Origin of the sequence: Flavobacterium psychrotrophum, assembly GCF_003403075.1 — a bacterium.
Lineage (GTDB): Bacteria > Bacteroidota > Bacteroidia > Flavobacteriales > Flavobacteriaceae > Flavobacterium > Flavobacterium psychrotrophum.
Genome location: NZ_CP031557.1, coordinates 1,844,748 through 1,902,418 on the forward strand (window position 1 = coordinate 1,844,748; position 57,671 = coordinate 1,902,418).

Here is a 57,671-nt window from a genome sequence, read left to right on the forward strand (position 1 = left end):
TGCATCGTCAATATCGTCATCATCAAAATTTTCTATCCTGTCTGCAAGCTTGGTGCTTACCTTAACCAGGTAAATAGTGTCTTCTGTCCTTACTTCTACAGCTTCAATGGTTTCGTTTTTGGCATTTTTAAAACGGACAATGTTTGAATCGTCATACCCATCAGGAAACTTCTCAACCAGCAGGGTAAGGATTTCATTGGTTAGTTTGGCGTAATCAACAATAACTCTCTTCATAAGTAAATTATAAATCTAAAAGGTACGCAAATATAAGCGGCGCAACAATAGTAGCATCACTTTCTATAATAAATTTAGGGGTATTTATATCAAGTTTTCCCCAGGTTATCTTCTCATTTGGCACAGCGCCACTATAAGAACCATAACTTGTGGTAGAATCTGAAATCTGGCAGAAATAGCTCCAGAAAGGCACATCGTGCATTTCCATGTCCTGATATAGCATTGGTACAACGCATATAGGGAAATCTCCCGCTATACCACCACCAATCTGGAAGAAGCCTACACCATTACTACTGTTTTTAGAGTACCAGTCTGCAAGGAACGTCATGTACTCAATACCGCTTTTCATAGTACTTGCCTTAAGCTCGCCCTTAATTACATAAGATGCAAAGATGTTACCCATAGTACTATCTTCCCATCCCGGTACAATAATAGGCAGGTTAGCTTCGGCAGCAGCATACATCCAGCTGTCTTTAAGGTCTATTTCATAGTACTCTTCAAGAACGCCGCTTAGCAGTAATTTATACATAAACTCATGCGGAAAGTAACGCTCGCCTTTATCGTCTGCATCTTTCCATATTTTGTAAATATGTTTTTGAAGGCGGCGGAAAGCTTCATGCTCAGGTATACAGGTATCTGTAACACGGTTAAGGCCGCGCTCCAGCAAATCCCATTCCTGTTGTGGCGTAAGGTCGCGGTAGTTAGGTACACGCTCGTAATGGCTGTGCGCTACAAGGTTCATAATATCTTCTTCAAGGTTAGCACCTGTACAAGATATTATTTGTACTTTATCTTTACGGATCATCTCTGCAAAGATCTTACCCAGCTCTGCTGTACTCATAGCACCGGCAAGGGTTACCATCATTTTGGCACCGTCTTCCAACTGCTTTTCATATGCTTTTGCCGCATCTACAAGTGCTGCCGAATTAAAGTGCAGGTAGTACTTTTCGATGAACTGGCTTATTGGCCCTTTAGTCATTTCTTGTTATTTTGTTTGTTCAAATTTGTTTCTTTTCAACTATTTCTTTTCTGCTTCTGTAGTGGCTGTGTTGTAACCTAATATCTTAAGTACATCTTCTGCTTTCTGCATTTCAGAGAACACCTCTGTAGCCAGGAATCCGTTTTCATCCCTGTCTATAAGAATGTGTTTAGGCTGCGGTATAAGGCAGTGGTGCAGGCCACCAAATCCGCCAATGGTTTCCTGGTAAGCACCTGTATTAAAGAAACCTATATATAAAGGTTTTTCTTTATTGTACTTAGGCAGGTATATGGCGTTTAAGTTTTGCTCAGAGTTATAATAATCATCACTATCGCAGGTAAGTCCACCAAGTAGCACGCGCTCATACTGGTCGTTCCATCGGTTTATGGCCAGCATTATAAAACGCTTGTTAATAGCCCAGGTATCTGGTAGTGTAGTAATGAAAGACGAATCGATCATGTTCCACTTTTCTCTGTCATTCTGTTGTTTTTGGTATAATACCTTATATATAGCGCCGGCACTCTCGCCTACTGTAAACGATCCAAATTCAGTAAAAATGTTCGGCACATCTACTTCAGCATCCTCACAGGCAATTTTAATCTGGTTTGTAATCTCATCGATCATGTACTGATAGTCATATTCAAAAGCCAGTGAGTTTTTAATAGGAAAACCACCGCCTATGTTAAGGCTATCCAGCGTAGGGCATTCTTTTTTAAGGCTAACATATACCTTTAAACACTTAGCAAGCTCGTTCCAGTAATATGATGTATCTCTAATACCGGTATTAATAAAGAAATGCAGCATTTTTAGCTCCAGGTTCTTATTTTCCTGAATTTGCTTGCGGTAAAAAGGGACAATATTTTTGTAACCAATACCTAGACGCGAGGTATAAAATTCAAACTTCGGCTCCTCTTCAGATGCGATACGGATACCTATCTTAAATTTGCCTTTTATTTGTTCCTGTAACAAATCTAGCTCTTCATAGTTATCTATGATAGGAATAGTTTTATTATGCCCACTGTTTATAAGCTTCGCAATGTTAGATATATACTGGTCGCGTTTAAAACCGTTACATATAACATAAGTATTCTTGTTTATCTTACCATTTTTAAGCAGGTTCTCAACAATATCAACGTCAAAGGCTGCAGAGGTCTCTATATGGATGTTATTTTTAAAAGCCTCGTTCATTATATACTCAAAGTGAGAACTTTTAGTACAGTAGCAGTAGTAATACTTGCCCTCATACTTATGTTTTTCCATTGCGTTCCTAAACCACTCTTTAGCCTTGCGGATGTTCTTAGAAATTTGTGGCAGGTAGGTAAACTTTAATGGTGTACCATATTGCTCTACAAGCTTCATAAGGTCAATGTTATGAAATTGCAGCTGGTTATCTTTGCTAAGGGTAAACTCTTCTTGCGGAAAGTAAAACGTTTGGTCTATTAGGTCAGAATATTTGGTATTCATTTTAGTATGTTTGTGTGTGTAGATTATAAAATTAAGAAAAAAGACTAATAATACAATCTGATTTTCAAACCCTTAAACTCGCATACCTTATCTGTAGCTTTTCTGAACTGCTAATACTGTTATATAACCCCTCAATAGCGAGTACGGACTTAACAGCGCTGAAAGCTCCCCAAACGGGTGCTAAAACTGCGTTTTTTCCTAAATTCCCATGTAGGGAAAACATACTGCGATTTAATTTCATCACGGCAAATGTAAAAAAATATAATACGTATTTAAAAACAATTGTCTTAAAAAAATGTTAGTTCTGATAATCTTCAAACGCATTGATAATCAAATCATTTGATGCTGTTTTGTTAATAACCGCACTACCTATTTTTTCAAGAAGTGTAAATTTCACCTCTCCTGCTTCATTTTTTTTATCGTGAACCAGTAAAGCAATGATTTCTTCAATGTCTTGGGCGGTAAACACAACAGGTAGATACAGGGCTTTTATGACCTCTTTTATTTCCCTGTACTCTGTTAATTCCAGCAGCCCCAAGCTCACCGAAATATGCGCCTCTAATACCATACCTATGGCTATAGCCTCACCGTGCAGTAGTGTTGTCTTATCTTCGTTTTCAAGAAAATACGATTCAATGCCGTGGCCCAGTGTATGCCCATAGTTCAGTATCTTTCGTAGTCCTTTCTCTGTAGGGTCTTGTGTTACCACTTCGTTCTTTATTTCTACAGACCGGTGTATCAGCGCACCAAGATCATCCGTACTCAGCGAAGCCAGTTCTGTAAACTCATTCCAATAGCTTTTATCGGCAATAAGCCCGTGTTTTAGCATTTCGGCCAGGCCACTGCGCATTTGCTCTGCCGGCAGGGTTTCTAAAAATGATGTATCAATAAGTACTGCCTTGGGGTTGCTTATAATGCCTACCTGATTTTTAAGGCTGCCAAGGTCTACCCCCGTCTTCCCTCCTACAGATGCATCTACCATAGCCAGCAGCGTAGTGGGTACATTAATAAAGTCTATACCGCGTTTAAAGGTTAGGGCTACAAACCCGCCCATATCAGTTATTACCCCTCCGCCCAGGTTTATCATAAGCCCTTTACGGTCGGCACCAAGGTCTGTAAGTGCCTCCCATATCTGGGTACAGGTAGTAATGTTCTTATTATCTTCACCCGGTTCTATCTCAATAATTTCTATAGGCAACTCTGTAGCAAGGTTAGCCAAAAAATTTGGCAGGCAATCGGCTGAGGCATTTTCATCGGTCAGCACAAAAATGCGACTATAACTACCCGGCACCAGCAATTCCTGCAAATAATTGTACACTTCTGCGTTAAAGTAAATGTTGTATCCTGAACCGTTTATGTACTGCATGGCTTAAATTTTAAAGGAAAAGCAAAATAAAGTATTTTATATTACAAATTGTCAGCCAAATTTTATCTTTGCATAAAATTTTTTATCCTGATGGAAAAGATCTTTAATAACACGGCTGCGGCCTTTGCCTTAAAAAGCGACACTGAACTGGACAGGGCTTACTTTCTGTTTAAAATGATAGCCTCTGAGCCGCTGGTACGCATAGGTACTGCAGTTACTAACTTTGCACTTAAGGCGCACCTGCCGGTAGAAGGCCTTATACGCGCTACGGTATTTGACCATTTTTGTGGCGGTACTACCGAAGAGGACTGCCTGCCTGTGGTAGACAAAATGTATAAAGTAGGTGGCGTATCGTCTGTTTTAGATTATTCTGTAGAGGCTAAGGAAGAAGAAGCGGAGTTTGACAAAGCACTTGAAAAGACCTTAAAAACCATAACGTTTGCTAAAGAGCGCCAGGCCATACCGTTTGCAGTATTTAAGCCTACGGGGTTTGGACGTTTTGACCTTTGGGTAAAGCTGGGTGAAGGTAAGCAGTTCTCTGTAGAAGAAGCTGCCGAGTGGCAACGTGTTACAGGCCGTTTTGAAACCGTATGCAAGTCAGCGCATGAAAATGATGTTGCCCTGCTTATAGATGCCGAAGAAAGCTGGATGCAGGATGCCGCGGACGAGCTTGTGGCCGATATGATGGCTAAGTATAATAAAGAAAAAGCCATAGTATTTAACACCCTGCAAATGTACCGCTGGGACAGGCTTGATTACCTAAAAAAACTACACGAACGCGCCAAAGCCGAAGGTTTTTACATAGGCATGAAAATAGTGCGTGGTGCTTATATGGAAAAGGAAAACAAGCGTGCCGAAGAAAAAGGTTACATCTCCCCTATTTGCATTAGTAAAGAAGCTACAGATATTAATTATGACGATGCCGTAAAATATATGGTAGACCACATTGATACCATGGCAATATTTGCCGGTACACATAACGAGGACAGTTCGTATAAGTTGATAAAGCTGATGAACAAAGCGGGCATTGCCAAAGATGATAAGCGCATCTTCTTTGGGCAGTTATATGGCATGAGCGATAATATAAGTTTTAACCTGGCAGCAAACGGCTATAACGTAGCTAAGTACCTTCCGTTTGGACCTGTGCGCGACGTGATGCCGTACCTTATTCGCCGGGCTGAAGAAAACACATCTGTAGCCGGGCAAACAAGCCGCGAACTTAACCTCCTTAAAACCGAAAGGGCCCGCAGGAAACTGGAATAATATTACTCTTTTAAGATATATGATAACGCTGTACGGAAGTATGGCGTTTTTTTGTTTAAAACTGATAATATCCGGCCAATAAATATCCTAACAAATTGTTGTTTAAATTGATATGACATATTGTTATTACTTTTTGACGGAATTCTGAACTATATAACAGCTTATTTAACACTAAATAATATGCCGTTACTCGTACAGGAGCTTCATTTTTTATTTAAGGCCATTTAACAATTTTGCTATATTTGCTGCCAATCAACTATTCAACCATTTTTTAATGAAAAACCATTTTTTTCTGCTTTTAGCAGTACTCTTCAATATTTCGTGCTTTGCCCAAATCAATTTTGAACCCGGTTATACTGTGAATAACCAAGGCGTAAAAACGGAATGTCTCATTAAAAATACAGGTTGGAAAAATAATCCAGAGAATTTTGAATATCGGTTGTCTGCAAATAGTGAGGTTAAAAGAGGTAACATAAATGAGTTTTCTGAATTTAGTGTAACAGAATATACCTTTAGGCGCTTTACATTAAACATAGACCGATCGCCCGAAACAATTGCCTGGCTTAGCGACAGTAACCAACCTTTATATAAAAAAGAAACCTTGTTTTTAAATGTTCTTGTGCAGGGCGACATTACACTTTATAAGTATGAAGATAGCGAAATGCTGCGTTTTTTTTATAGCAGCCTTCAAAACGGTCAGCCTGTACAGCTTATCTATAAAATGTACAAGGAGGACACCAAAATTCTCTACAATAAAACTTATAAAAGTGAGCTGCAAAAGCTTATGTCTGATAGGATAAATACACCTGAACTGTTTAAGAAGCTGGAATACAAAGAAAAACCAATGGTAAAACTTTTTAGGGAATATAACGGTGTGAGTGATGAAAATCCATTGGCAGGTGTTAGTAAAGAAACCGGGAAATTCAAGATTAAAGCAGGGGCAGGTGTTAATTTTGTATCGTTAAAAACTGATTATGTTTCAGCAGCAGAAGCACCCCATGACTTTAGTCCAAAAGCTACTTTTAGCGTGGGTATAGAACTCGAATATATATTACCATTCAATGAAAACAAGTGGGCGGTTTTTACAGCTCCATCTTATCAATCGTATACGAACAAAGCAACCGATAATTATTTCGAAGGCCCATCAAGGGTATTAAATACCTGGAGTGTAAAATACAATAGCCTTGATATACCGCTGGGTGCACGCCACTATATCTATATTAATAGCAATGCACGCTTCTTTATAAATGCAGGATATATTTATTCGCAGGCTTTTGGCGATTCTAAAATAACATTTTCTAAAAGTTTTGTAACAACCGGATCTACAGCATTAACCGCTGAGGCAAAATCTAAAAGACAATCCAGCTTCTTTGCCGGGGCTGGCTTTAGTTACGGGCAATTAAGTTTAGAGGCACGATACATTGGAAAAAGATCACTCGTAAGTGGTTATGGCAGCTGGGCATCAGATTACAGTGGTATAAATCTTATATTACTTTATTCATTTTTATAGGGTTTAGCTTATATAGACTACTGATAATAATAAAAGCATTACTACAGCGATATAGGTTAAAAATGCTTTTGTAGTTCTGGGTTTAGGATGTACTTTTGTAGAAATACATAACAATTATGTTCTCTAAAATACAACCTGTTCGTTTAAAACAGCTTTTTATACTTAGTGCCGGCTCTATAGTAGTGGGCAGCCTCGCAGCTATTTTAGGCCTTGCTTTAAAACACCTTACTGAGCATTATGAAGACATACTGCTTAACCGTGCCGAAGATAATAAGCTCTGGCTAATACTTTTTCCGATTACGGCACTCTCCCTTATTTACATCTTAAGGTTTTACCTTTTTAAAAATAAAGAAAACAAAGGCCTTAAAGAAGTTTTTAACAGCACAAAAACAAACGACCAGTTACCGGCTTATAAAATTCCGTCGCACTTTATAAATGGTTTCCTGACCGTAATTTTTGGAGGAAGTACCGGTATAGAGGTAAGTACTGTTGTAGCTACTGCAGCAGCAGGCTCATTAGCTTCAAAAAAAGAACCACTACTAAAAAAATATAAAAGCGAGCTTATTTGCGCAGGTGTAGCCGCCGGTATAACAGCACTATTTAATGCGCCGCTGGCCGGGATGCTGTTTGCTTATGAAGTTATCATCAAAAAACACCGCAAAACATTTGCCATCAGTACCTTTATTGGGGCAGCTGTTTCTTACGGTTTTACATATGTGCTTAATGAAGCACCTTTACTTAACCTGGACATCAAACACTGGCATCTGTATGCCCTACCGTGGTTTGTGTTACTGGGTATATTAGCAGGCTTTCAGTCGGTTTACCTTACCCGAAGCGTAATATTCTTTAAAAAGCAGTTCCTGAAGTTCACAAACCCGTATTTTAAGATTATTACCGGAGCAATAATTATAAGTACCTGCCTTATACTGCTTCCGCAACTCTATGGCGAAGGCTACCATGCCATAAAAGAATATATAGCCACGGCTAACACATCTGTATTCAGCCTCTATTTCTTAATTACAATTGTAGGATTATTGCTACTGAAACCTGTAATTACAGCAATTACGCTTTCCGCGGGTGGCGATGGCGGTGTGTTTGCCCCGGGGTTGTTTCTTGGTGCATTCCTTGGCCTGTTTACGGCTGTGCTATTAAATACATTTTTTGATGCCGGTGTTATTCCTCTTAATTTCATGATTGTGGGTATGGCAGCTGTTTTAAGTGCCGGCATTCACGCACCGTTTACTGCCCTGTTTTTAATTTGCGGACTTACTAATGATTATACTCTTGTAATACCATTATTAATAGCTGTGCTTGTTGCAAAGTATACTGCGGCGCGCCTCTACCCATATACCGTGTATACCTATGCCGGTTAATAAAATAAAACGCAGCTACCGCAAGGCACGTTATGTAGTATACAAAGAAACACTGTTAGACTATAGAGAACATTTTTGGGCTTTTGTAGGTTCATTCGTAGGCCTTGGTACTATTGCCTGGCTACAATACAAAACATTCTCACCACAGGAACTCGTTTTACTCATAGGATCATTCGGAGCTTCATGCGTATTAGTATATGGCGTTATAAACAGCCCGCTGGCACAACCCCGTAACCTTATTGGCGGACACGTAATTTCTGCAATTATTGGTGTAAGCGTGCAAAAACTGTTTCCAGACTTGTTATGGCTGGCAGCTCCACTCGCGGTATCGCTATCTATTGTAGCCATGCAAATTACCAAGACACTGCATCCGCCCGGGGGTGCAACGGCGCTCATAGCCGCTACAGGCAGTCCCCAACTAAAAGCACTGGGGTATGGTTATGTACTTTCGCCTGTACTTAGTGGCGCGATGATATTGCTCATCGCTGCACTTGTTTTTAATAATATCTATAAGCACAGGCAATATCCGTCTAAGCCTACTGTTATTGCGATTAAAAAACAATTGAAAAGGTTTTCCCGAAAGTAAATTATGTACCGCATTATTTGTTATTTTTAACTTACAATCTGTCGATTATAAATTTTTGGAGGCTACTAAAAATTTGTTTAGTAACCAGTGGCAGATATGCAATGTAATAATACACGATGATAAATATTTCTAAAATACACCACACAGCCATTATATGTGCTGACTACGAGGTTTCAAAAAAGTTTTATACCGATGTATTGGGACTTACTATAGTACGCGAAGTGTACCGTGCAGAGCGTGATTCTTATAAACTGGATCTTGCACTAAACGGACATTACATCATTGAACTATTTTCTTTCCCTGCACCACCATCAAGGCCATCAAGGCCAGAAGCGGCGGGGCTTAGGCACCTTGCCTTTGAAGTTGCAGACATTGATGAAACAATAAATTTCCTGCACAATAAGGACATTGCTTACGAACCGATGCGTGTAGATGAGTTTACCGGAAGCCGATTTACCTTTATTGCTGACCCAGATGGGCTGCCTATAGAATTTTATGAGGTTAAGGAATGAAAAGACATAGCTTTATTTTAATAACAGCGATACTATTATTTGTTTCGGGCTACGGGCAAAGCAAATCTTTTAAAAAAATTGCCTCAGAGCTCAACACGCTTACAGAATACTACAATAGTTTGAGTCCGTTTGATCATGGGTATTTTTCATTAAAGGAGCATGGCATAACAGCTAAAGAGATGGCGACGACTGATCATGATTTTTCAGCAGAAAAAGATTCTGTAGATGTAAGCACGTTACAGCAGTATTATCAGCTTAAAATTGAAGAAAAACTCAAACAACTTATACAGCATAAAGAGTTTGGAAAGTATGACTTAAAACGTTTAATTACAATTGATTTCATAAAATCAGCAGACAACAACCTATATAATTTTGTGTATGACGAAAATACCGGAGGTACCTATCGCAGCAGGGTTTCATATGTTTACTTTAAGGGACAGAAAGAAGATCCTGCAGAAGATTTTTATGACTATGACGGCTATGGCTCTGTTGAAATTATCAAAACTAAGACAGGCACAAAATACCTGCTTGAGGGTTCTGTAATGGGTTGCGGTACCTGCTGGGGGCAATATATAAAACTTGTGTATTATAATAATGGCATTGCTGTTGAAGACTTTAGTTATAAACTGATTACCCAAACACCTGAAGAAAGTTATATTGAATATGATGCACACAAAAATATAATAACGGTACAATATATTACAGACGATTTCAGGAGTTATTGCTATTGCAATGAATCTGATAAAAATGAGATGCCTGATAATAACAATACGGAAGGTGAAACCTTAAAACGTAAATGTAGCTGTGTATATAAATTTGATGGCAACACCTTTATACTCAATCAGCACGATGATGTACCTCTTAAATACTGATGCTGCTCATACCTAAAATTTCTAAAATTCCAAAAGCAGCTTTTTAAAATAATACTTTACCTTTGACCTATTAAAAACACTACGATTATGGTTTACAAATTTAGGGTGATACTCGATGCCGAGGAAGATATATTCAGGGATATTGCTATCCTTGAAGAAGATACGCTGGAAGACCTGCACAATGCCATTGTTAATGCCTTTGGTTTTGACGGACTTGAGCCGGGTTCATTTTACACCTGCGATGATGACTGGGTACAGGATGAAGAGATACCGCTTTTTGACACCGGAGATACCCCGGGCGAACAAAAAACCATGGCAGATTACACGCTTAACACCATACTGACTGAAGAGGAAACTAAAATCATTTATGTGTATGATTTCCTTAATATGTGGACATTCTTTGTAGAACTTGCCGCTGTTGAAGAACCTGAAAGTGGTGTTGCCTACCCAGACCTTTTGTTTGCTCATGGCGAAATGCCGGCTTCATCTCAGGATCATGCCTTTGGTGCAGAAGAAGAACAGGATGACCTGTATGGCGAATTTGACGATGATTATGATGATGAAGACCTTGATATGTTTAACGACGAAGGTTTTGAAGATTCAAGCTTTGACGACCATAATTGGAATTAATTTTTGAGGCACTAAGTAACTGAGTGACAAAGTCGCAAAGTTTAAAAGTACCCTATAGATATCCTGAAAAATGCTTTATTTTAGTAGCAGAACTTTGCATCTCTGTTACTATGACACTTTGCTACTCTTAAAAAATGATCAACTTATTTAATACCAATATCGACAGCTTGTCGGTACACCGTGTAGGCAACAAGAGCCGCAGCGAAGCTATATTTTTATCTGAACAGACCTATAAGCCGTCTGATGAGATTATGCCATTACTTAAAGAATATTTCTTTAAGCCGTTTCGTGATAAGGAGGAAAACTATTTTCAGTTTGCCCATGATGTACATTTAGATTACCACGATATGTATAACCTGGCTACAGAGATTTTTACAAATCCGGGTAACGCACATGAGGTATCAAAAAAAATTACCAAGCACCTTTTTGAGCAGTCTAACCACCCACATATCAAAAATGGTGAGGTATATGTTGCCTATCTTACAAATCTTACCATAGACAATAACCCTGTTGATGCGATAGGTATATTTAAAAGTGAGATAAAAACTGATTTCCTTCAGTTTGAAGAGAATGGCTCTAACATAGAGGTTATGCTACAACAGGGTATCAACCTTAACAAGCTTGATAAAGGCTGCCTTATTTTTAACTATAAAAAAGAAGACGGTTACAAGATACTTACCATAGACCATAACCGTTATGATGCCCGCTACTGGTTAGAGCATTTCCTTTCGGTAGATGCTTTTCAGGATGAAAACTTCATGACTAAAAAGTATATGAAATTTGTGCAGGATTTTGCTAAAGATGTTGTACTTCCGGCAGAAGACAAAAAAGAAGAGGTTATGTTTATGAACCGTTCTGTAAACTATTTTGCAAAGAACGATGAGTTTGAAGAAACGGCATTTCTAAACGAGGTTATTGATAACCCGGATATTATTTCTGAATTTAAGAACTATAAAGTAGAAAAAGCGCCAAAGTATAGTATTGAAGATGTTACCTCCTTCCCTATTGCTAATGCTGCTGTTACTGATGCACGTAAAAAGATAAAGAACGTTATTAACCTGGATACAAATATTCAGATAAAAATGGACTTTGTAAATCCTGAAAGTGCCGAAAAATTTGTAGAAAAAGGCTGGGACGAAGAAAAACAGATGTACTATTATCTTGTTTATTTTAACAAGGAAGAGAAGAGTTAATTTATTCTTCACAGACATAAAATCAAGAAGCCTGCGGGCTTCTTTTTTTTGCTGTTAAATGTTTGATAAAACATTAACCCTAAATTATTTTTAAGATATTATTTAGGTTTAATAGATTAATTTTCGCATCAGAAAAATTGTACTAAATGAAACCCCTTTACTTAATTGTTCTTTTAATTGCACTGCTTGGCTGCCGTTCATTACACGCGCAGGATAAGCCTGTTGCAAAAGATACCGTTAAGGAAAGAAACGACCAGAGGTACAAGAAACTTGAGAACTACTCTAAACGAAAAAAGTTCACTAAGTTTATGCACAAACTCTTGTTCCGGCCGGTACAGGAACAAAAATCATCTCAGGTACGCCGCAAGGTTAAAGACCGTACACCCGAAATGAAAAATACCTACGACAGGTATGAGGGTAAAATTGTGCGCCGCATTATTGTAGAAACCTTAGACCCGTTTGGTTTCTCAATTTCAGATACTACCAGAAAGCCTAATAATGGACTGCATAAATTTGGTAACCGTATACACCTCAAAACAAAAGAGTTTACCATAAAAAACCTGCTCCTGTTTAAACGTAATAAACCTCTGGATTCATTACTAATTAAAGACTCTGAGCGTTTAATTCGTTCGCAGCGCTATGTAAGGCGTGTAAATATTACGCCGCGCACTATTTCTGCCACCAGCGATTCTGTAGACGTATACATCCGGGTACTTGATTCCTGGAGCCTTATTCCTAACGGTACTGCATCTACATCACGTACACAATTTAGCCTTACAGAACGTAATTTTTTGGGACTTGGACACCAGTTCGAAAATGATTTTGATAAACGCCTCAATACAGGTAAAACCTCATATCTTGCGCGTTATACGGTTCCTAATATCATGAACACTTATATAAACTCTACCATTGCATATCAAATATGGAAAGGCGATAACTGGGTTAAGAGTATAGGTGTACAACGCAACTTTTTTAGTGCCTATACAAAGTGGGCCGGTGGTGTTTATGTAGAATCCCGTTTTGAACGGGATACGCTACCAAATGCGCAGCAACAATGGAACTGGCAAAATTTTAAATCAGATTCACAGGATTACTGGGCAGGTTATGCTTTTAAAATATATGAAGGCGAAACCGAAGAAGCACGCACTACACGCCTGGTTACCACTGGTCGCTATTATAATCGTAATTATAAAGAAACCCCAACTTTTGAATATGATTCTATAGGATTTTATAATGGTGAACAACTATATCTTGCCAGTATAGGCCTTACATCACGTAAATTCGTGCAGGATAAATTTCTATTTAATTATGACATTGTAGAAGATATACCGATAGGTAAAGTGTATTCTGTTACTTTTGGGCGGCAGGATAAGAACAACCAGCACAGGCTCTATTTAGGCGGGCGTTATGCTTTTGGTAACTACTATTCCTGGGGCTATCTTGGTGTAAATACCGAAGTTGGTTCTTTCTTTTATAAAGATTATACACAGCAAACCACATTGCGTATTGAAACACTTTACTTTACGAATATCAAAACACTTGGATCCTGGCGCATGAGGCACTTTATTAGCCCTACCATTGTTATGGGAGACAATCGTATGCCTATATATACAGACCAGCTAAATATTAATAATGATAATGGCATAGCCGGTTTTGACAGCCGCACATTAAAAGGCACAAAAAAAGTATTACTAAGCCTTCAAACCCAAACGTTTTCTCCCTGGAATATTTCGGGTTTTCGTATTAATCCATTTGCGAATGTAACAATTGGGGTTATTGGCGATGAACAGCACAAATTATATGAAGGACCTGTATATGCAAAATTCGGGTTGGGTGTTTTACTTTACAATGACTATTTAATTTTTAACAGCTTCCAACTGTCTTTTGCATATTATCCTAATATTCCTGACCAGGGGTATAATATATTTAAGACAAACAGCATACAAAATACTGATATCCGCCTGCCAAGCTTTGAAGTTGGAGAACCATTGGTTGTACCGTATCAGTAAGGTATATACTCATTAATAACATATTACGGACATGGTTTATTCTTAAATCTAAATTATCAAATCTAAATTCATTTCCCGCGTAACAAATCCACTTACATCTCGTCTAACTTTTAGAACCAAATAAAGCAAAGACTGTGGAAACAATACTAACCGTAAGCGGGCTCCATAAAAAATTCAGAAAAGTACACGCTGTAAACAACGTTTCTTTCGAAATACAAAAAGGTAATGTATATGGCATCCTTGGCCCTAATGGAAGTGGTAAAAGTACCACGCTGGGCATCATATTAAATGTAGTAAATAAAACCGAAGGGTCATATAGTTGGTTTGGCGGTAAAGCCCAAACCCATGAAGCACTAAAAAAAGTAGGAGCTATAATAGAGCGCCCCAATTTTTACCCATACATGACCGCTTATGACAACCTTAAGCTGGTATGTAAAATTAAAGGTACTCCTCTGACCAAAATTCAGGAAAAATTAGAGCTTGTAGGCCTTTGGGAACGCAAAGACAGTAAGTTTAAAACCTTTTCCCTTGGTATGAAGCAGCGCCTTGCCATAGCCTCTGCCCTGCTTAACGACCCTGAAATTTTGATTCTTGACGAACCTACCAACGGCCTCGACCCCCAAGGCATACGCCAGATACGCGACCTTATAACACAAATTGCCGCACAAGGCACCACCATACTGCTTGCCAGCCACCTGCTTGATGAAGTAGAAAAAGTGTGTACCCATGCGGTGGTTTTGCGCAAAGGCGTAATACTGTATACCGGTACGGTACAGGGTATGATTAGCAATGAAGGATTTTTTGAACTGGCATCAGATGATAATGATAAGCTTACAGCACTGCTATCTGCCCATGCTGCCGTTGATAAATTAGAAATGACTGACGGTAAGATAATGGTTTACCTAAAGCAGCCTCTTGAGGCAGGCGCGCTAAACCATTACCTCTTTACTAATGGTATATGCCTTAACCACCTTGTAAAGCGCACGCACAGTCTTGAAGAAGAATTTATTAAACTAACCGGTAACCAAAACTAATCATGAAACGACTACTTTCTATAGAACTGCAAAAGCTGTGGCAAAACCGCGCCAGCCGCATACTTATAATCTCTTACTTTGTAATACTATCATTCATAGCATTTATTGCATCCATCAGGATCAACATACTGGGCATGGATTTCAGGATTGCAGACCAGGGTATTTTCAATTTCCCGTACATTTGGCACTTTAACAGTTATGTTGCCATACTTTTAAAATATTTTCTTGCCATAGTAATCGTTTCAATGATGGCAAATGAGTATACTTACGGTACCCTGAAACAAAACCTTATAGACGGCCTTAGTAAAGAAGAATTTATAAAGAGTAAGATCTTAACCGTACTTGCCTTTTCTGCTGCCTCTACCATTTTTATCTTTGTAATGAGCCTAATCTTAGGGTATAGTTTTTCATCATTTACAGAGCCATCTATAGTACTTACCGGCCTTGAGTATATACTGGGCTACTTTATAAACCTGGTAGCCTTCTTTTCATTCTGCTTGTTTTTAGGTATCCTTATAAAACGTTCGGCTTTTGCCCTGGGGTTTATATTTGTATGGTTTATAATTGAAAAGATAGCTGAAGGCCTACTGTGGAGCAAAGTTTTTGAAACCAAAGAGGCACTTAATAGCGTTACACAATTTTTCCCGTTAGAGTCTATGAGTAACCTGCTTATAGAGCCTGTAACCCGTTTTAAAGCTTATAAAGCTATAGAAGGGCAGGTATCTGGTGCACATGCGGTTAAAGACTACGCAGTACATTGGTACACCATAGGTATTGTACTTTTCTGGACGGTGATATTCAACTTATCATCATACAAAATCCTGAAAAGAAGAGATTTATAATAACAACAAAAAGGGCAGTAAATTTAAACTTACTGCCCTTTTACTTTATACTTAGATAATTAGTATTTTACACCCAGTTTGGTAGCATTAGCCTTGGCTGTAGGTATTTCTTTAGTAATGTTGCTTATACGAGTAGCATCGCTTGGGTGGGTACTTAAAAACTCAGGCGTGGCACTACCACCTGCCTTAGCAGACATTCTTTGCCAAAATGCCAAAGCATTATCCGGGTTATATCCTGCTATTGCCATAAGCGTAAGACCTACTTTATCTGCCTCGCTTTCCTGGCTACGGCCAAAAGGTAATATAGCACCATATTGCGCCCCTAAGCCATATGCCTGCTGAAATATTTGTTGTGTAGACTCTGTTTTACCAGATGTAGCTACTGCCACACCCTGAGCGCCTAGCTGCGCAAGCATATCAGTACTCATACGCTGTGCACCGTGGTTTAGCAATGCGTGTGCTACTTCATGGCCTAAAACTGTTGCAAGGCCAGATTCGTCTTTTGTTATTGGCAATATGCCACTATATACCACAATTTTACCGCCCGGCATACACCATGCGTTTACTTCATTGCTCTGTACCAAATGGTATTCCCATGCGTAGCCATTCAGGTATTCTGATTGCCCTATAGAGGCAAGATATTTTTCGGCTGCAGCCTTTATCTTTTGACCTACGGCTGTTACCATAGCAGCATCTTTAGTACCCGTAATAACTTTATTCTCTTTCAGGAATTGGTCATACTGGGCAAATGCTGTTGGGAAAATTTCACTATTAGAAACCAGGCTCAGGTTACTTTTTCCGGTAAACGGGTTTGTACTACAGGCTGCAAAAGTAAGTGCTACAGCAGCAGTAAGTGTTATTATTCTTTTGTTCATGGTGCGTGTTTTATGTATTGACCAAAATTATAAAAATTATGTGAGAATAATTTTCGAAATAACACCGCTTTAAGTTAAACTATTGTGAATATCACTAACATTAAAGTACTGAATAACAAGTAACTTAAGAAATCATTATGATTGCATATTAAAATTAAGTGTAAATTTGACTAACTTTTATTTGTAAGATAATCCTGTTATGGACGATAACGCCACTAAATATAACAGCTCTGTAAAAATGCCTAAAGGCATTATAGCAGCCATTAAGGTAATGGAAACGGTATCGCCTAAAGTAGCGGCTAAGTTTGCCATTCGCCTGTTTACAACCCCCATGCGCTATACCCTGCCCAAACGGGAGGAAGTAATGGATAAAATGTCTGTTCAGACACTCGTAAATGTTCCTGCGCTAGGTAAAACCATACAGGTATATCAATTAGGAGACAATGCTAAGAAAGTACTGTTAGTACATGGCTGGAGTGGCCGTGGCACACAACTGTGCAGCATAGCCGAAAATCTGGTAGAAAAAGGCTATTCAACAATTAGCTTTGATGCTCCTGCCCACGGAAAATCGCCGGGTAAAACCAGTGATATGACCGAATTCATTGCAGCAATATTACATCTGGAGAAAGAGTTTGGGCCGTTTGAGTTTGCCATTGGGCATTCGCTTGGTGCTATGGCCGTATTAAATGCTATCAAAAAAGGGCTAACCGTTCAGAAAGCCATTACCATAGGCAGTGGCGATATTGTTAAAGATATTATGGATAGCTTTTGGCAAAAATTAGGCATGGATATTGCCACAGGTACATTAATGATAAACCTCTTTGAAAAAAAGTTTGGCGAAACTGTAAATAACTATTCTGCGTATGTTGCAGCAGCAGCGGTTACTATTCCTGTACTGGTAATACATGATGAAGAAGACGAAGACGTACCTGTAACAGCTGCACACCATATAACAGAATACCTTGCACAGGGCAGCCTTATAATTACCAAAGGTTTAGGACATCGAAAAATTTTAGGCAATAAAACCGTAATTAAACAAATAACCGGATTTTTAGGAATATGAAAAATATAATAATGGTACTTGCGCTGGTTATAACGCTAACCTCCTGCCAGGGACAGGATAAGAAAAAAGAAACAAAGGCTACCGAGATAGCAACCTCAAAACAAAAAGGCAAATTTGAGGTGACCAAAACTGATGCCGAATGGAAAGCGCAACTCACACCGCATCAATATGAGGTGCTACGTGAAAAAGCTACAGAGAGGCCTTTTACAGGAGAATATGATGATTTTTTTGAGAAGGGTACTTATGTATGTGCTGCTTGTGGAAATCCTTTATTTAAAAGCGATACAAAATTTAACTCACACTGCGGATGGCCATCTTTTGACCAGGCCATAAAAGGATCTGTTGTATATAACCATGATGTAAGCTTTGGTATGGATCGCACCGAAGTTATGTGTGCAAAATGTGGTGGACACCTGGGGCATGTTTTTGATGATGGCCCTAAACAAACTACCGGAGAGCGTTATTGTACAAATTCAGTATCAATCAAATTTATACCAACAGCTAAAAAAGATTAATTTTCAGGATAGAGAGCTCTAATTTTATGCTCTGCCCCCTACTATATATTTATGAAAGACTATAATATAAAAAAGACCGAAGCCGAGTGGAAAGAACAACTCGGTTTTGAACGCTACAAAATATTACGCCAGGCCGGTACCGAATTTCCTAACAGCGGGCAATATAATCTGCATTTCGAAAAAGGAACCTATTGCTGTGGCGCCTGCGGCGAACCTCTTTTTGAAAGCGACTCAAAATTTAAATCGAGCTGTGGCTGGCCGTCTTTTGATGATGCCATACCCGGAAAAGTAGAATATATTAAAGACAACTCTTTTGGAATGCAGCGTGTTGAAATATGCTGCGCCAACTGCGGTAGCCACCTGGGACACGTGTTTGATGACGGCCCTACCGAAACCGGACAGCGCTATTGTGTAAACAGCGCATCGGTCGATTTTAAAGAGTAAAAACAATAACTAAATGTTATTTTACGTAAATTGCTTTTAAAATATTGTCTTATGATTACTAAGGAAAAACTAAGAAGTTATATTAATGATATGCCCGATGAAATTTCAATTGATGAATTAATTGATCGCCTGGTATTTATTGAGAAACTTGAAAACCGAATTTCAGAATCTGATAAAGAAAATGTTTTAGATGAATCTGAGATAAAATCTGAAATGATGAAATGGTACACCATGGAGCAAGGGACTTAAAAATCAAGATAAGAGAATAAAATATTTAGAACAACAATAAACAGCTGTCCATACATAGGGCAGCTGTTTGTGTTTTAAAAAAAGTTGTAATTTTAATTATGGATTTATTCAAACAAACAGACTGGCCAAAGGCACTACGCCCACTTATTGAAAAATACAGGGACAAGCAGCACCCCCTGGATTATAAAAACATCTATCAATTAATGGTTATGGTGGTGCTCAGCGCGCAGGACAGTGATGCACACATCAACAAAATCGCACCTGCTTTCTTTGAAAAATATCCTGACATGAGAGCTTTGGCTAAAGCAAATACACAAGAACTTACTGATGCCCTTAGTGATGTACGTTTTCATGGCAATAAGATAGCGTGGCTGCAGGATATTGCATCTGAAGTTAAGGAAGATAAGAATATTCCAACCACAATGAAAGAACTTACGGCACTGAAAGGTGTGGGCAGAAAATCGGCTAATGTAATAAAACGCGAAGCCGGCACAGAACCTGAGGGGATAATGGTAGACCTGCATGTGTTGCGTGTAGCGCCACGACTGGGCATAGCCAAAGGTAAAAATGCCGATAAGGTAGAGAAAGAACTTATGGAAGCCCTTCCTAAAGATATGTGGGGCGAAATTGGTATGGCACTTTCTTTTCTTGGCAGGGAAACCTGCCGCCCTACCAACCCTAAACATAGCGAGTGTATTGTTAGCAGCGTATGCGATTATTGCCTTGCCCAAACATAAAAAAAGAAGGCTGCCTAAATATAGACAGCCTTACTTTACTAACTTTTTCCCAATAAAACTTTTTCTTTTTATGCCTCCAGTGCTTTTTTAAGTACTGTTACAGCATCTGTAGCGTTGCTTAATTGTGCATATTTAAGAGCCGTGTTGCCTTTATCGTCGGTTGCTTTTATTTGCGCACCTTTTTCTAAAAGCAGCCCTATAATTGCTACCTGATTGTATCGGGCTGCAAGCATAAGAGGTGTAAGTCCATTCGATTTTTCATTGATATCGGCGCCATATTCTATGAATTTCTTTACCGTTTCAATGTCTCCCTTCACAATAGCAACGGCCAGTGGCGTGGCATTCTTGTATTCTGTAACTAACCCAAAATTTAAAACTGTTGATGCGTTAGCCACTGCTGAGTTGCTAAATAGTGCCACAAGGGCAAAGCTCACATAAATGATCGTTTTTTTCATGATAATTGAATTTTTGATGATTGATTATAATTTTTGATTGTTTTCGTTATACAGCGGTTGATTAGGCCGCTTTAAATAATAGACGATTACAAGAAGGAAAACGTTACTGCAAAAGAGATATTTAACATATTTTTAACATTTACTTTCTTACTATGCCTGCATACAAAAAGCATATAAAACTCAATAAAACCAAGGCATATGAGATGAAAATTCAGCCAAAAAAAATTATTTAGTAGTCCGTTTTATTTTTGCTCCCTGACGTACAATGATCTCTGATCCTTCGGCAAGATAAACTGATAGTGGTGTTTCATCTTTAAGAAAAGCGAACTCAGCACCATATACACTTTTAAAGTCTACATCTATCTCATACTCTTTTACAGGATATAACTGCCAACGCGGATGCCCAACTTCATATTCGCTTGTTACCGCATTGCTTATTTTAGTATAACCCCAAAAGTGCTCTGTAATAAACTCTTCTTCACTGCCAACTACAAGGTCTACAGGATTTTTATCTGCAATAACTTTAAGGTTATTCCAGTTGCCCTGTTTTTTCCATCCGTAAGAAACAGTTAGGTTATCTCCATCAGTTACCCAGATATGCCGTGTAGGCAGGGTTTCATAATTTTCGCGGTACAGCAGGTTTGCTACCATTGTAAGCGCGGGCCTTGGCACAATTTCTTTAATAAAAACCACACCGCGTTTTTCGCCGGCAGTATGTTTATGCTTCACATAAAATCGCAGGTTAATCTCTTCAAAATTTATATGATAAGGTATTTTCATTTTTAGCACCTTGGTGTCTACAAACATAAACCCCACAAGGCTTACATAACACGTGCCATTCCACAGGTCCAGTTCAGTGTTGTAAGGCAGGTAAGGCTTAAGTATTTCTGGGTCTACAGCATAGTTTGTCATAACCAGCTTGCGCCATTGTGCATCTAAAAAAGTACGTTTTGTAATAACTTTCGCTTCTTTCATATAAAATTCATGCCCAAATATTCAGGCTATTGCTTAACAAGTTTAACAGACTGGCTCCCTTCAACTTCAACATTATAAATACCTGCGGCAAACGTAGAAATATCCAGTGTATTGGTTTTGTTTGTAAGTGTACCATTGGCAACTATTTTACCCGCCATATCGCTAATAGTATACTCCTTACCTACTGCTTGCGTGCTGAGATCAAGATTTACCGTACTGCCGGCAGGATTAGGATATAATGTTACAGCCTGCTCCAATACAGCATCAAACCTTGACAGATAACCATCGAGATATGAAGAAAGATTTACTGAAAAAAGCTTCTGGGTGGTATTAACAAGCGGGGCACGCTGAAAGTGTTCATTGCTCAGGTAGTAGTTTTTACCATCATTAGTCGTGATGGCTTCAACTTGTGTAAAAGATTCGGAAAAACCAATTTTACGCTTATTCCCTCCAAAAAAATCTTCTCCCGAAAAATCATAAAGCAGGTATATAAACGGAGATAATATATTACTATAGCCACATAAAGCCACCATGTGGCGGTCTTCAAGCCAGGTTGCCCCGGTTATAAGTCCGTCTATATCATAACTACCCAATAACTCGGCAGTATGGGTACCGGGAGTTTTAGCCAGGCGGTATACACTAGTGCGCTCACTTACCCATTGTTTGGTAAAAAGGTAAATATAGTTATCGCCTACAACAAAGGCTTCACAATCAAAATCGGTATTGTTGTTTCCCGTTGGTGTAAAGTTTGTCTGGTTACTGTACGTAAAATTAATATTGTTTGGCGTAGGATTACCAGCCAGCAATCCTGCCTTATCTACCCGGATAATTCTCAGGTTAGAACGATTGCCATTAACATTGTTGCCAAAATCTCCTATATATACATAGGCGGCATCCTGGTCTATATCTTCCCAGTCCTGGTTTGCTGTACCTGCCACATTCAGGGTTTGGGTAATTTCGCCGTTTATTGTACTTATGCGGTACAAATTCGTATCTGTATCATCATTATGGGTATAAACGCTTCCATTCCATAAAACCAGTCCGGAAGATTCATCTACCGTAGCAGGCATATTATAAGACGACGTAGCCGAAACAGATGCTGATGCATACCTGCAGGAACCATCGTTAACAGTAGCATTAGGGTTGTAATTAGATGACAGCGGATCTGTACATCCGGATACCTGTGCGCTTGCTTCAAAAGCCAGCAACAGGAGTACTGATAGTGTGTAATAGATCTTCATAACGGTGTGGTTTAATGTGTTATATTAAAGTTACCCATTATAAAAACGGCCTTTGCATTAATTAGCATAACTTTTACACTACAACATTTTAGCTCTCAGCATCTTATGTAAATTATAGATAACATATTTAAATCCGATATGTTGCAACGGTCTAATATAGCTAAATTGTAATTTTTGTACAAAAATTCTTTAGTAAAAGTTAAATGATTTCTGCACCACAAAAACGATAGATACCTTTAGATGAACATTAAAAACAAACAGTTATGAATAATTTTTTCCGCGCACTAATAGCAGGCTGGGGCGCCAAGAAACTTGGCGGCGGGTGCATAGGCACCATTGTAGTCTTTGTAATTATATATTATCTTTTAGGCCAATGTACAAGGTAGCCTGCGGGCTACCTAAATAGTAGTACAGTCTACAATTTTAACTTGTTGCAACCGCAACCGCTGCCCTTTGCATAGCACGGTAGTGCTGCACTAAAAGTAAGAGCAATAATTGTTCACGTTCTGTATTTCCAAAGTTTTCATTGCAGTTGAGATTATAAGTTGTTTCAAATCCCTTCCAGCTAAATTCAGATTTAATTACTGCCAGTTCTTCGCCTTTATAGCTTAGTAAGCTATAGCTGTTACTAAACCAGCCACGGGCTTTGATAGTGTAAAAATGGTGTTCTTCCTTAAAAGGAATAAGGGTAGCACCACCACTAAAATTATTTTTTATCTCAAAAAGTTCCCTTTCACCTTCCAGCACCTGAGCGGTGGCTTTCCAAAAGCTTTTTATATTAAAAGTATAAACACCGCCACTGCCCATTTTTATGGTTGCTTTTTCAGAAGACCATTTAATAAAATTAAGTGCCCCAACAAAACCATCATTTTCTGATAGTTCAAAATCACGGCTGTTGCTTTTGGCACTAATTTCAAACTGCTTCATAACAATATGTATTTATTCTCTCAAATATAGCTTATTTAGTGTAGTATCATATAGTGTTACTTGTCAATAATAGCGTCTTGTATAACCTTTTGTATATCCTCGCGAATGTTTCCTTTAGAAAGGCGGTTCTCAGCCGAATCAGGATAAGTACGGTTGCTCAGGAAAATGTATACAATCTCAGTCTCAGGATCTGCCCATGCCATAGTTCCTGTAAAGCCCGTATGCCCAAAACTGCTTTTTGACACACAGCCACATGTAGGGCCCGAGGTGCCAAGCTGCGGTTTGTCAAAACCAAGCCCCCTGCGGTTACCTTCGTTACAGGAATAGCAGGTATTAAACGTATCAAATGTTTTTGCCGAAAAATAATGTTTACCACCATAGTTTCCTTTTTGCAAATACATCTGCATGATCTTAGCTACATCAAGGCTGTTGCTAAAAAGTCCGGCATGGCCTGCTACCCCATCCATCATGGCGGCTGCCATATCGTGCACATAACCGTCTATCGTCTGGTAACGGAAATAAGTATCTACCTCTGTAGGCGGAATAACGCTCATATCAAACTTACGTAGCGGATTAAACGTGGTAGATGTAGCACCAAGTGGCTTGTAAAAATTATTATCTGCAAGTACATCTAACGACCTGCCTGTTTTAACCTCTAAAAATTCTTTAAGCAAAATAAAGTTGAAGTCGCTGTACTTGTACTCTTTTTTATCTGATAATTTACTCTGGGCAATTTTAGTTATTATTATCGAAGGATAATCTTCGCGCAGGTACAGGTTATCTGCTACCTGGTAAGGAAATTCAGCACTGTATGTTTTACGGTAATATTCTGCATCAGGGCGTTTTTGGGCATTTAAGGTTTCCTGATAAAAAGGCAGCCATGCTATAAAACGGCTTTGGTGCAAAAGCATATCCTTTACTGTAATATTCTTTTTGTCTGTGTTTTCAAATTCAGGCAATAAATGTCCCAGTTTATCATCCAGCTTCAGGTGGCCTTTGTCATACTGCTGCATAACGTTAGGCAGTGTAGCCAGTATTTTTGTAAGTGATGCTACATCATAAATATCAGAGTTTTTTACAGCGATGTCTTTGTTATCATACGTATGATAACCAAATGATTTTCGGTAAATAACCTTACCCTTACGCGCTACAAGTACCTGTATACCCGGTGTCATTTTATCTGCAATGGCACGCTTTGCTATAGCATCTATACCTGCAAGCTTTACAGCACTCATGCCTACATTTTCGGGCGTAGTAAACCCAAGCCTGTTAATGGCTTTAGTATTGATACCCGTGCCCACTTTAAATCCACCCGCCGTTACCGGAAGTTTACCTTTAGACGGCAATGCACCAAAAATAATTTCGGCAGCAACCGTGTGCGCAAAAGTATTGTTTTGGTACCCCATTACAAGGCCTTTGATATTGCTGAAATTTTTAATACTGTTCAGCACATAAGGCTTAGCAAATACATTAAGTATTACTTTTTTCTCTTTTGCAACAGCATCTATCAGCTCTAACTCTTTAGCAGAAAAATCATGTTTTTTCCATGCTCCGTCCGCCTTGTGGTAACCGATGATAACAGTAGTATAATTCTTTAGCTCTTTAATTAAAGATGGAATGGTATCCTGTTTTATCTCAGTAACGGCGGCATAATCCTGTAAAGCAGATACAAATGACGCATTATCGTCATCGCCAATTTTTACATATGCAATGTTTTCTGCCTCAAGGCTCATTAACGGCAAAATTGAATCCTCGTTCTTAATTACCGTAACCGCTTCTTCATAAAGCTTATAATTAAGGTCGTCGTACTCTGAACCATTAAGATCGTTATATAGGTTTTTATATTCTAAAGGCTTGAATTTTTTAAGCCCGATACGAAACTTGTAAGCCAGTATTTTTTTTACCGAATACTCAAGCCTGGTTTCGCTAAGTACACTATCGGCATATGCCTGACGGAATTTTTCTATAGCAAGCGGCACATTCTCTGCAAAAAGCAAAATATCATTACCTGCTAAAAACGCCTCAATATCAATATCACCCGGCTGCATATAACCACTGGCACCTTTCATGTTAAGCGCATCAGTAAAAATAAGGCCATCAAAGCCCATCTTATTTTGCACCAAACGGGTAATGGTATTGTATGATAAAGATGTAGGTAAACCAGGAGTAGGCTCTAATGCAGGTACCTGAAGGTGCGCCACCATGATACTGGCCATACCCTCATTAAACAATCTTTTATACGGAAACAATTCGATATCGTCCAGCCTTGCACGGTCAAAATTTACCGCCGGTAAGCCATAATGTGAGTCGGTAGCGGTATCGCCATGACCGGGAAAGTGCTTGCCCGTTGCATAAATGCCGCCCTCCTGTATACCTTTAGAAAGTGCCGAAGCCCTGTTGGTTACATTATGTTTGTCTTCACCAAAAGAACGGTTACCTATAATAGGATTTGAAGGGTTTGTATTAATATCTACTACCGGGGCAAAATTAAAGTGAATGCCAAGGCGCTTCGCTTGCTTTGCCATTTGGTTACCCATTTTTTCTAACAGCGAAATATCCTGAACCGCACCCAGCGTCATATTCCACGGGTAGCGGTAGGTAGAGTCAAGGCGCATGCTCAGGCCCCACTCTGCATCTATACCCACAAAGAGGGGCAGTTTACTTTGCTTTTGGTAGCGGTTGGTAAGCTTAGCCTGTCTGTATGGCCCACCCTGCATAAAAATGAGGCCGCCTATTTTATAATCAACAATAAGCCTGTCAATACCCCTTACATGCGCAGAATCTTTATTAGAATAGGCTGCCACCATAAAAAGTTGCCCCACACGCTCATCAAACGACATGGCGTTATAAACACTATCTGTCCACTTTTTTTCAGCAGGTGTACGGTAATTGCTAAACGCCTTTAGCTGTTGCGAAAATCCCGCCTGAGCGGCAAATAAAAAAATTATGATGAAAAGCCTCATTAATAATTGTGCATATATTTTTAAATAACAAATCATCATTATAAAAATAATGATGATCCTTAAATTATCCTATGGAAAGCAACTGCTAAAAAAAGCGGCTATGCCAGCTTTCAGAAGCCGGAACCTCCCAGTAGTCCTTCCACTCCCCTACGGTATTTACAAGGTTATTAAACACTACCGTATTAGCAGAAACCGACTTGTCTTTTGCCATTTTCTTGAAATCAGTAAGTGGCTTGTAGGTAATAAACTCACCTTGTTTAAAGCTTACATTCATCCTGTCAAGCAGGTCTACATTATATTTCTTTTCAAGTTCCTGTATAAAGTGTACAGATGCGTCTATGCTGCATCCGGTAGCTCCCTGGGCTGCCTGGTTTACAGCCAGTATTATAAACCTGTTATATTGTACAAGGTAAGATGCCTCAAGATCTGCACCATGGGCAGTCCAGCTTTCTATAAAGCCATTAAGCGCATCCTCTATCTCTGCTACTTCTTCGTCGCTAAATTTCCTGTTGCTCTGGTACACCCATATACGGGCATCATCCGGAAGCGTTTCAAACAGCACATACATAATTCAATCTTTTTTAGAGGTCGTTAGCATTCGCAATAAGCTCCGCCACATCCATTACTTTAATATCATGCTCACGGTTTTTGGCTTTAACACCATCTGTAAGCATCGTGTTGCAAAACGGGCATCCCGCTGCTATAATTTCAGGTTGGGTTTCCAGGGCATCTTCTGTCCTTTCCACATTCACATCCTTATCCCCTTTTTCAGGTTCTTTAAACATCTGTGCGCCACCGGCGCCACAGCACAGGCCATTACGGCGGCTGCGTTTCATTTCTACCAGTTCGGCATCAAGCTTTTCTATCAGCTCACGCGGAGCTTCATAGATATTATTGGCACGCCCCAGGTAGCAAGGATCATGAAATGTTATTTTCTTACCTTTAAACTGGCCACCTTCTATAGTAAGCCTGCCATCTGCAAGCAGCCCCTTTAAAAACTCGGTATGGTGCACTACTTCATAAGTACCGCCCAGGCCGGGATATTCGTTTTTAATGGTATTAAAACAGTGCGGGCACGCCGTTACTATTTTCTTTATATCATAAGCGTTAAGCACCTCAATATTGGCCATAGCCTGCATCTGGAACAAAAACTCATTACCGGCCCGCTTTGCAGGATCGCCGGTACAGCTTTCTTCGGTTCCTAATACGGCAAAAGAAACCCCCGCACTGTTAAGTAGCTTAACAAATGCCTTGGTAATCTTTTTAGCCCGGTCATCAAAACTACCGGAGCACCCCACCCAGAATAAAACTTCCGGCTGTTGCCCGGCGGCCATCATATCGGCCATTGTAGGTACATTAATGCTTAGTTCGCTCATAATTTAGTCTTCATCATGCTTGCCGTCATCAAATACCTGTATGGTAACGGCTTTGTCTATAAGTTCTGTAAACTTGCCCCTGTAGCGTGTAGCTTTTACAAGGTGGTTATCTATCCAGTGGTAGTTGCCTCCGCGCGGCTTGCCCATGAGCATACCGTGGTATTTAAAGCCGTGCTCTTTAAGCCATGCCTCGGTAACCTCGCGGTGCGCCTCAGTACGTGAGGTAAAAAAGAATATTATATGCCCTTCCTCATACCAGCGGTTAAGGGTTTCCAGCGCGTCGGGGTAAACAGCGGCGGTAACCATCCTTTCAGGTTCTTCGTTAGGTATGTCATCACAAATTGTTCCGTCAATATCAATAAGATAATTCTTAATGCCCTCAGGAAGTATGGGACTTATGTGCTCGCCATTCTCCGTTAGCGGCTGTAAATTCTTTTCGATTTCCTCGTTGTTCATTTTAAAGTGCAGGTTATAACATTACAATTCTTCTTTCCAGTTCAGGCGGTCCATCTGGCTGTACTGCCAAGGTGCACCATTGTTTTCAATATTAGTCATCATGCCGTTAAGCTCTGTAGGAGCGGCACTCTGCTCCATTACCAGGTAGCGGCGCATATCCATAATTATAGAAAGGGGATCTATATTTACAGGACAGGCTTCTACACAGCCGTTGCACGTTGTACATGCCCAAAGTTCCTCTGGGGTAATGTAGTCATTAAGTAACGATTTTCCATCATCAACAAACGTGCCTTTATTTTTATCGATGTTACGCCCCACCTCTTCCAGGCGGTCGCGGGTATCCATCATTATTTTTCGTGGAGAAAGTTTTTTACCTGTAAGGTTTGCAGGGCATGATGATGTGCATCTGCCACACTCTGTACAAGTATAAGCATTTAATAACTGTACCCAGTTAAGGTCGTGTACATCGCTGGCGCCAAATTTAGCCGGCAGTTCGCCTTCAGCCGCAGGAGGTGCAGCAGCAAATGGGTCGGCATTAGGATCCATCATAAGTTTAACCTCTGCAGTAACTGACTCCAGGTTTTCAAACTTACCTTTAGGTTCAAGCTTTGCAAAATATGTATTTGGGAATGCCAGTAAAATATGCAAATGTTTAGAAAAGTACAGATAATTCATAAACAGAAGGATACCTGTAATGTGCAGCCACCATGCAGCTCGCTCTATTATTATAGCTGTGCCTTCGCTCAAACCACTAAATAACGGAGATATAAATCCTGAAACAGGAAAAGCACCTGCCTGAATATAATGATGTGAACCAAGACCCTGTAAATAATGGTCTGTACCATTCATGGTAAGGAATAATACCATAAGTACCGTTTCAAAATACAGGATTATATTGGCATCGCTCTTTGGCCATCCCTTAAGATCTCCATGGGCAAAACGCCATAGTTTTATGACATTTCTGCGGATCCAGAAAGTAACCACCGATACGATAACACCCAGTGCAAGAATTTCAAAAAAGCCTATTAGGAAACTGTAAAAACCTCCCATAAAGGAGAAGATTCTGTGTGTTCCAAAAACACCATCTATAATTATCTCAAGAAGTTCTATATTGATAATTACAAAACCTACATATACAATAATATGTAAAAAGCCTGCAACAGGACGGCGCACCATTTTACTTTGCCCTAAGGCAATCATGGCCATATTTCGCCAACGTGCCGGAGCATCGTCAAATCGGTTAACATCTCTGCCCAACTTAATGTTGCGCACCAGCTTTTTTACGTTTACTGCAAAGTAGCCAAAACCGGCTGCAAGCAGTAATACAAATAAAACATTATCTATATATGCCATAGTAAAGGCGATTGGTACAAATGAACTTATTCTGCTTTAGTTTCTGTAGTAACAGTGGTAGTCGTTTTCTTCTCTTCTTCTTTATAAGGTTTTTGCTTACCGCCAAATACCGAGAAGTGAACGTAACGCTTAGGATTTTTCTTAAGGTCAGCAAGCAGTTCCTTAAGTTCTAATGATGCCCCCGCAAGGTTGTTGTACATAGCATCATCTTTAAGAAGTTTACCTAAAGTACCTTTACCTGCATTAACATCATTCATAATATCATCAACCTTAGCAAGCGAATTTTCAAGTTTCTTAACTGCCTGGCCTAAGTTAGCCGCGTTTATAGAATCTGATATTTTTGCAAAGTTAGCGCTCGTTTTATTCAGGTTTGCCATTGTAGCATCAATGTTGTTACGGTTGCCTGAGATAGTGCCATTAAGTGTATGTGCTGCTTTATTAAACTCAGCCATTGTACCACTCATTTCGGCAATAGCTTTTTTAAGGTTTTGCTGCGTCTGTTTGTCAAAAACGTTACTCAGGTGGTTTAGCAGGCTATCGGCTGTTACAACTGTTGCTTCAACCTTAGTTTGAAGTGGAGAAAGTTTATCGCCAACTACAGAAAGCATACCTGGTTTAAGCTCCGGAGTTAAATATGCCCCGTCTTCGGCAGGTTGTGCATTTTTCATATCGGGCGTTATAGCTATCTGCTTACCCGAAAGTCCAAAGCCCGGCTCATATAATGTAGCTGAACTGGTTTTTGATATAGGAAAATCAGTCTTAACCTGTAGCTCTACTAAAAGAGTGCCTTGTACAGTATCTCTAAATTGTATAGAGTTTACTTTGCCTACAACAAGGCCGTTTAAGGTTACTGGCGCTGATGGCGAAAGGCCTTCTACATCGCTATATACAACATAATATGTTTTATAGGATTTAAAAAGATCCCTGCCCTTTAAAAAACTGTAACCCCATACAAATATTAATATGGAGCCTATAACTAAAATTGCGGTTTTTACTTCTCTTGATACTTTCAAAACGGGTTATTTTTTAACAAATGTAGGATAAAAATTTTATGTAAGTGTGAATATTATTTTAAAGCTTCTTTCATTGTGATAATTTTACCATCCTTAAATGGCACCACATATGCTGATGAAAAGCCTTTTGCCTTAGCTTCAGAAAGTAAGCCCGAAGTAGCATCATAATCTTCTGTTTCGCCATAAAAATATTTCACGAGTGAGCCATCCTTAACTTTAGAAACATTTTTTAATCCTTTAAAGTTAGCCGGCTTTGTAGACAGGTTATTTTTACTGGCTGATATTTGCACTTTAAACACTATACCATCTGTAGATACTGTTTTAGCATCTTCTTTTACCGTCTTTTTCACTACCGATGGTGTGTCTGTTTTGGTTTCGCGTTGTTTTTCGTATTCTGCACTGCTTACAGACTTACCACCCATAAGTTCTTTATAACTTATTATGGCATTTGCAATGGTACGCGCAAGTTCATCCTGACCGTCATCACTATTAAGGTAAGCACCTTCGGCCTTGTTAGATACAAATCCAAGTTCAATAAGTACTCCCGGCATAGTAGTAGCATCAAGCACCCAAAGAGGCTGCTGCTTAATACCGCGGTCATTCTTCTTCAGTTTCCTAAAGCCATCCCTTACTTTAGAGGCAAGCACCGCACTCTGGTTTAACGATTCCTCCTGCTGTAATGCAAGGCCTATTGAGGTGTCTGGCCTGCTGGGATCAAACCCTTTATATTTTATCTTATAGTCTTTCTCCTGATAGATAACACTGTTTTCCTGGCGTGCTACTTCAAGATTCATATCACTACGGCCAAGTCCCATTACAAAAGTTTCTGTACCACTGGCAGATGACGCATTAACACCATTACAATGTATCGATACAAAAAGATCTGCCTTGGCGCGGTTTGCAATGTGCGCACGCTCTCTTAGCTCTATAAAAACATCGGTTTTACGGGTATATACAACATCAAACCCATCTTCTTTCTCCAGCAACTTTCCTATTTTAAGCACCGTACTTAAAACAATTTCTTTTTCTCTGTAACCATTATGGTTAGTACCGGTATCTCCCCCACCGTGGCCGGCATCGAGCACTACCTTAAAACTTTGGGCAAAACCGGTACACGTACTTATTAGAAGCACAGCGCATAAATATTTTTTAAAAACGGTTATCATGTCCTGATTATTTATAGTAAGTAGTGAGTATGGTTATTTTTTAAGGGCATCCTGAACAGAAATTTTTTGTCCGTCTTTAAACGCTACAACAAAAGCAGATGTATATCCTTTTTCTTTTGCCTGCGCCAACAGCTCTTTTGCATCGGCATATTGTGCAGCCGATCCATAAAAATATTTTATAACCGCTGCCGAATTGTCTTTTGTAATGTTACTCAATCCGTTAAAGTTAGCAGGAGTAAGTTCAAGATCCTTGCCACTGGCAGCAATTTGTATTTTAAATACAATATTACCCGCACCCTGTTTTACAGTCGGCGCTGGTGCCGGTGCTTTTACAGGAGCAGCAGTATCTGCCGCTGTAGGCTTAGCAACCGCAGGTTTTACAGCTACAGGCTGCGATGGCTCAGCAACTACAGGAGCTGAAGTTGCAGTACCCGGAACAAAAAATTCTTTTTTATAAGCAATGATGGCTTTAGCAATGGCCTTAGCAAGTTCATCCTGACCGGAATCTGAATTTACATATACACCTTCATCCTGTGCAGAAAGAAACCCTAGCTCTATTAAAACCGCAGGCATGGCTGCTTTATTAAGCGTCCAGAACGGCCCTTGTTTTACACCACGGTTTTTTCTTTTGGCACTCACAAGGCTTTCCTGTATTTTACTTGCCAGGTCGATGCTTTTAGTTAATATGGTTTCCTGTAATGCAGACGATCCTGCTATAACTTCGGGAGCTGCCGGATTAAATCCTTCATATTTTGTTTTATCTTTTTCTAGAGATAAAACAGCATTCTCTTTTTTGGCAACATCAAGGTTGCTGGCATTTTTTGTACTGCCTATAACATAGGTTTCTGTACCAAAAACTACTTTTTTAGATTCCGCGTTGCAATGCAGCGATACAAAAATATCTGCCGAAGCACGATTGGCTATCGCAGGCCTTTCTGCAAGATCTACAAAAGCATCGGTCTTACGGGTGTAAATAACCTCTGTTCCCTGCTCTGCCTCCAGGATTTTACCTACCTTAAGGGCTACGTTTAGCGCAATGTTTTTTTCTACAAAGCCATTGTAAATGTTACCAAAGTCTTTTCCGCCATGGCCGGCATCCAGTACGACCTTAAATTTTGCATTGCCCTGTGCAAATGATGCACCGCAAAATATAATAAAAAGTAAAAAAGCCTGTTTTAGTTTTGTGTTCTCTTTCATTGCAATTTGGTTATTATGCTGCTATTCTTATACTTACATTTAATGGTAAGATTGCCAAAAATATTGTATGTTTGACGTTCCAAAAAATGAGCCATACTGTTACAAAATTAGTATTAAAACCTTTGCGCACAAACTTATTTAATATCGTTTTATCAGCAATTTTCCTAACAATTGGCCTAACTGACTGCCATGCACAGGATATACGTAAAAAGAGCCGTGGCATTAAAGCTGAAGTTAAGCAGCCTGCTACTGCCCTAAATACCCCAATTGCTGATACTATTAAGATAGATACACTTGCTATTGCAGAAAAAAAAGCTGCAGAAAAACCTGCCGATACTGTTAAAAAACCTAAAAATGCCCTTGATGGCATTATTAAACGCCAGGCAGACGATTATGAAAAGCTTGATCAAAAGAAGAAAGAACTTACCCTGTATAACAACGCACATCTTGAATATAAAGATATAGAACTCAAAGCGGGCATAATTCGTATGAAATACGAAACAAATGAGGTATTTGCAGGCCGATTTAAAGATTCTACCGGTTATTCTCAATATCCTTACTTTAAACAGGGTAGCAATGTTGTTGAGGCAGACTCCATACATTTTAACACCAAAACAAAAAAAGCCCGTGTCTGGAATTCCCGCAGCGACCAGGGAGAATTCAGGATTAAAGGTGAGGTAACTAAAAAAGAAAACGACTCGGTTTACTTTATTAAAAATGCACGTTTTACTACTTCTAAAAACATAGACGATCCAGAATACTACTTTCTTGCTTACAGGGCAAAACTGGTACCGGGACAAAAAGTAATTGTAGGCCCTACAAATATGTGGATTGCTAATGTACCTACACCTTTAGGAATTCCGTTTGCATTTTTCCCTACTACAAGTGAGGCCGAATCAGGTTTTATAGTACCCAGTTATGGCGACAGTAACAATCGTGGCTATTACCTGCAAAATGGTGGTTATTATTTTGCACTGGGTGACTTTTATGACCTTGCACTTACAGGAGATTATTATACAAACGGCAGTTATGGCCTGCGTGCTGCCAGTAGCTACGCAAAACGTTACAAATTTACAGGTAATGTAAACATTCGTTTTGAAAACCTTATAACCAGCGAACGCGGTTTTCCTGATTATCTCAGGGCAAAAAACTACAACATACAATGGTCGCACAGCCAGGATAGTAAAGCAAATCCAACTTCCAGGTTTTCTGCCAGTGTAAACATGGGATCGAGTAAATATTACAGGCAGTCGCTCAATACTATAAATGTAGGTGCGTCTCTTGTAAACAACATGAACTCATCAGTATCGTATTCTAAAACATTCCAGACGGTACCACAGGTAAACTTCTCGCTAAGTGCTACACACAGCCAGAATACCAACACCGAAGCTATAAATATGACCCTGCCTACCCTGCAAGCCAGTGTAGACAGGATTTACCCTTTTGCCAAAGCAGATGAAGCAAAAAAGGGCTTTATAAAAAACATCAACCTACAATATACCCTGAGAGGTGAAAACAGAATAAATACTTACGACTCGTTATTCTTTAAACCGGAAATGTTTCGCGATGCAAAAAGTGGCCTCCAACATACCATTCCGTTAAGTACAAACTTTAAAATATTTAAATATTTTAGCGTATCTGCAAGTACAAATTACCAGGAAACCTGGGTAATGAATACTATTAAAAAAGGATATAATGAAGCGCAGGATGCTGTGGTTACTACCGATGCAAAAGGTTTTGATGCCTACCGTACATATAACTTTTCATCAAGCATAGGTACTACCATATATGGTACTTTTGATTTTGGGACTGACAAAAAACTACAGGCTATACGCCACGTAATGCGCCCATCAGTTTCATATAGCTATACACCATCTTTTGACCAGTATTTTGACCGTTACCAGCTAGATGCTTCAGGCACAAAGTATGCTGATTATACCCGTTTTGAAAGTGGCCTGTTTGGCGCTCCCGGAAAATCGTACAGTAATAACGTGGGTATATCGGTTAACAATACCATAGAAGCTAAGGTTCGTGATGACGATGAAAAGGCTACCGAACCTAAAAAGATAATGCTTATAAATAACCTTAACTTTAGCACCAGTTACAACATGGCGGCAGATTCTCTTGCATGGTCGCCACTAAGGGTTACAGCCGGTACTAACCTGCTAAAGAATAAGCTTAACTTAAACTTTGGTACAACATTAGACCCTTATGCAATAAGCAATTCAGGGCAAAGAATCAATACGTTTAATATTGATAACGGAGGTTCGCTTTTCAGGATGACAAGCGCTAACATTACCCTTAATTATTCCTTAGCCAGCAATGACGGTGATGCCGATAAAAAAGACGAGAACAGCCAGACAGCACGAAATGGTGGCCGTACGGATGACCTCTTTGGATCAACAACCGATTCAGGCGACACACGCACGAGCATGTTTAAGGAAGAAGAAGACACTACTAAGAAGAAAAAAACAGGCAGCAAATTTTTTAATGCCGATCTTCCGTGGGATCTTAAAGTAGCCTACTCTTTAACCTACAGTAATAATGCCCGAGAAAAGAGAATATCAGGCAGCTCGCTTATGATGTCAGGTAATCTGGACCTTACTCCACGCTGGAAAATGGGCTTCTCATCTGGTTATGACTTTGTACAAAAAGGTGTAACTTTTACCCAATTGCGTTTTGAGCGCGACCTTCTTAGCTGGCGCATGGACTTTAACTGGGTTCCTTTTGGCGACAATACCTATTGGGGTTTCTTTATCGGTATAAAATCTTCTGTGCTTAGCGATATTAAGTGGGATAAACGCCAGGTACCGGACAGACAGATTGGAAATTAATCATGGAAAGTGTTACGTCTAAAAGGAGTTTTTTTTATTATCGCTCCCTCGCTTTCTTTTCCCTATTGATCATTGTGGGTATAATTTTTGTTTTGATTTTTTTACGGGCATTAATAGCAGCTAAGCTTGAAAGTCATATTTTCGGTTTGATGTGTGCCAGTTTATTTATAATACCTTTTTCAATATATTGTGTCCACAAACAAATAACAAAAGTATATTCCTTTTCTATTACTAAAAATGCAATTACAGTAAAGGGAAAAATATGCCCCATAACAGATATTGTAAATATTAATTTTACCGGTAAACAAGACTATCCAGGACTTAGTAACATGGATGGTATGAAAATAAAATTTAAAGGCAATAAAGTATTATATATTTATGACTGCTACTATAGCAATATTAGCCAAATAAAAAGTTATCTCAATAATGTTTGGCCCCAAACTGAAGAGATGAGCCAACAGCCAGTTATTATTACAACGCCACTAAATAATATACAGCCTTGGGAAGATCATTTTTATTTCCATAAGGGAAGAATATTTACCTATATATTACTATTAGCAATACTTTTTTTTGCATTAGCACTTTTCATACTTTGTAGTATGTCTTTTTACGAGGCAATGGCTATACTTATCCTACCTCTTTCGTTTATAATTGCCCTATCAACAAATTTGTATTATTTCGGGATTGGAGGACATTTTATTATCGTAAAAAACTTTGCATATCCGTGGGTAAAAAAATCATATGCCATCCAGCAGATTAGGGAAATTATTTTTGAAAAGAATGGAAATAACACTAATAGCATGACTGTCGTTACTAATGATTTTACCACTAAAAAGTATTATACTATAACACTATACGGCAAGCACTGGGAAAAGCTTATAAGTGGCATGATTGCTAAGGGTATCAAGGTTAAATAAATTAAATTTAGGATAAAATAAATAACTCATATGAAAAAAATAATTTTTACGGACAAAGCCCCTGCGCCTATTGGCCCATACAGCCAAGCAATACTTACAGGCAACACTATTTACACATCCGGACAAATACCCCTGACAGCTACAGGCGAGCTTATAAACAGCGATATTGAAGCCGAAACTACCCAGGTTATGGAAAACCTTAAAGCCGTTTTAGAGGCCGGTGGTGCTACTTTTGAGCACGTAGTAAAAACTACGATCTTTATCAGTAATATGGACGATTTTGGAAAGATAAATACGGTATATGGTAGGTATATAAATGAAGATACTGCACCGGCACGTGAAACTGTTCAGGTAGCCAGGCTTCCTAAAGATGTAAACGTAGAAATATCTATGATTGCAGTACTATAAGTAACAGGCAATTTGTAGAAATAAAAAATCTTCAATATACATTAGCTTTGGTATCCTTAGCGAAAATGTAAATTGAAGATTTTTTTTATGTAAACTGTAATCTTTTAAAGTGCTACAGCCTGCATAAATAATTCTGCTGAAGCAGGGTTTGTAGCTATAGGCACATTGTGCACGTCACAAACCCTTATCAGCATATTGATATCAGCATCATGGGCGTGGCTGGAAAGCGGATCTTTAAAAAACAGCACCATGGCAGTTTTTCCTTCTGCTACCCTGCCGGCAATCTGCGCATCTCCACCCAGCGGACCCGAAAGCATTTTTCTTACGGTAAAACCGGCTTCTTCTGCCCTGCCACCGGTAGTACCGGTTGCAATAAGTTTTACCTGCTCTTTTATGAGTATGTCTTTATGAGCAGCAAGAAATGTTACCATCTTGTCTTTCATTCCGTCGTGGGCTATGATAGCAATCTCCATGAAGTATATTGTTTTTTCTAAAAATATATTAGTTAAGTTCGTGGTACTCAATAAGGCCATCAATAGGCCTTCTAAGTACATTACCCAGTTTAAGGCCGTTTGCACCCAAAACTTCGGCAAGTTCTGCCTTAAGGTAAAATGCAATAGAACCTACAAAATGTACAGGTATTTCGCGTGCATCGTCAAATTGTAGTATATAGTTATCTACAAACGACTGCATCTGGCTTACGATAATTTTTTTGATAAATTCTTCTTCCTTATTCTGGATAAGAAATTTAGCAAACGTAGCAAGGTAAGCATTTGGGTTAGGCTCCTTGTACAGGTTGTGTTTGATAACATCCGGCTCAAGGTTATACTCACCGGCAAATTTATCATGAAGGTGTTTTGGCATTTTGTTAAAGTAGTAAGCCCTTACAAGCTCACGGCCAAAACGGTTACCGCTACAGTCGTCCATGGCAATGTAGCCAAGCGATTGTACCTTCTGGATAAGTTCTTCGCCATCAAAATAGCTACAGTTAGATCCTGTACCAAGTATACAGATAATTGCTTTTTCGTTCTTTGGGTTAGTAGCGTAAGCAGCTGCATAAGTATCTTCCTTAACACTAACATCGGCGTTAGGAAAAAATTCTTTAAATACGTTAGACATGTACGTCTTCATCCTGTCGGTACCGCAGCCGGCGCCATAAAAATAAAGATTGGTAACGTCTTTACGGTTATTGTAAATATCAAAACGGGCTTCCAGCCTTTCAAGGGCTTCTTCCTTATTGATAACCTCGGGGCTAAGGCCAAGGGTTTGGGTGGTAAAAAGCCTGTTTCCCTCATCATCAAGCGCAATCCAATCGGCTTTGGTAGCACCACTGTCAACTAATAACTTCATAATAGTTTGGGTTAGTTATGGGTTAAGTTTGGGTTTTATAAGTTTTAAGTTTGGGTTAAATTCTACTTATAAAAAAATAATGTCCCGCCTTTTGTTTAAAAGACGGGACAAGGTATTAAATTATTTACAACGACGCAATGTGCGCAGCAAGGTCGATAAGTTTGCTTGAGTAGCCATACTCATTATCATACCAAGAAACAAGTTTAAAGAATGTAGAGTTAAGGCCAATACCGGCTTTAGCATCTATAATACTTGTTCTTTTATCTGAAACGAAATCCTGAGATACTACGTCATCTTCAGTAAAGCCAAGGATGCCTTTAAGCTCATTTTCTGAAGCTGCCTTAAGTACTGCCATAATCTCTTCGTAAGAAGTTTCTTTAGCTACTTTTACTGTAAGGTCTACAACAGAAACGTCTACTGTAGGAACACGGAAAGACATACCTGTTAGTTTGCCGTTAAGCTCAGGGATAACTTTACCTACTGCTTTAGCAGCACCTGTTGATGACGGGATGATGTTTATGCTTGCAGCACGTCCGCCTCTCCAGTCTTTTCTTGATGGGCCGTCAGCTGTCATCTGGGTAGATGTTGTAGCGTGAACAGTTGTCATTAAGCCTTCTACGATACCAAAGTTATCGTTGATTACTTTAGCAAGTGGTGCAAGGCAGTTTGTTGTACAAGAAGCGTTAGATACTACAGTATCGGCAGCAGTAGCTTTGTCATGGTTAACACCCATTACAAACATAGGCGCATCAGCCGATGGAGCAGAGATGATAACTTTTTTAGCACCACCTGTAATGTGTTGTGAAGCTGTTTCTATAGTAGTAAATATACCTGTAGATTCTGCAACAACATCTACACCTACTTCGTCCCACTTAAGGTTTTTAGGGTCTTTTTCGGCAGTAACCCTTATGTGTTTACCGTTTACATAAAGCTGGTTGTCTTTAACCTCAACCTCGCCTGCAAAACGTCCGTGAACTGAATCATATTTTAAAAGGTAAGCCAAATGATCTACATCAAGCAGGTCGTTAATAGCCACTACTTCAACATTATCCCTGTTGAAGGTTTCGCGGAAAACGATACGGCCAATCCTACCGAAACCGTTAATTCCTAATTTAACTGTTGCCATTTCTTCTAATTGTTTTTTGTTTATAAATTCTATCGTAATGATTAAATAGACACTATATCAGATACTTTGATAAGCTCCTGGTTGATTTGCGACTTACCTTTAACGGCAAGCTCCAGCGGTGTAAGCACTATATCGTCTTTTAAGATACCCACCATGTAGTTAGACTGGCCTTCAAGCAGTACTTCTACCGCCTTTACACCCAGCCTGCTGGCAAGAACCCTGTCAAAGCACGATGGTGCACCGCCACGTTGCATATGGCCCAGGATAGAAACACGCACATCATATTCAGGCATGTTTTCATCAAAATATTCTTTAAGCTCAAAAGCGCTTTTTCCGGTCTTGTCACCTTCAGCAATAACAACTATGCTTGATGATTTACCAGAAGCCTTGCTCTTTTTAAGCGACTCCACAAGCCTGTCTAAGCCCATATCCTCTTCCGGGATAAGTATCTCTTCGGCACCTGCACCAATACCCGCGTTAAGAGCTATGTGCCCTGCATCACGCCCCATAACCTCTACAAAGAAAAGCCTGTTATGTGAACTTGCAGTATCGCGAATTTTGTCGATAACTTCAACAACGGTGTTAAGTGCCGTATCGTAACCAAGGGTAAAGCTGGTACCATAAATATCGTTATCTATAGTTCCGGGAATACCTATAACAGGAAAGTTGTATTCTGCATTAAAGATAAGGCCACCGGTAAAGCTACCGTTACCGCCTATTACCACAAACGCATCAATACCCTGTTTAACTAGGTTATCGTAGGCTTTTTTACGGCCTTCAGGAGTCATGAATTCTTTAGAACGGGCAGATTTAAGTATGGTTCCGCCTTTATTGATAATATTGTTTACACTGCGGGGGCCCATTTCTTTGAAGTCTCCTTCTATCATACCCTGGTATCCCCTGTAAATTCCTGTACATTCTATATTGTGGTAAGCACAGGTGCGGACTACTGCCCTAATGGCGGCATTCATACCGGGTGAATCTCCTCCGGATGTAAGCACGCCTATTTTTTTTAATTTACGTGACATTTTTCAGTATTTGATTGTAAAATTAATAATTTAATATAATTTATGCAGTTGGTTTTCAGTTATATTATTAATTCTGTAGATTTTCAATCGTTTTCGTTAATAAGTTTTTCTGAAACAGTTGTTAAATAATATACAAAAAGCAGATAATTCCTCAAAAAATTGCCTGCTTTTTTTTACATAATAAAATTATTGATATAGCACACAGGAATTATTCACTATCCGGAACCCTGTTTGTATTATTTTTATTTACAGGCTTTTTCTTGTCTTCAAACTTAATATATTCCGGAGCCAGCTCACTATCGGGTATGTCTGTTGAATTATTAGAATTAGCATCCTGAATTTTTACATTTTTAAATACTTTATTTATCAACTCTTTAAAAGTATCAAAATCCACTTCATACGTTAGCCCTACCCCTTGTGTATAACCTATTCCCTCTCCTAAAAAGTTGATGTCATTTTCTCGGTTAAATACCCTGGCATTAAGTGTACCGTCTTCGTTAATACGCAGCTTTACCTCTATATTACCTACAATAGCACTTTCATTAACACCGCCTACCGGTACCCCCAGCTGCCCGTTAATGGTAACCCTGTCATTAATTTGAGATGAGAGCGTAAGCCCAAACTGCGAATTTGTATCTACATAAGGGTTCTTATTAGCCTGTACATAATTAACGCTAATGTTTACGTTGCCCTTACCATCTGACAGTAAATCGTTAAACAAACTTCCTGCACGCTCAAAGAGGCTTCCGTAAACAGCTGTATTAGCATTAGTAGGACTTATAAAGCTACCCGTAGCGAGAAGCGAAAGCGCCTGGGTTTGTCGGGTATCCATATCGCTCAGCCTGTAATCAAGATCACTCTTCATAACAGAGCTTATACCCGGAAAGTTAATACTAAAATCAGGTTCCGGATTTAACAGGCTACCTTGTAACGATATTATAACTTCGGTTTGTATGTTACGACTAAAAGTAGGTGTTTCTAATAGTACCGATGGATTTGCCTGTGTGCGGTACACCGCTTCGAGGTTTAATCTTGCACGGGTAGGGTCGCCATCCCATGTTATTGATCCTCCCTGCTTAACGCCAAATTTTTTATCGATTATACCTCCGTACCTAAAAAAGTACTCTCCTTTTTGCACCTGGTAGTCTCCCGTCATATTAAACTTACCAAGCGTGTTTATATTAAGTAACATAGTACCATATCCTGTTGATGAAAGACTATGGCCTGTGTTTTTATCAATAATAACTTCTATCCTGGCATTAGGATTTATTTCAAGGTCAAAGTCCATCTCAAGCCCTTTGTAAGACTTACCCGTTATAGCAGGAATACCTTTGCCTTTATTTTCTTTTTCTTTTGGCGTAAGAAAATGTATGTATCCTGCCGTATTTACATTTGTAGCACCTACATTACTAATAGGTATCTTAATGTCAGTTCCCGGCATCGACTCTGCTTTTGCCTTAATATAAAGCTCTTTGGTAAGCCCCGTAATACTGGCATCACCTTTTATAAAAGCACGGCCGTAATACAGCGCATCATCCGTTTCTTCGGTATCCAGCACCAACAGGTTTTGAGATTCCAGCGCAAGGCCAAGCTCCCAGTCCCTGAAAAGGTTGTGTTTTACCGTTCCTTTAAGTAATCCTTTTGTCTTGAACTTAGTATCCATAATCCAGATGTTACCAAAGATGATCTGGTCTTCGGTAAGGTTTACGGTAGCATTTTCTTCAAAGTTATAATCAGTATTAAGATAGCCTACTTTTACACCACCTCCTTTAATATACAGAATACCATCTATCTCGGGCCTTTTCACATTACCCACAATAGCAGCACGGCCGGATGCCTTACCCCGTATTTCAGGAAAAATACTTTTTAGGAATACAGTAAGCGGGCTGATATCAAAATTTCTGAATACCGCATCCATAGACATTACCGTTTGATGATCTACAATCTCTATGTTTCCATAGGTATTAAAGGTTTCGTCACCATCATGTACTATAGATGTATTTACATTAAACTTACGGAACGATTTATCTCCCGTTACCTGCAGGTTCATATCACCAAGCGTATATTTATTAATACGCAGGGTGTCTATGGTAAGTGCAGCCGCTGGTTCAAACTCGTTTCCGGTTTGTTTAAGGCTTACATCGCCGTTAAGCCTTCCGCCAAAGCTTATACTATCCAGCGATGGTGTTACCTTATGCAGGTCTACATCATCAAAAGATAGCCGCAGGTCTTTATAGTTTTTGCCTTTAAGCGCCCCGTTAAGTTCTACCCGCTGGTCATTATGCGACATAGAGATGTTATCTACCTTAAAATCGGTCAGCTTCTTATTAAAGACGATCTTATTGTCGCGCTCGTCTTCCTCATTAATATACCAAAGGAATTTTTTAAAGTTTACCTCCGATTTTTTAAAACCTACTACCGAGTTACCTTCCTTATCAATAGTGTGGTAAAGGTTTAACTTATAAGAATCATTATCCTTATTACCGCCTTTAAATTCGGTACGCACATATAAGGTATCATTTTCGGTAACGTTTAGCAGGCTAAAGTCAGATACTTTATAATTTTTAACCCGCATGCTATCTACACTTACATAAGCATTGTACAGCGGATTCTTATTATTTACATCAATTTTGATGTTGTTGAATGTATTGTTGTATGCTTCTATGTTGGGCGAATTAAAGCCTAGTACAAATTCGCCCTTATCAGGATTTACACGTCCCCGCAATCGGGTATCCTTACTAACCGATATATCCGGAAATACAATACCTACTATTTTATTATAAATGGTAAAATCATAATCAAGGTATTGCCCCTTTTTAACCTTATGTGGCGAATAGTTAGTATACAGGCTACCTAAGCCATTCTCAAAGATCTTCTGCACCTGGTTTACGTCAAACTTACCCGTAACACGACCTTCTATAATATCCTGGGAGTTTACGCTAATGGTACGCACATTACCTTCATCAAAAGACGAGGCTACAAAAAGATCTTCAAAGTAATAATTGTCGCGGCTGTTTTGATAAGACAGTCTTGATATTTGCAGTGTACCAGCCATATCATTCAGGTTATTACCTGATGCCTCAAAAAGCATATCTCCCTTAAAGATAGAGAGCGTATCTTTTTTCATTATTTTAAGCAGGGCAAGGTCGGCATAATCTATCTGCGCATGGAAATCATAATTATTTACACGCTTACTCATATCTACCAAGCCTTCAAAGCTCATAAGCAGGTTAGGGTCGTTACTGTCTACACTCCCTTTAAAATAAGGCCATTTAAAACGCCCGTCTACCGTAATGTTTTTGTAGTTATAACCATTAAAAACAAAACCGGCTACTTTACCTTTAATGGTAGTGTTAAGCGACTCTTTTCGCATGCCCTTACCATCTACATCAAGGTGCAGGGTAGCAAGGCCAATGGTTTTTACGTTGCTTATGGCGCCTATATTAAACTGTTCCAGATCGATAGTACCTTTGTAAACAGCATCGTTTGGCTTGTTATAGTCTTTAATGTTAAGATTGGCTGTAGCTTCGCCCAGCTCGCTCATAACATACATGTTTGTTTTCAGGTCTTTCTTGGTAAGCACTACATGGCCTACAAGGTCTACACGACCAAATTTCTCCAACACTTCCGGCAGGCTCTTACCCAGTATGCGCGGCATAATACTGCGCAGATTGTTATACTGGGATGACACACGTGTAAAGTTACCATCCATATAAAAACCCGGCCCTTTTTTATCAAACAGGTGCTGAAAGTTTATAGTACCGGTAATTTCGCTTTGCTTATCATCGAGTAATTTAAGGTCGTGCAATACAAAATTATTCAGTGGCCCTTTAAGCGTAGCAGACAGGTAATATTTTTGGTCTTTGCCAAACTCATTATAAAAAAGGTTAAGCTCATTACTGCTTACTGTGGCACGCTCTACTTTAAAATCGAACGGAACACGGTTTACAAAATCCTTCATCCCCTCGCGGGTATAAGTAAGCTTTATATCGCCTTTAAGTTCAGATTCTTTTGTTTTAAGCTCTGCATTTTTAAGGATGATATTTGTTTTGGTATACGAAAAACCGGCAGTAAGGTTCTCAACCAAAAGCCCGCGGTGATCCAGTAATGAAAGTTTTTTGATACTTGCCGTAATTACCGGGCCTTTAATATAGAAGTCTTTAACGTGTCCTCCCAGTTTTTTAAAATCCAGCACGCGGTGTGTTACTGCATTTTCATTGGTCAGGCGAAAGCGTCCGTTGCTTACAAACAGGTCACGCGAGTGAAGACGAAACTTTCCTTTTCCGGGTTTACCATCATCAAATGCTTTTATAAAAAGATCAAGGTTGCTTACATTCTCACCTTTGTAGGTTTTCATGTGTACATCAAAATGCTCTGCCCTTATAGTACCAAAGTACAGTTTACTGTTACCTAAAGATTTAAAACTTAAAATATTAGTTTGCAGGCGGTCTGCGTGTGCAAGGGTATCGTTATGATGGTCAAGGATAAGTACATCCTTCATCTTAACGCCGCCAAAAACAGTTATGGCAACTTTATCTATAGAAATATGTGTACCAAATTGTTTGTTTAACTCATCTGTAGCATAATGTGCTAGCCAGGTTTGCACAAACGGAAGCTGTAAGGCTATGGCAAGCGTAAGTATAAATACCACCAGCCCCAATAAGGTGCGCAGTAGTATTTTTTTAAATTTTTTGAAACCGCTATTTGTCTTAACTTTGTCTTCCAAAATGATGATGTGCCCGTTAGTGGCAAAAGTAGGAATTTTTACAGTGTATTAACTTCCTTTAACCCTTTTTTATAACTCAAAATCCGTGCCTTAATTATGGCTGAAAAGCCCACATACATACTGGCAATAGAAAGCTCCTGCGATGATACCGCGGCAGCTGTATTAATAAACGATAAAGTGCTTAGCAATGTTGTGGCCCGCCAGGACGTGCATGAGCAATATGGTGGTGTAGTACCAGAGCTTGCAAGCCGTGCGCACCAGCAAAATATAGTACCCGTGGTAGATGTGGCGCTTGCCAAGGCAGGCATACAAAAAAGCCAGCTTTGTGCCGTAGCTTTTACACAGGGGCCGGGGCTTATGGGCAGCCTGCTGGTAGGCAGTTCGTTTGCCAAGTCGCTGGCGCTGGCGCTTAATGTACCGCTTATAGCCGTAAACCATATGCAGGCACACATACTGGCACATTTCATTGATGAAGAAGGTTTTGATAAGCCATCATTCCCGTTCCTGGCCATGACCATAAGCGGTGGGCATACACAAATTATTCGTGTAGACAGTTATTTTGAAATGACCGTTATAGGCGAAACTACCGATGATGCCGTGGGCGAAGCCTTTGATAAAAGCGCAAAAATACTGGGGCTGCCTTATCCCGGCGGGCCACTGGTAGACAAATATGCACAAACAGGTAACCCGAAAGCTTACCCTTTTACCAAGCCACAGGTGCCGGGGCTTAACTTTAGCTTTAGCGGCTTAAAGACACAGATATTATATTTTGTTCAAAAACAGGTAGCCGCAAATCCTGATTTTATAAAGAATAACATAGAAGATGTTTGCGCATCCATACAGCATACTATTATAAATATACTTATGGATAAACTGAAGATGGCGGTTAAAGAAACCGGCATTAAGCAGGTTGCTATAGGTGGTGGCGTATCGGCTAACAGCGGTATACGCAATGCCCTTAAAGAAGCTGAGAAAAAATATGGCTGGAAAACTTTTGTACCTAAATTTGAATATACGACTGATAATGCCGCAATGATAGGCATTGTGGGTTATCGTAAATATCTTGAAGAGCAATTTAACGATGCCAGCGTAACCAGCAAAGCCAGAATAGAATTATGAGGATATTCAGTATAATTATACTGCTTGTTTACAGCATGGGCTGCATTGCACAAAAAACACCTGAAGATTTTGGCTTCAGGGAGTTAAAGTATAATTATAAGGGTACCGATGTAACTATTTTGATCAGTTCAAAAAAAGGTGAAGAAGACATCAAAAAGCCAATAATGCTGTATTGCCAGGGCAGTCTGCCGCAACCCGTGCTTAAATATGACCACAGGGGGCTTTATGGTGTATTCCCTTTTGGCGAAAATACATTTCAGGACAGCTATCATGTGGTGGTTATAGGCAAGCCCGGTGTACCTGTAATAGCCGATGTAAAAGAACTCGACAGTAACAATTATGCTTTCTATAAGAATGGCACTGCTACTAACGATTACAAGAGTAATAATAACCTTGAATACTACCTTGGGCGAAATAACTTTGTAATTGAAAAATTGCTTAAAGAACCCTGGGCTGCTAAAAAAGGGCTGGTTGTTGTGAGTCATTCAGAAGGTACTTATGTGGCCGCTAAAATGGCTTCAACCAATAAAAAGGTAACCAAAATAATACTTTCTTCGGCTAACCCTTATGGCCGTATCCTGAGTATATTGGCACAGGACCGTTTTACCGGTAACGATGAAACAACGCTCGATTACTGGAAAGATATAGTAGCTGACAAGGAGAATACAGGAACAAATGGTAAAAGCGATAGCTACAAAACAACCTACAGTTTTTCTGAACCAATTGCCGAAGACCTGCTAAACCTGAAAATTCCTGTGTTGTTTTGCTACGGTACTAAAGATTGGTCTGCACCTTACAATGACCTTTTACAAACAGAAGCCATAAGGCGTGGCAACCGTTATATTACTTTTTTGGCGTATCGCGGACTGGAGCACAACTACTTTCCGGTAGATGAAAAAATGAATGCCGATCTCAATATTTATAACTGGACAAAAACAGGAGCTGACTGGAAAACCTGGCTCGAAAAAACGAAATAAAATGCAATTATTTTACAACCCCGACATAACCCCTGATGCCACTACCTTTACTTTTGATAAGGAAGAAAGCCGACACATAGTTAAAGTATTACGCAAGAAAGAAGGCGATACCATACACATTACCAATGGAAAAGGCTACCTGATTACATGCGAAGTTATTTTTGCCAATGAAAAAAAATGCGAGGTAAAAATTACCGGTCAGCAATTTCATGCACCTATGCCCTACCGCCTGCACCTGGCCGTAGCCCCTACCAAGATGAACGACCGCTATGAGTGGTTTCTTGAAAAAGCTGTAGAAATAGGCATTACAGAAATTACACCGCTTATTTGCGAACATAGCGAACGCGTTAATTTTAAGGCAGACCGCTTTGAAAAGATTTTACAAAGCGCCATGAAACAGTCGTTGCAATACTATATGCCTGTTTTAAACGAGCCTGTGCCGTTTAATACGCTTGTAAAAGAAGAACGTGACGGCTTGCTATTTATAGCGCACTGTGAGGAAACAGACAAAAAACTACTTAAAACAGAGCTTAAACCTACCGAAGCTGTTACCATACTTATAGGCCCTGAAGGAGATTTTAACACTAAAGAAATTAATCTGGCACTGAGCCAAAACTATGTTCCGGTATCTTTGGGTAATACCCGTCTGCGTACTGAAACTGCTGCTGTTGTAGCTGCCCACAGTGTAGCTTTTGTAAATGAGTAATAAACTTTTTTATTAAGCATCAGATTATTTCACAACAAGACATATTAAAATACATTTTTTTCTGTCAGACGATTACGAAACCAATACCTTTGTGGCATCAATTATTTGTCAGAAAAAACAATGCGTTCTAAATATTACCTTGCTGCCATAACAGCATTTGCAATTTGGGGGATGTTCAGCTTTGTGCTGCGTCCGTTACATGACTATCCCGCACCCGAAATTTTATTCTACCGCATTTTTACCTGTGTACCGTTTATGGTACTGGGCAATGTATTATTTCGTCGTAAGGCCATAACCGAAACAAAATTATTTGTCGCAGGCCTTACCCCTACACGCCGCCGTAATCTGGGTTTATTATTGGTTTTAAGCTCTTTGATGCTATCGGCAAACTGGTTCTTTTTTATTTATGTAATGAACTACATTAGTGTAAAGGCTGCATCCTTCTCTTATTTGGTATGCCCGCTGCTTACTACAGTATTTGCATTTTTTATTTTAAAAGAGCGGCTTACAACAATACAATGGGTATCAATAGGCATTAGCGTGCTAAGCTGTGTACTATTATCATTAAACGGTAGTGCCGATCTTTTTTACAGCCTGCTCGTAGCCGGAAGCTATGCACTGTACCTTGTAATACAAAAAAAATTCAGCGAGGTAGATAAGTTCATCCTCTTATCGCTACAGATACTTATTACCGCTTTAATGCTACTGCCTTTTTATATAAAATACAGCGGCCCCTTACCGAAAGACACTGTATTTTATACTTACATAGCCATTATAGCCGTAGGTTTTACAATCATCCCTATGCTACTAAATTTGTTTGCTATTAAAGTTATAGCATCGTCTACACAGGGTATATTGATGTATATTAACCCTATTATTGGCTTTTTACTGGCGGCATTTTACTATAAAGAAGAAATAGCCCCTATACAGATTGTAGCTTATTCGCTAATTGCGGTAGCAATTATTGTTTTTAATATAGGAAGCTATTTTAAGAGTCGAAAGATTTAAAGTCAAAAGGCTCCGGACTGGATATAACTTCTATAATATATTCCTCTATAAAGCTTTGTAAAACTGGGCGAAATAGTTAAAAACAGAAATGCCCCACTTTCGCAGGGCATTTCAAACCAACCAACCAATAAATTATCCAAGTAAGGATAATTTGTTTTTAGTGTTTTGCCATCATGGCAGGATCTATGTTTATTTGCAGCCCCTGTGCTACACCAAGGCCAAGGCTTATATCTGCCCTAAACCAGTGGCACAACTGACGGTTTATAATTTCTTCGCGCTTAGGGCCGGCAATGCCGCTCATAGCACCTACAATATTGCTTATCGTATTCTTTTTAGCCTCTGCATCCATCAGTCGGAAAAGGTTGCCCGGCTGTGTATAGTGGTCATTCTCTCCTTCAGCATTTCGGTCGTACCAGTTTGCTGTAAGGCTTTCCAGTTCCCATGCAGGCTCTTTATAACTTTGATCTTCTACAATAGTATCAAAACTGTTAGGGTAATAATTCGGCTTGCTGCCACCATTACCATCTACACGCATTTGTCCGTCGCGCTGGTAATTATTTACAGCAAACGGGCAACGGTTTACCGGGAGCTGCTCATAGTTTGCACCAAGGCGGTAGCGGTGCGCATCAGGATAGCTCAGTAACCTGCCCTGTAGCATCTTGTCGGGGCTATAGCCTATACCGTCTACAATATGCGCAGGTGCAAAGGCAGCCTGTTCTACCTCGGCAAAATAATTATCCGGGTTACGGTTCAGCTCAAAAGTCCCCACATCAATAAGCGGATAATCTGCATGTGTCCAAACCTTAGTAAGGTCAAACGGGTTAATGTGATATGTTTTAGATTCTGCTTCAGGCATTACCTGTATCTTCATTTCCCATTTAGGGAAGTTACCATTATCTATATTTTCAAAAAGGTCGCGCTGCGCAAAATCAAGATCTTTACTTTTCATCTCAGCAGCTTCGGCATCGGTAAAATTTTTGATGCCCTGCGATGTAATGAAATGGAATTTCACATAAAACCTCTCATTCTGTGCATTAATAAAACTAAACGTGTGGCTGCCAAAACCGTGCATATGGCGGTATCCGTATGGTGTACCCCTGTCGCTCATTAATATCAGTACCTGGTGCAGGCTTTCAGGGCTTAGCGACCAAAAGTCCCACATCATGGTAGGCGACTTCAGGTTAGTCTGCGGATCACGCTTTTGCGTATGTATAAAATCACTGAATTTTTTAGGATCTTTTATAAAGAACACCGGTGTATTGTTACCCACCAGGTCCCAGTTACCATCTTCGGTATAAAACTTTAAGGCAAAACCACGAGGGTCACGTTCGGTATCGGCAGAACCTTTTTCGCCACCTACAGTACTAAAGCGTAACAGCATTCCGGTTTGTTTCCCCATCTCGCTAAATATTTTTGCTTTTGTATATTTTGTAATGTCGTGCGTTACGGTAAAAGTCCCAAAAGCCGCAGAGCCCTTTGCATGCACTACCCTTTCTGGTATGCGCTCGCGGTTAAAGTGTGCCATTTTTTCGTGCAGGATATAATCCTGCAACAATATTGGGCCACGGGGACCTACAGTTTGAGAGTTTTCATGTTCTGCATAAGGGCGGCCTGATGCTGTAGTTAGTTTTTGCTGTTCCATTATGATAGTAATTAGGTATTGAATTAATCTACACAAAAATAAAAATCAATAGATTTTAATTATTCATATTGACATTGATTTTGCTTATTGTGTCATTAGCAAATCCCAAGCCTTATCATTAAAAATTTGTCTATCAGAAAATTACAAAATATTATTCACATAAGATTAACGATATACCGTAAATTTACTAAAAACTATAAAACCATCGATAAACGGCAATATGCGGCATACAGCTTAATGATAGCGGTAAACAGATAAAATAGGGAACGCTTTTTGCCTTACTTTTGAAAAAACTATCAATAATGAAAAAAGTACTCTTAACAGCACTGGCCATTAGTGCTGTTTCTTTCACTTCGCAGGCACAACTAAAAGGGCTTGTAAGTAAAGCAAAAGATAAAGTAACCGCTGCTACCGGTAAATCAACACTTAGTAATACTGACATAGCATCGGCACTTAAAGAAGCCCTTAATAAAGGGGTGACCGAACAGGTTACAAAACTTACTGCTGAAGATGGCTTTTATAAAAATGAAGCTGTAAAAATATTGCTGCCGCAAGAACTGCAAAAAGTTGATAAAAAACTGCGCCAGATAGGCATGGGCAAACTTGCAGATGAGGGTATTAAAGTACTGAACCGTGCTGCCGAAGATGCCGTTAAAGGGGCTACACCCATTTTTGTGAACGCCATTACATCTATGTCGTTTACAGATGCCAAAAATATACTTATGGGCGCTGATAACTCTGCGACAGCTTATCTTGAAAAGACAACTACAACACCTCTTTATGGAAAGTTTAGCCCCGTAGTAAAAACATCGCTAAGCAACGTGGGGGCCGATACCGTTTGGGAAAAGATCATAACAAAATATAATGGCCTGCCACTGGTAACAAAAGTTAACCCGGACCTTACAGATTATACTACAAATAAAGCTTTAGAAGGTGTATTTAAAATGATAGCGGTTGAGGAGAAAAGCATCCGTACAGATCTTGCCTCAAGAACATCAGACCTGCTGAAGAAAGTTTTTGCGCTACAGGACTAATATTAATAAACAAGGCATAAAAAATCCCGTATCAAAAATTTGGTACGGGATTTTTTATCCTTTAAAATACGCCTACAATACCGGCCTGGTTATATCCTGCCCTAAAGTTCCAGCTTATCCTATGGCGCTTAGGGTCTTTTATTTTCTCCAATTCGTATTTTTCGTTTTTCTTTAAAAAATGATCTACTGCCTCTACAGTTAATACGCTAATGCCTATACCTAATCCTACATCGCTAATCCAGTGGGCACTGTCCCACAGGCGTGATACAGGTGTAAGCAACCCGACAGACAAGATACCTGCCTTAGCCCAGGGATTGCTAAACTGTTTTGAAATAGCGTAAATTGCTGTTGTAGATAAAATGGTATGACCTGAGGGGAATGAGTGATATTTGGCTTCACTGGCAAATGGCTTAAAATGCATATTACCATAATCCGCATTAGGCCTTGCCCTGCCTGCTATTGATTTTGATACTGTTTGTATAAGCCCTCCTGCCGTAGCCGACGATATTATGAGCACACCGGCATGCCTTAGTTTCTCACTTTTTGTAATAAGGCCTGTCAGATAAATACCCGCAGTAACCGAATAGTTATATTGAGGCTTGCCCATATACCAGCCGGCATGATGAAAACCTATAGGTATGCCATCTCCCTGTTTTTTAAAATATGGCGCAGCACCTTCATCCATAAACAATAATGCTGTTGTACCTGCAACAAAAGCTCCTATAGCAGGCAGATTTTCTTTTTTCCAGTGCAAAGGTGCGGCATAAGTATAAACCACGCCTCCAAAAATATTTTTAAGGTCGTAGCTAAGCCTGCGCCCAAATGTAGTATCTGTACGTACACTTGCTGTTCTTACCTCCGGATTAAGCAGTATACTGTCATTTTGAGCAAACAATTTAGAAGGCAGTAAAATGCCGAAGGTAAGAAACAATACCAGTATAATTGTAAAAGCTTCATTGTAAACGTATTTCATTTCCCGTAGCTATATATAAATTGATCAATGAGTATGCGGCAAAAGTACTACAAAAATTTTAGCACAACATTAGCGGTTTCGGGTTTTATAATACGGAAAAAAATATGTTGCTTTATACCACATAAAACTGAACCTATTTATGAGAAGACTCATTTTACCCCTATTCTCTGCCTGCATATTACTTTCGGGCTGTGCTGAACTGCAACAAGCTGCCACTAACTTTCCACAAAGTGGCATACTTACTAATGCTGACATTGCTGCCGGCCTTAAGGAAGCTCTTGATAAAGGTATTGATAAGGAAGTTACCAAACTTACCGCCACCGATGGTTTCTATAAAAATGAGCTGGTTAAGATATTACTCCCGCCCGAACTCCAAAAGGTAGACAAAGGCCTTCGCAATATTGGCCTGGGCAGCCTTGCCGACGAGGGGCTTAAAATGATGAATCGTGCCGCCGAAGATGCCGTTAAAGAAGCTACTCCTATTTTTGTAAGTGCTGTTAAGAACATGACCTTTACAGATGCGCGCAACATACTACTTGGTAATAATACCTCAGCTACCACCTATCTGCAAAGTACCACTACTACACAATTGTATGCTAAGTTTAACCCGGTTATAAAATCGTCGTTTAATAAAGTAGGTGCAGATGCCGTATGGAGCAACATTATTACTAAGTACAACACTATACCACTCGTTACAAAAGTGAACCCAGACCTTACTGATTATGTTACAAACAAAGCGTTGGAAGGGGTTTATAGAATGATAGCCGTAGAAGAAAAAGAAATACGCACTAACCTTTCTGAACGTACAAGCAGCCTGCTTCAAAGGGTATTTGCTTTACAGGATAAGAAAAGCTAACAAATTTGTTTACAGACAGATACATATAACATAATCTTAACATTTAGGGTAGATATTTTTTGGTAATTTGCATATCAAATAAATGGTTTTCTCACATTTGGTTAGGGTTAGTTAGAAAAATGCCGGTGCCGTTTGGTGTCGGCATTTTTAGTGTAAGTAAAATTTTACAGAGAAATTTTAATGTAAAACATATTTTTAATTAATGCAACCCAGCAATTTTTTCAGATAATGCAACAGCATTAACACACGTAAAAATTGTAGATTTTTTTCTTATAATTTCCCGTTAAAACATTTTGAAAATTGCTGTACTTTGTTACATTTGCTTAAAAATTGCGCTGTATGAAAAAGTCATTTATTGCCCTGTGCCTGCTGACTTATGCCGTAGGATTCAGCCAGGAATGGTATACCGAATTTGATGTCGCTAAACGAAAAGCTGCTGCATCGGGCAAGCAGATACTACTCGTTTTTAACGGGCCGGAATGGTGTGGCAACTGCACAAAACTTGATGACCTTGTTTGGGACAGCCCCGAGTTTAAGGCTGAAGCCGAAAAACGCTGGGTACTGCTACGCGCTGACTTTAAACAAAAGAAAGGCATGCCCGAACCTTTTAATGTAAACGACGAAAAAATTATCCTTGCAGAAAAGTACAACCGCGATGGTTTTTTCCCGTTTGTGGTACTGCTCGACCCTACCGGCCGCAAGCTAGGCAAGACCGGCTATGAAAACCTTGCAACGGCTAATGATTATGTAGCACAGTACGTAAGTATGGGGAGGTAATTACACAGGCTCCTGTGCGCGTTCCTGCAATTGTTTAAAATAAGCAAATGCTTTTACAATACGGCTGCCATACCAGCTAAACATTTCGCCATCTACAAAAATAGTTTTGGCATGGTGGGTATGCCTGCCCAACTCAAAAGCATCTTCATCTTTAAATGGGTAAGGCTCTGAAGGCAGAAAGACAATATGCGGATCGCCCTGTATGCGCATTTTTTGCACAATAACTTCAGGGTAACGCCCTTCGCGCTCTTCATAAATATTTTTAAAGCGGTTTAGCTTAAGCATTTCGTTTATAAATGTACCGTTACCGGCCACCATATACGGATCTTTCCAGATAAAATAGGCACAACGCTCCCAGGGTTTATCTTTTATATACGTTTCAAAATCCTGAAGCCCAAAACTTATTTTATCATTCCATTGGCGTGCAGACGTACGTACACTAAATATCTTACCAAATTCGGCTATCATATGCAGCGTATCGGCAATACTATTAATGTCCGTTACATAAACCGGCGCTATGGCCTGCATGGCAGCTACAATTTCGGGTGTATTCTCTTCTTTATTGGCAATAATAATATCGGGCTGTAACCCGGCTACTTTTTCGGCATTTACCTTTTTTGTGCCCCCTGTTATCGTTTTGGTCGACTTTATATGATACGGGTGTACGCAAAATTTGGTTATGCCCACCAAACGGTCTTCAAGGCCCAGGTCAAAAAGCAATTCCGTAAGTGATGGCACCAGCGATACAATGCGCATCGGTAGTTTTTCTAAAGTGATGGAATTACCCAACTGGTCAACGTATGTTTTCATTACCAATAACTATAAACTATGAACAATAAACTACAAACCGTATTTAAGCGCTTTTAATCTTGACGCTACGAGTATCTCTTCCATTTCCTGCTGCATTTTCAGGGCTTCTTCGCGGGCTTTCTCAGCAAAGTCTTCTCCTTTAGAAGCATATATAATACCACGCGAAGAGTTAACCAGCAAACCTACTTTATCATTCATTCCGTATTTGCATACGTCCTGAAGGCTGCCTCCCTGCGCACCTACACCGGGTACAAGAATAAAACTATCAGGTATAATGTTACGTATTTCAGTAAAAAACTCCGCTTTAGTAGCCCCTACCACATACATAAGGTTATGGCTGTTAGTCCAGGTTTTACTGGTTTCTAAAACAGTTTTATATAACTCTTTGCCTCCTGCATCTTTCGTCTGAAAATCAAAAGCACCTTCATTACTGGTAAGCGCCAGCAGTATGGTAAACTTGCCGTCTAACGCCAGGAACGGCTCTACACTATCCTTTCCCATATAGGGCGCTACGGTAATAGAATCAAAATCCATATCCTGCAAAAATGCCTTTGCATACATAGCACTGGTGTTACCTATGTCGCCACGTTTAGCATCGGCTATTGTAAAAATATCAGGATAATTTTTATTGATATATGCAATGGTCTTTTCCATCGCATTCCAACCCTTTAGTCCGTATGCCTCAAAGAAAGCCATATTAGGCTTATAGGCCACACAAAGATCGTGCGTAGCATCAATAATTGCTTTGTTAAATTCAAAGATAGGATCTTCAGTTTCCAGCAGGTGTTGCGGAATCTTGGTAAGGTCTACATCGAGCCCTACGCTCAGGAACGATTTCTTTTCGAGTATCTGCTGGTACAGTTGTTCAGTAGTCATTTTTTGTTGTGTTGTAGTTGTGGGTGCAAAAGTACTTTTTAAATTGAAAGATTTAAAATCTTTCAATTTAAAAATAGAGATTCCTCAACTTCGTTGCACTGCGTTCGGAATGGAACATCACTCATACCGAATCACCAAATCGACAAATTACCTTACCCCAGCCATTCCCTAAAATCATTAACCCTTTCGCGGCTAACAATAACCTCGTCTTCTTTATAGGTAGGCAGTATAACCTTAAGGCGGCTGTTAGTGTATACCACAATATCTTTAATATTAGTTACCGATACTATAAACTTGCGGCTTACGCGATAAAACTGCTTTGGGTCGAGTTCGGTTTCCAGTTGCTCCAGGGTGCTTTCCAGCAGGTAATCACGGTTATCTGTTGTATGAATGTACGTACCTTTATTCTCGCTGTAAAAACACTCAGCATCTTCAACATTTATCATTTTAAGGTGCTGCCCCATTTTTATGGTAAAGCGTTTTTTATAGGCTTTCTCAGCAGTATTACCTGCAATCATACGCTTTATCTGATCAAAATCCAGCGATACAGGCTCCGGTTTGGGCAAACGCTGCTTAAACTTGTTCACAGCTGATTCCAAGTCATCTTCATCTATAGGCTTTAGTAAATAATCAATACTGTTAAGCTTAAAGGCGCGCAGAGCATACTCATCATAAGCAGTAGTAAAAATTACCGCACTGGTTATGGGCATAGCTTCAAATATTTCAAACGAAAGCCCATCGCTCAGCTGTATATCCAGAAAAATCAGGTCGGGTTGCGGGTTATTGGCAAACCATTGCAGCGACTCTTCTACCGAATGCAACATTATAGTGGCATCAAGCCCCAGTTTTTGCAGCTTGCGTTGCAGCATACGCGCTGCGGGTTTTTCATCTTCTATAATGATTACATTCATGGCTTGGTAATTTTGTTTGGATGGTGCAAGCTAAAATATTTTTTTTGATTTATTGAAGAGCTATTTCGCAAAGATTTTCAAAGTAGCGCAAAGAAACACAAAGTGAATGTTCCTAATCCATTCGAGTGAAGCTATTCCCCTCCTTCCGGAGGGGTGGCTGAAAGCCGGGGTGGGCTAATTAATAATTATCACTTATTATTTTCCCCACCCTGCGCGCGCATCTCCAGAGGGGAATAGCTTCACTCAAACAAAATACTTTCTTGTCTTAGTTCAATGCACACAACTTCAACATATCGCAACTTTGCATTGTAATCAACTGAAATACTAACGATCATGGACAAGAGAGATTTTATAAAAAAAGGCCTTATGGGTACCGGAATGTTTATTACATCTGCTGCCTTAGGCGATGCGCTTAAAAACGAGATTGACGAAATACAGCCTCTAGAAACTATGGGCTATAACCACCTGCCAAACCCGGATTCTAAAATACTGGAAAATACCGTGCTGCATAAAGCCGGAACCCGTGGACATGCTAACCATGGCTGGTTAGACAGCCATCACACCTTTAGCTTTGCTAACTATAATAATCCTGATCGCATGCACTTTGGCGTACTGCGTGTGCTTAACGACGACCGTGTAGATGCCGGCAAAGGCTTTGGCACACACCCGCACGATAACATGGAAATCATCTCTATTCCGCTGGAAGGAGATTTAGAACATA

General features: G+C 39.5%; 55 protein-coding genes (2 of these 55 cut by a window edge). 28 read left to right on the forward strand and 27 right to left on the reverse strand.

All coding sequences use genetic code 11. The features are described 5' to 3' along the window. The 4 genes from DYH63_RS21270 to aroB all read right to left on the reverse strand — a co-directional run. Positions 1-234 carry the 5' portion of a DNA primase gene (locus tag DYH63_RS21270; RefSeq protein WP_162926962.1) on the reverse strand. 192 nt of this gene lie to the left of the window's left edge, so 234 of the gene's 426 nt are visible here — the first part of the coding sequence; the start codon lies at positions 232-234; the stop codon falls past the left edge of the window. 7 nt (positions 235-241) lie between these two features. Continuing rightward, a complete protein-coding gene (locus DYH63_RS07975) occupies positions 242-1,213 on the reverse strand; it encodes a deoxyhypusine synthase family protein (protein ID WP_116788305.1) in 972 nt (323 codons plus the stop codon). 39 nt (positions 1,214-1,252) lie between these two features. After that, positions 1,253-2,677: an arginine decarboxylase gene (locus DYH63_RS07980; protein WP_116788306.1), complete on the reverse strand. Its 1,425-nt coding sequence runs from the start codon at positions 2,675-2,677 to the stop codon at positions 1,253-1,255. 298 nt (positions 2,678-2,975) lie between these two features. Then, positions 2,976-4,043 (reverse strand): 3-dehydroquinate synthase, encoded by a 1,068-nt coding sequence (gene aroB, locus DYH63_RS07985; protein WP_116788307.1) that lies wholly within the window; start codon positions 4,041-4,043, stop codon positions 2,976-2,978. Positions 4,044-4,133: 90 nt separating this feature from the next. On the opposite strand from aroB, the gene DYH63_RS07990 reads away from it, so the two are divergent. The 11 genes from DYH63_RS07990 (at position 4,134) to DYH63_RS08040 (ending at position 15,867) form a co-directional block, all read left to right on the forward strand. Continuing rightward, positions 4,134-5,306, forward strand: a complete 1,173-nt coding sequence (locus tag DYH63_RS07990; protein ID WP_116788308.1) for a proline dehydrogenase family protein — start codon at positions 4,134-4,136, stop codon at positions 5,304-5,306. A gap of 274 nt (positions 5,307-5,580) precedes the next feature. Next, entirely contained in the window at positions 5,581-6,816 is a 1,236-nt protein-coding gene (locus DYH63_RS07995; RefSeq protein WP_116788309.1) for an outer membrane beta-barrel protein, read from the forward strand. A 116-nt stretch (positions 6,817-6,932) separates the two neighbouring features. Further along, a complete protein-coding gene (locus DYH63_RS08000; protein WP_116788310.1) occupies positions 6,933-8,189 on the forward strand; it encodes a chloride channel protein in 1,257 nt (418 codons plus the stop codon). After that, positions 8,179-8,775 (forward strand): HPP family protein, encoded by a 597-nt coding sequence (locus tag DYH63_RS08005; RefSeq protein ID WP_116788311.1) that lies wholly within the window; start codon positions 8,179-8,181, stop codon positions 8,773-8,775. Before DYH63_RS08000 ends, DYH63_RS08005 begins: the two co-directional genes overlap by 11 nt. 116 nt (positions 8,776-8,891) lie before the next feature. Continuing rightward, entirely contained in the window at positions 8,892-9,287 is a 396-nt protein-coding gene (gloA2, locus tag DYH63_RS08010) for an SMU1112c/YaeR family gloxylase I-like metalloprotein (protein ID WP_116788312.1), read from the forward strand. Further along, entirely contained in the window at positions 9,284-10,159 is an 876-nt protein-coding gene (locus tag DYH63_RS08015; RefSeq protein WP_116788313.1) for a hypothetical protein, read from the forward strand. The genes gloA2 and DYH63_RS08015 overlap by 4 nt, the downstream gene beginning before the upstream one ends. 87 nt (positions 10,160-10,246) lie before the next feature. Continuing rightward, on the forward strand, positions 10,247-10,789 hold the full coding sequence (locus DYH63_RS08020; RefSeq protein WP_116788314.1) for an IS1096 element passenger TnpR family protein: 543 nt from the start codon (positions 10,247-10,249) through the stop codon (positions 10,787-10,789). Between the two features lie 134 nt (positions 10,790-10,923). Then, positions 10,924-11,982, forward strand: coding sequence for a nucleoid-associated protein (locus DYH63_RS08025; RefSeq protein WP_116788315.1), 1,059 nt, complete (start codon positions 10,924-10,926; stop codon positions 11,980-11,982). Between the two features lie 146 nt (positions 11,983-12,128). Continuing rightward, on the forward strand, positions 12,129-13,991 hold the full coding sequence (locus tag DYH63_RS08030; RefSeq protein WP_116788316.1) for a hypothetical protein: 1,863 nt from the start codon (positions 12,129-12,131) through the stop codon (positions 13,989-13,991). 134 nt (positions 13,992-14,125) lie between these two features. After that, positions 14,126-15,025, forward strand: a complete 900-nt coding sequence (locus tag DYH63_RS08035; RefSeq protein WP_116788317.1) for an ABC transporter ATP-binding protein — start codon at positions 14,126-14,128, stop codon at positions 15,023-15,025. 2 nt (positions 15,026-15,027) lie between these two features. After that, positions 15,028-15,867, forward strand: coding sequence for an ABC transporter permease (locus tag DYH63_RS08040; protein WP_116788318.1), 840 nt, complete (start codon positions 15,028-15,030; stop codon positions 15,865-15,867). Between the two features lie 59 nt (positions 15,868-15,926). Here DYH63_RS08040 and DYH63_RS08045 read toward each other — a convergent pair whose 3' ends face one another. Then, complete coding sequence (locus DYH63_RS08045) at positions 15,927-16,742, reverse strand: M48 family metallopeptidase (protein WP_116788319.1); 816 nt, start codon at positions 16,740-16,742, stop codon at positions 15,927-15,929. Between the two features lie 199 nt (positions 16,743-16,941). Here DYH63_RS08045 and DYH63_RS08050 point away from each other — a divergent pair, with 199 nt between their 5' ends. The 5 genes from DYH63_RS08050 to DYH63_RS08070 all read left to right on the forward strand — a co-directional run bounded on the left by DYH63_RS08050 (position 16,942) and on the right by DYH63_RS08070 (position 19,750). Next, positions 16,942-17,805 carry an alpha/beta fold hydrolase gene (locus DYH63_RS08050; protein ID WP_116788320.1) on the forward strand — a complete coding sequence of 288 codons (864 nt, stop codon included), beginning with the start codon at positions 16,942-16,944 and terminating at the stop codon, positions 17,803-17,805. Next, entirely contained in the window at positions 17,802-18,320 is a 519-nt protein-coding gene (gene msrB, locus DYH63_RS08055) for a peptide-methionine (R)-S-oxide reductase MsrB (protein ID WP_116788321.1), read from the forward strand. Before DYH63_RS08050 ends, msrB (DYH63_RS08055) begins: the two co-directional genes overlap by 4 nt. Before the next feature lie 51 nt (positions 18,321-18,371). Then, positions 18,372-18,764 (forward strand): peptide-methionine (R)-S-oxide reductase MsrB, encoded by a 393-nt coding sequence (msrB, locus tag DYH63_RS08060; RefSeq protein ID WP_116788322.1) that lies wholly within the window; start codon positions 18,372-18,374, stop codon positions 18,762-18,764. Between the two features lie 51 nt (positions 18,765-18,815). Continuing rightward, positions 18,816-19,013 carry a hypothetical protein gene (locus tag DYH63_RS08065; protein ID WP_116788323.1) on the forward strand — a complete coding sequence of 66 codons (198 nt, stop codon included), beginning with the start codon at positions 18,816-18,818 and terminating at the stop codon, positions 19,011-19,013. 98 nt (positions 19,014-19,111) lie between these two features. Beyond that, the gene (locus DYH63_RS08070) at positions 19,112-19,750 is read left to right on the forward strand and encodes an endonuclease III domain-containing protein (RefSeq protein WP_116788324.1); all 639 of its coding nucleotides are present in this window, start codon (positions 19,112-19,114) and stop codon (positions 19,748-19,750) included. Positions 19,751-19,818: 68 nt separating this feature from the next. Here DYH63_RS08070 and DYH63_RS08075 read toward each other — a convergent pair whose 3' ends face one another. The 3 genes from DYH63_RS08075 to DYH63_RS08085 form a co-directional block, all read right to left on the reverse strand. Beyond that, positions 19,819-20,205: an ankyrin repeat domain-containing protein gene (locus DYH63_RS08075; RefSeq protein ID WP_116788325.1), complete on the reverse strand. Its 387-nt coding sequence runs from the start codon at positions 20,203-20,205 to the stop codon at positions 19,819-19,821. A gap of 225 nt (positions 20,206-20,430) precedes the next feature. Next, positions 20,431-21,180, reverse strand: a complete 750-nt coding sequence (locus DYH63_RS08080; RefSeq protein ID WP_116788326.1) for a YqjF family protein — start codon at positions 21,178-21,180, stop codon at positions 20,431-20,433. Positions 21,181-21,206: 26 nt separating this feature from the next. Then, entirely contained in the window at positions 21,207-22,421 is a 1,215-nt protein-coding gene (locus DYH63_RS08085) for a T9SS type A sorting domain-containing protein (protein WP_116788327.1), read from the reverse strand. A gap of 263 nt (positions 22,422-22,684) precedes the next feature. Between DYH63_RS08085 and DYH63_RS21690 the strand changes: the two genes are divergently transcribed. Beyond that, entirely contained in the window at positions 22,685-22,807 is a 123-nt protein-coding gene (locus DYH63_RS21690) for a hypothetical protein (protein WP_256386733.1), read from the forward strand. Between the two features lie 37 nt (positions 22,808-22,844). On the opposite strand, the gene DYH63_RS08090 is transcribed toward DYH63_RS21690, so the two are convergent. From DYH63_RS08090 to DYH63_RS08130, 9 genes are all read right to left on the reverse strand, one after another. Next, positions 22,845-23,348, reverse strand: a complete 504-nt coding sequence (locus tag DYH63_RS08090; protein WP_116788328.1) for a hypothetical protein — start codon at positions 23,346-23,348, stop codon at positions 22,845-22,847. Between the two features lie 56 nt (positions 23,349-23,404). After that, on the reverse strand, positions 23,405-26,311 hold the full coding sequence (locus DYH63_RS08095; protein ID WP_116788329.1) for a serine hydrolase domain-containing protein: 2,907 nt from the start codon (positions 26,309-26,311) through the stop codon (positions 23,405-23,407). An 85-nt stretch (positions 26,312-26,396) separates the two neighbouring features. Then, a complete protein-coding gene (locus DYH63_RS08100) occupies positions 26,397-26,879 on the reverse strand; it encodes an ABC transporter ATPase (protein ID WP_116788330.1) in 483 nt (160 codons plus the stop codon). Positions 26,880-26,892: 13 nt separating this feature from the next. After that, positions 26,893-27,687 (reverse strand): (Fe-S)-binding protein, encoded by a 795-nt coding sequence (locus DYH63_RS08105; RefSeq protein WP_116788331.1) that lies wholly within the window; start codon positions 27,685-27,687, stop codon positions 26,893-26,895. A gap of 3 nt (positions 27,688-27,690) precedes the next feature. Continuing rightward, positions 27,691-28,143, reverse strand: a complete 453-nt coding sequence (locus DYH63_RS08110) for an LNS2 domain-containing protein (RefSeq protein WP_116788332.1) — start codon at positions 28,141-28,143, stop codon at positions 27,691-27,693. Positions 28,144-28,164: 21 nt separating this feature from the next. Continuing rightward, positions 28,165-29,496 (reverse strand): (Fe-S)-binding protein, encoded by a 1,332-nt coding sequence (locus tag DYH63_RS08115; protein ID WP_116788333.1) that lies wholly within the window; start codon positions 29,494-29,496, stop codon positions 28,165-28,167. 26 nt (positions 29,497-29,522) lie between these two features. After that, positions 29,523-30,509 carry an MlaD family protein gene (locus tag DYH63_RS08120; RefSeq protein ID WP_116788334.1) on the reverse strand — a complete coding sequence of 329 codons (987 nt, stop codon included), beginning with the start codon at positions 30,507-30,509 and terminating at the stop codon, positions 29,523-29,525. Between the two features lie 53 nt (positions 30,510-30,562). Beyond that, positions 30,563-31,675 carry an N-acetylmuramoyl-L-alanine amidase family protein gene (locus tag DYH63_RS08125; protein ID WP_205528289.1) on the reverse strand — a complete coding sequence of 371 codons (1,113 nt, stop codon included), beginning with the start codon at positions 31,673-31,675 and terminating at the stop codon, positions 30,563-30,565. Between the two features lie 33 nt (positions 31,676-31,708). Continuing rightward, positions 31,709-32,872, reverse strand: a complete 1,164-nt coding sequence (locus tag DYH63_RS08130) for an N-acetylmuramoyl-L-alanine amidase family protein (protein WP_116788336.1) — start codon at positions 32,870-32,872, stop codon at positions 31,709-31,711. 86 nt (positions 32,873-32,958) lie between these two features. On the opposite strand from DYH63_RS08130, the gene DYH63_RS08135 reads away from it, so the two are divergent. The 3 genes from DYH63_RS08135 to DYH63_RS08145 are packed head-to-tail and all read left to right on the forward strand — an operon-like array spanning position 32,959 to position 37,031. Continuing rightward, the gene (locus DYH63_RS08135) at positions 32,959-35,706 is read left to right on the forward strand and encodes a putative LPS assembly protein LptD (RefSeq protein WP_240409081.1); all 2,748 of its coding nucleotides are present in this window, start codon (positions 32,959-32,961) and stop codon (positions 35,704-35,706) included. A gap of 2 nt (positions 35,707-35,708) precedes the next feature. Then, on the forward strand, positions 35,709-36,623 hold the full coding sequence (locus DYH63_RS08140; protein ID WP_162926963.1) for a hypothetical protein: 915 nt from the start codon (positions 35,709-35,711) through the stop codon (positions 36,621-36,623). Between the two features lie 30 nt (positions 36,624-36,653). Further along, positions 36,654-37,031: a RidA family protein gene (locus DYH63_RS08145; protein WP_116788338.1), complete on the forward strand. Its 378-nt coding sequence runs from the start codon at positions 36,654-36,656 to the stop codon at positions 37,029-37,031. A 104-nt stretch (positions 37,032-37,135) separates the two neighbouring features. Here the strand turns inward: DYH63_RS08145 and DYH63_RS08150 are convergent, their stop codons facing one another. From DYH63_RS08150 to DYH63_RS08170, 5 genes are all read right to left on the reverse strand, one after another. Further along, on the reverse strand, positions 37,136-37,504 hold the full coding sequence (locus DYH63_RS08150; protein WP_116788339.1) for a methylglyoxal synthase: 369 nt from the start codon (positions 37,502-37,504) through the stop codon (positions 37,136-37,138). Between the two features lie 28 nt (positions 37,505-37,532). Further along, complete coding sequence (locus tag DYH63_RS08155; protein ID WP_116788340.1) at positions 37,533-38,381, reverse strand: N-acetylglucosamine kinase; 849 nt, start codon at positions 38,379-38,381, stop codon at positions 37,533-37,535. 124 nt (positions 38,382-38,505) lie between these two features. Further along, positions 38,506-39,507 carry a type I glyceraldehyde-3-phosphate dehydrogenase gene (gene gap / locus DYH63_RS08160; protein ID WP_116788341.1) on the reverse strand — a complete coding sequence of 334 codons (1,002 nt, stop codon included), beginning with the start codon at positions 39,505-39,507 and terminating at the stop codon, positions 38,506-38,508. 41 nt (positions 39,508-39,548) lie between these two features. Beyond that, positions 39,549-40,535 (reverse strand): 6-phosphofructokinase, encoded by a 987-nt coding sequence (gene pfkA, locus DYH63_RS08165; protein WP_116788342.1) that lies wholly within the window; start codon positions 40,533-40,535, stop codon positions 39,549-39,551. A gap of 208 nt (positions 40,536-40,743) precedes the next feature. After that, the gene (locus tag DYH63_RS08170) at positions 40,744-45,261 is read right to left on the reverse strand and encodes a translocation/assembly module TamB domain-containing protein (RefSeq protein ID WP_116788343.1); all 4,518 of its coding nucleotides are present in this window, start codon (positions 45,259-45,261) and stop codon (positions 40,744-40,746) included. Positions 45,262-45,357: 96 nt separating this feature from the next. Here DYH63_RS08170 and tsaD point away from each other — a divergent pair, with 96 nt between their 5' ends. The 4 genes from tsaD (at position 45,358) to DYH63_RS08190 (ending at position 49,071) form a co-directional block, all read left to right on the forward strand. After that, positions 45,358-46,380, forward strand: coding sequence for a tRNA (adenosine(37)-N6)-threonylcarbamoyltransferase complex transferase subunit TsaD (tsaD, locus tag DYH63_RS08175; protein WP_116788344.1), 1,023 nt, complete (start codon positions 45,358-45,360; stop codon positions 46,378-46,380). Next, entirely contained in the window at positions 46,377-47,357 is a 981-nt protein-coding gene (locus DYH63_RS08180; protein ID WP_116788345.1) for a hypothetical protein, read from the forward strand. Before tsaD ends, DYH63_RS08180 begins: the two co-directional genes overlap by 4 nt. A gap of 1 nt (position 47,358) precedes the next feature. Then, complete coding sequence (locus DYH63_RS08185) at positions 47,359-48,063, forward strand: 16S rRNA (uracil(1498)-N(3))-methyltransferase (protein WP_116788346.1); 705 nt, start codon at positions 47,359-47,361, stop codon at positions 48,061-48,063. Between the two features lie 120 nt (positions 48,064-48,183). Then, positions 48,184-49,071 carry an EamA family transporter gene (locus DYH63_RS08190; RefSeq protein WP_116788347.1) on the forward strand — a complete coding sequence of 296 codons (888 nt, stop codon included), beginning with the start codon at positions 48,184-48,186 and terminating at the stop codon, positions 49,069-49,071. A 157-nt stretch (positions 49,072-49,228) separates the two neighbouring features. On the opposite strand, the gene DYH63_RS08195 is transcribed toward DYH63_RS08190, so the two are convergent. Further along, positions 49,229-50,713: a catalase gene (locus DYH63_RS08195; protein WP_116788348.1), complete on the reverse strand. Its 1,485-nt coding sequence runs from the start codon at positions 50,711-50,713 to the stop codon at positions 49,229-49,231. Between the two features lie 302 nt (positions 50,714-51,015). On the opposite strand from DYH63_RS08195, the gene DYH63_RS08200 reads away from it, so the two are divergent. Then, positions 51,016-51,747 (forward strand): DUF4197 domain-containing protein, encoded by a 732-nt coding sequence (locus DYH63_RS08200; protein WP_116788349.1) that lies wholly within the window; start codon positions 51,016-51,018, stop codon positions 51,745-51,747. Positions 51,748-51,808: 61 nt separating this feature from the next. Here DYH63_RS08200 and DYH63_RS08205 read toward each other — a convergent pair whose 3' ends face one another. Beyond that, positions 51,809-52,720 (reverse strand): phosphatase PAP2 family protein, encoded by a 912-nt coding sequence (locus DYH63_RS08205; RefSeq protein WP_116788350.1) that lies wholly within the window; start codon positions 52,718-52,720, stop codon positions 51,809-51,811. A gap of 139 nt (positions 52,721-52,859) precedes the next feature. Here DYH63_RS08205 and DYH63_RS08210 point away from each other — a divergent pair, with 139 nt between their 5' ends. Continuing rightward, positions 52,860-53,576: a DUF4197 domain-containing protein gene (locus DYH63_RS08210; protein ID WP_116788351.1), complete on the forward strand. Its 717-nt coding sequence runs from the start codon at positions 52,860-52,862 to the stop codon at positions 53,574-53,576. Positions 53,577-53,915: 339 nt separating this feature from the next. Then, positions 53,916-54,353 carry a thioredoxin family protein gene (locus tag DYH63_RS08215; protein WP_116788352.1) on the forward strand — a complete coding sequence of 146 codons (438 nt, stop codon included), beginning with the start codon at positions 53,916-53,918 and terminating at the stop codon, positions 54,351-54,353. Here DYH63_RS08215 and DYH63_RS08220 read toward each other — a convergent pair whose 3' ends face one another. The 3 genes from DYH63_RS08220 to DYH63_RS08230 form a co-directional block, all read right to left on the reverse strand. After that, positions 54,354-55,163, reverse strand: coding sequence for an ABC transporter substrate-binding protein (locus tag DYH63_RS08220; RefSeq protein WP_116788353.1), 810 nt, complete (start codon positions 55,161-55,163; stop codon positions 54,354-54,356). A gap of 30 nt (positions 55,164-55,193) precedes the next feature. Then, positions 55,194-56,039, reverse strand: a complete 846-nt coding sequence (pyrF, locus tag DYH63_RS08225) for an orotidine-5'-phosphate decarboxylase (RefSeq protein WP_116788354.1) — start codon at positions 56,037-56,039, stop codon at positions 55,194-55,196. A gap of 152 nt (positions 56,040-56,191) precedes the next feature. Continuing rightward, positions 56,192-56,950 (reverse strand): LytR/AlgR family response regulator transcription factor, encoded by a 759-nt coding sequence (locus DYH63_RS08230; protein ID WP_116788355.1) that lies wholly within the window; start codon positions 56,948-56,950, stop codon positions 56,192-56,194. A 489-nt stretch (positions 56,951-57,439) separates the two neighbouring features. Between DYH63_RS08230 and DYH63_RS08235 the strand changes: the two genes are divergently transcribed. Then, positions 57,440-57,671: the start of a pirin family protein gene (locus tag DYH63_RS08235; RefSeq protein ID WP_240409106.1), read on the forward strand. It continues 488 nt past the right edge of the window; the window shows 232 of its 720 coding nt (coding positions 1-232); its start codon is at positions 57,440-57,442; its stop codon lies off the right edge, out of view.

What these genes read in the sequence shown, in the direction of transcription:
- DYH63_RS08155 (WP_116788340.1), bottom strand. Translation starts at nt 38,381, where the DNA reads ATGAAGTTATTAGTTGACAGTGGTGCTACCAAAGCCGATTGGATTGCG.
- DYH63_RS08090 (WP_116788328.1), bottom strand. Translation starts at nt 23,348, where the DNA reads ATGAAGCAGTTTGAAATTAGTGCCAAAAGCAACAGCCGTGATTTTGAA.
- tsaD (WP_116788344.1), top strand. Translation starts at nt 45,358, where the DNA reads ATGGCTGAAAAGCCCACATACATACTGGCAATAGAAAGCTCCTGCGAT.
- DYH63_RS08110 (WP_116788332.1), bottom strand. Translation starts at nt 28,143, where the DNA reads ATGAACAACGAGGAAATCGAAAAGAATTTACAGCCGCTAACGGAGAAT.
- aroB (WP_116788307.1), bottom strand. Translation starts at nt 4,043, where the DNA reads ATGCAGTACATAAACGGTTCAGGATACAACATTTACTTTAACGCAGAA.
- DYH63_RS08195 (WP_116788348.1), bottom strand. Translation starts at nt 50,713, where the DNA reads ATGGAACAGCAAAAACTAACTACAGCATCAGGCCGCCCTTATGCAGAA.
- pyrF (WP_116788354.1), bottom strand. Translation starts at nt 56,039, where the DNA reads ATGACTACTGAACAACTGTACCAGCAGATACTCGAAAAGAAATCGTTC.
- DYH63_RS08230 (WP_116788355.1), bottom strand. Translation starts at nt 56,950, where the DNA reads ATGAATGTAATCATTATAGAAGATGAAAAACCCGCAGCGCGTATGCTG.
- DYH63_RS07990 (WP_116788308.1), top strand. Translation starts at nt 4,134, where the DNA reads ATGGAAAAGATCTTTAATAACACGGCTGCGGCCTTTGCCTTAAAAAGC.
- DYH63_RS08095 (WP_116788329.1), bottom strand. Translation starts at nt 26,311, where the DNA reads ATGAGGCTTTTCATCATAATTTTTTTATTTGCCGCTCAGGCGGGATTT.
- msrB (WP_116788322.1), top strand. Translation starts at nt 18,372, where the DNA reads ATGAAAGACTATAATATAAAAAAGACCGAAGCCGAGTGGAAAGAACAA.
- DYH63_RS08070 (WP_116788324.1), top strand. Translation starts at nt 19,112, where the DNA reads ATGGATTTATTCAAACAAACAGACTGGCCAAAGGCACTACGCCCACTT.
- DYH63_RS08020 (WP_116788314.1), top strand. Translation starts at nt 10,247, where the DNA reads ATGGTTTACAAATTTAGGGTGATACTCGATGCCGAGGAAGATATATTC.
- DYH63_RS08000 (WP_116788310.1), top strand. Translation starts at nt 6,933, where the DNA reads ATGTTCTCTAAAATACAACCTGTTCGTTTAAAACAGCTTTTTATACTT.
- DYH63_RS08115 (WP_116788333.1), bottom strand. Translation starts at nt 29,496, where the DNA reads ATGGCATATATAGATAATGTTTTATTTGTATTACTGCTTGCAGCCGGT.
- DYH63_RS08005 (WP_116788311.1), top strand. Translation starts at nt 8,179, where the DNA reads ATGCCGGTTAATAAAATAAAACGCAGCTACCGCAAGGCACGTTATGTA.
- msrB (WP_116788321.1), top strand. Translation starts at nt 17,802, where the DNA reads ATGAAAAATATAATAATGGTACTTGCGCTGGTTATAACGCTAACCTCC.
- gap (WP_116788341.1), bottom strand. Translation starts at nt 39,507, where the DNA reads ATGGCAACAGTTAAATTAGGAATTAACGGTTTCGGTAGGATTGGCCGT.
- DYH63_RS08210 (WP_116788351.1), top strand. Translation starts at nt 52,860, where the DNA reads ATGAGAAGACTCATTTTACCCCTATTCTCTGCCTGCATATTACTTTCG.
- DYH63_RS07980 (WP_116788306.1), bottom strand. Translation starts at nt 2,677, where the DNA reads ATGAATACCAAATATTCTGACCTAATAGACCAAACGTTTTACTTTCCG.
- gloA2 (WP_116788312.1), top strand. Translation starts at nt 8,892, where the DNA reads ATGATAAATATTTCTAAAATACACCACACAGCCATTATATGTGCTGAC.
- DYH63_RS08050 (WP_116788320.1), top strand. Translation starts at nt 16,942, where the DNA reads ATGGACGATAACGCCACTAAATATAACAGCTCTGTAAAAATGCCTAAA.
- DYH63_RS21690 (WP_256386733.1), top strand. Translation starts at nt 22,685, where the DNA reads ATGAATAATTTTTTCCGCGCACTAATAGCAGGCTGGGGCGCCAAGAAA.
- DYH63_RS08100 (WP_116788330.1), bottom strand. Translation starts at nt 26,879, where the DNA reads ATGTATGTGCTGTTTGAAACGCTTCCGGATGATGCCCGTATATGGGTG.
- DYH63_RS08200 (WP_116788349.1), top strand. Translation starts at nt 51,016, where the DNA reads ATGAAAAAAGTACTCTTAACAGCACTGGCCATTAGTGCTGTTTCTTTC.
- DYH63_RS08105 (WP_116788331.1), bottom strand. Translation starts at nt 27,687, where the DNA reads ATGAGCGAACTAAGCATTAATGTACCTACAATGGCCGATATGATGGCC.
- DYH63_RS08215 (WP_116788352.1), top strand. Translation starts at nt 53,916, where the DNA reads ATGAAAAAGTCATTTATTGCCCTGTGCCTGCTGACTTATGCCGTAGGA.
- DYH63_RS07975 (WP_116788305.1), bottom strand. Translation starts at nt 1,213, where the DNA reads ATGACTAAAGGGCCAATAAGCCAGTTCATCGAAAAGTACTACCTGCAC.
- DYH63_RS08150 (WP_116788339.1), bottom strand. Translation starts at nt 37,504, where the DNA reads ATGGAGATTGCTATCATAGCCCACGACGGAATGAAAGACAAGATGGTA.
- DYH63_RS08180 (WP_116788345.1), top strand. Translation starts at nt 46,377, where the DNA reads ATGAGGATATTCAGTATAATTATACTGCTTGTTTACAGCATGGGCTGC.
- DYH63_RS08205 (WP_116788350.1), bottom strand. Translation starts at nt 52,720, where the DNA reads ATGAAATACGTTTACAATGAAGCTTTTACAATTATACTGGTATTGTTT.
- DYH63_RS08140 (WP_162926963.1), top strand. Translation starts at nt 35,709, where the DNA reads ATGGAAAGTGTTACGTCTAAAAGGAGTTTTTTTTATTATCGCTCCCTC.
- DYH63_RS08030 (WP_116788316.1), top strand. Translation starts at nt 12,129, where the DNA reads ATGAAACCCCTTTACTTAATTGTTCTTTTAATTGCACTGCTTGGCTGC.
- pfkA (WP_116788342.1), bottom strand. Translation starts at nt 40,535, where the DNA reads ATGTCACGTAAATTAAAAAAAATAGGCGTGCTTACATCCGGAGGAGAT.
- DYH63_RS07995 (WP_116788309.1), top strand. Translation starts at nt 5,581, where the DNA reads ATGAAAAACCATTTTTTTCTGCTTTTAGCAGTACTCTTCAATATTTCG.
- DYH63_RS08075 (WP_116788325.1), bottom strand. Translation starts at nt 20,205, where the DNA reads ATGAAAAAAACGATCATTTATGTGAGCTTTGCCCTTGTGGCACTATTT.
- DYH63_RS08130 (WP_116788336.1), bottom strand. Translation starts at nt 32,872, where the DNA reads ATGAAAGAGAACACAAAACTAAAACAGGCTTTTTTACTTTTTATTATA.
- DYH63_RS08015 (WP_116788313.1), top strand. Translation starts at nt 9,284, where the DNA reads ATGAAAAGACATAGCTTTATTTTAATAACAGCGATACTATTATTTGTT.
- DYH63_RS08135 (WP_240409081.1), top strand. Translation starts at nt 32,959, where the DNA reads ATGAGCCATACTGTTACAAAATTAGTATTAAAACCTTTGCGCACAAAC.
- DYH63_RS08145 (WP_116788338.1), top strand. Translation starts at nt 36,654, where the DNA reads ATGAAAAAAATAATTTTTACGGACAAAGCCCCTGCGCCTATTGGCCCA.
- DYH63_RS08080 (WP_116788326.1), bottom strand. Translation starts at nt 21,180, where the DNA reads ATGAAAGAAGCGAAAGTTATTACAAAACGTACTTTTTTAGATGCACAA.
- DYH63_RS08085 (WP_116788327.1), bottom strand. Translation starts at nt 22,421, where the DNA reads ATGAAGATCTATTACACACTATCAGTACTCCTGTTGCTGGCTTTTGAA.
- DYH63_RS08065 (WP_116788323.1), top strand. Translation starts at nt 18,816, where the DNA reads ATGATTACTAAGGAAAAACTAAGAAGTTATATTAATGATATGCCCGAT.
- DYH63_RS08040 (WP_116788318.1), top strand. Translation starts at nt 15,028, where the DNA reads ATGAAACGACTACTTTCTATAGAACTGCAAAAGCTGTGGCAAAACCGC.
- DYH63_RS08125 (WP_205528289.1), bottom strand. Translation starts at nt 31,675, where the DNA reads ATGATAACCGTTTTTAAAAAATATTTATGCGCTGTGCTTCTAATAAGT.
- DYH63_RS08185 (WP_116788346.1), top strand. Translation starts at nt 47,359, where the DNA reads ATGCAATTATTTTACAACCCCGACATAACCCCTGATGCCACTACCTTT.
- DYH63_RS08045 (WP_116788319.1), bottom strand. Translation starts at nt 16,742, where the DNA reads ATGAACAAAAGAATAATAACACTTACTGCTGCTGTAGCACTTACTTTT.
- DYH63_RS08190 (WP_116788347.1), top strand. Translation starts at nt 48,184, where the DNA reads ATGCGTTCTAAATATTACCTTGCTGCCATAACAGCATTTGCAATTTGG.
- DYH63_RS08025 (WP_116788315.1), top strand. Translation starts at nt 10,924, where the DNA reads ATGATCAACTTATTTAATACCAATATCGACAGCTTGTCGGTACACCGT.
- DYH63_RS08220 (WP_116788353.1), bottom strand. Translation starts at nt 55,163, where the DNA reads ATGAAAACATACGTTGACCAGTTGGGTAATTCCATCACTTTAGAAAAA.